This window comes from Allobosea sp. RAF48 (genome assembly GCF_052114025.1).
GTDB lineage: Bacteria > Pseudomonadota > Alphaproteobacteria > Rhizobiales > Beijerinckiaceae > Allobosea.
Genome location: NZ_JBFRDZ010000019.1, coordinates 1 through 57,090 on the forward strand (window position 1 = coordinate 1; position 57,090 = coordinate 57,090).

Here is a 57,090-nt window from a genome sequence, read left to right on the forward strand (position 1 = left end):
AAGGAATAGGGCGTGTCGCTGTTTGGCGTGACGATTGCCGTATCCTTGTAGGTGAAGACGTTCGGTTCGTTCTTGATCTGATTGAACGGAGCCTTGAACTGGCCAGAATTGCGATCGATCGCATATTCATGCATGACGGCATAGTTCATCACGATAGGCAGGCCGTAGATGAACCCTGCCTCGGCGATGTCCTTGGCTTCAAACATGTTGGGCCATGCGGATTTGTTCTGCGCAAAGACCGTGGTGGATTTCACCGTGGCGGCGAAAGCGGCCATCGCAGCCGAGCCAAGAAGATCGCGTTTCGTCAGCATCTCAACAGTTCCTTTCGGTTCGCAAACTTCAACCAGGGCGCGTTGGTTTATACTAAGCGATTTGGCGATGATACGGAATTTCTTCGAGGCAGCAACTAGAAAAGGCCGGAACGAGTCCTGCGGGACCTTGGCCAGGTCGTTAGTGCTGCTTGTTAAAGCCTCTGCTAGCGCGAATCCTGGACGTGACAAGGTCGCGAAGATAGCTAGACTGGCCAACCTCTTGCTCAGGTTCACAGCAGAAAAATTCCTTCAACCGATCAATATTATGACTGCCGCCCCAAGGGATTTTCCCGTTTGCGCGCCACTTATACTGTGCAACAAACCAGCAATCGGAATTCAAAACCACTCATTTCGCGCCACCCTTGCGGCTTTTGGAACGTCCCGTGTCTGACGTACCGGTCATCTCCAGCCTCATCCTGCACGGCATGCCGGCATTCCTGCGTCATGAACTCGGGGCGAGAGCGCTTCTAAAGGCGAACCACGCGGCGGGCTTCGACCTCGAACGGACCGAGGGCCGCAATTGCTTTATCCCGCACGCCGCAGTGCTCAGCTTCGTGAATGCCGCGGCAAGAGCGGCAGGCGAGCCCAATCTCGGGCTCTTGATGACGCCAATGATGAACGCCGGCAATTATGGCAGTTTCGGGCGCTACGTCCTGGGCGCCGATACGCTCGGGCAATCCATCCAGCGGGCGATTACGGCCCTTGGCTATCACAGCACGGATGACCGGATGTCGCTTGCGATCATCGGCGACGAGGCGCGCTACAGCTACGTCTTTGCCTTAGCTGGCCACATTGGCTACGACATGATCGCAGGTGCGGCGGCCGGCGTTCTGCTCAGTGTTCTCAGAGCCTATCTGCCTTTCGAATGGCGGCCACTGCGCATCGAGCTCGATATCAACAGGCCGCGCCAGGCCACCCTGTTCGAAGATCTCTTCCTCTGCCCGGTCATATTCAACGCGCCGGCCGTAGCGATCGTCATGGAGCGCTATCATCTGTCGGCTGCTCGGAACCGAACGTCATGGCCGCTTGTCACCCTCGAGGATGTGGCGCGAGACCGGACCGGTGGAGCTCCACGCGCGCTGCTCGACGTCGTCACGGCACTGGTTCGGGCCCAAGTTCTTACCGGCAGCGTTTCGATCGATCAGGCCGCGCGACCGATGGGTACCAGCGTCCGAACGTTGCAACGGGAATTGAACCGGGCCGGTACCGATTTCCGCAGCCTGGCGAACTCAGCCCGGCTGCAGCGCGCGATAGAACTGCTCAGGCACATGGACGGCTCGATCACCCGCGTTGCGGCGGAGATGGGCTATTCCTCGCCCGCCAATTTTGCGCGCGCCTTCCAGAAAGCGACCGGCCGCACCCCGCGGGAGTTTCGCTCGAACATGTAGCCAGAAGGGACGCCCGCTAGGACTCCCCGCAATAAAACTGCTCACGTTGGCGCCAAATCGAACCAGTGACTGCTGCACGAGGGGCGCTCGGGCGGCACCCATTTCAGATGTCGTCAGCGGGACCGGCGGCCTCTACGGTTTCGAGGCAGCCTCGCAAGCTCCGACACGGAATTGGCTGCCCGGTGCCCGGCCTCGCTTCGGCGCGGCCGGGCCTCTCTTGTTTCGGCGAAAATCACTCAATAATTTGAACGATCTTGCGAGTGCCTGGTTCGACCAGAACCGTCTTGTCGTTGATGACCGCGAAGCGGTACTGCGTTACGCCGACATCAGAAGGTAACGTATGCAGAGTAACGGAGCTCGGCAGAGCTGTTCCGACCGAAACCGTTTCGGTCACCTTCATCGAGGCAGGCTTTTCCTTCATGACATATGTCCGGACCTTGCTTTGCTGCTCCGTCGTGATTGTGGTCGTTGTGGAAGTCTGAGCTAACGCTGCCGTGCTTGCGAGCGAAGCAACCAGCGTTATCAAAACAGAGTAACGCATCGAGGTTCTCCTTTTTGGGCCCCCTCCTGATGCGCAAACACCGATGCAGCGTGCTTGTTCCGTCGCTGATTGCGGGCCTGAGATCCGGATTTGGCGTTCTGCGCACTACCGGTTTTTCCCGTGGGATTGGGTGTCTCGGCGTCTTTTCCCGCTATTCGGCAAGAGCGGCCGCGATTTCCTGCTCAAGCTCGATCACGATGCGCCGATAATCGTCGGCAATCGCAGCGGCCGCCGGCTCCGTTTTCTGAGTCCATTGGATGTAAGCAAGCGACGCTAGCTCGTAGCTTTCATAGAGGTCAAGAATCGAACCTTCGGCGGCTCGCTCAAGCTCGCCCCGCCGTTTGGGCCAGCGGAGTATCAGTCTCGCCAGTCCTGATTTCTGTTGTGGCGTCATGGCGACCGCGGCGCTCAAAGGCGCAAGTTAGTCCCCCTTTGGAGCTGTAAATATTGTCCTTTGTGCCAAGGATTTCGCGCCGACGCGGCGGGGAGCCGCAATCTCCTTTGAGGGATGCGTAGAGGCCCACACGGCTCTTTTTGGTTCTTCGAAGAGGGAGGCATACATACGAAGTTACCGGAAGGCAGAACTCATCAACCTACGGTCGGAATTGGCGTTGGCGTTCAGCGCTGGATAAGGCTACCGTAGCGTTTAGACTGATAGTCTTGTTGCGCCTTGCGTTCTCGGAGGCGACCGTGGAAGCTTCAGGGCCTTCGAATTGTGATGAGGTCCTGGCTGCGCTGCCGGGCACTGATTCAGTCAGGTCTCAGCTTACTCGTATCATTGGAAGCGCCGACTTCGATGCCCCGGGACGCGTCAAGGCATTTTTCCAATTCATTGTCGATGAAACGCTTGCGGGACGAGGGAGCCGGCTGAAAGCCTTCACAATTGCGGTTGCCGTGTTTGGCCGAAGCCAAAGTTTCGACGCTATGAACGACCCGGTCGTCCGGATTGAAGCAGCCCGTCTGAGGCGAGCCCTGGAACGTTATTACCTACTGAACGGCAGACACGACCGGGTCATTATCGAGGTCGCGAAAGGTAGCTATGTTCCCAACTTCCGGTGGCGCGACGGCGCGACGCCCTCGCCGCCACTGACTGAGCCACCCGACGTCGAGGCCCGGAGTGGCACGGTCAGTCTTGTGGGTGTCGCCGAGCGTTGCGGGATCTTGCTCGGTGGCATATTTTTCGCCGTGGCGCTGAGTCTGATTGCCGTCATGCTGCTGACTGGGCGGGAGCAATGGGCACCATCGGCTTCCCTTGAGGCAGTCGCGCCACAAATGATCGTGAAGCCTTTCGTCAGTCTTTCACCGTCTTCGGAAAGCGCCGCTTTTGCCGCAGGGCTTTCCGAGGAAGTCCTGAACCGTCTCGCTCAGCAGAAGCGGTTAAGGGTTTTTGGAAAAGACGGGCCGGCGGGCGAGACATCTGTCGACCCAGGCTATCGAATCGCGCGTCAGTACATTGTCGAAGGCAGCGTTCGTCAGTCAGGCAATACGTTGAGGGTTGTCACACGTCTGATTGATGCCCGTACGGCAGCGGTCAAATGGGCGGATTCAGTAGACGCCGATCCGCGTGCCGGATCGGATATGGAAGCGACTCTGGCGACGAAGTTGGCCGATTTGGTTGTCCTACAGACCGAGGTCCCGTCCTCCTCGGCCGAAGCTCTGGCGCGCACTGCAAGGGACCGCCGATCATCGGAATCGCCGCCCGACAGCCCAGCATGGCCCCCAGGAGACACCGAGCCGCGTAATCCAAGGGAGTTCCGCGTCTCGGTCAGGGCGGCGCCCGGCGGTCATCCATTCCCCCAAGACTCGGATTCCACCCAACAGACCCGCTAGGATGCGACGACGGTGCGTTTCTTGGACTTTGAAGGTCTGCTTCGTTACTCAATCGACAACATGATATCCGCCGTCGATGTAGAGGACTTGGCCAGTGATGAGCCGAGCTGCATCGTGCGCAAGGAACGCCGTTGCGGCGCCGACATCGTCGATGGTGACGAGTTCGCGGGCGGGCGCCTTTCGCTTGGCCTTCTCCAGAAGCGAATCGAATTCGGGGATCCCAGAAGCCGCCCGGGTTGCCAATGGGCCGGGCGAAATCGCATGCACGCGGATGCCCTTCGGGCCCAGTTCGGCGGCCATGTAGCGCACGGCCGATTCCAGTGCCGCCTTCGCCACGCCCATGATGTTGTAGTTCTCCACCACCATCTGCGAGCCGTAATAGGTCATGGTGAAGAGCGTGCCGCCCTTTTTCATCAGGGGCTCTGCGAGCTGCGCCATGCGCATGAAGGACCAGCAGGAGATCTCCATCGTCTTCAGGAAGCCGTCGAGCGGGGCATCGGTGACCCGCCCTGCCAAAGTGTCGCGCGGCGCAAAGGCCATGGAATGGACGACGAAATCGAGCTCGCCCCAGCGCTCGGTGATCTGCTCGAAGACAGCCTCCATCTGCCCGGGCACGGCGACATCCAGCGGCAGGACGATCGGAGCTTCCAACTGTCGGGCCAGCGGCTCGACATGAGGCCGGGCCTTCTCGTTGAGATAGGTTACGGCCAGTTCCGCTCCGAAGGCACGGAAGGCACGGGCGCAGCCCCAGGCGATCGAGCTCTCATTGGCGATCCCGACGATCAGGCCCCGCTTTCCCTCGAGCAGCTTTGCTTTCACGGTCGGAATGGTCATGACGGCCTCGGCTCAAGGGTTGGCGGTGATCAGTCTCAGGGTATGGCCCGCTATCATCAGTTCCTCGTCTGTCGGAATGATGTAGAGGCCGATGCGGCTCGCTGGCGTCGAGATCAGCGATGCCCCGGCCCGATTTGCCTCGGGATCGAGTTCAGCCCCTAGCCACGCCATGCGACGGACAATGCGCTCCCGCAGTTCGGGCGCGTTTTCTCCGATGCCCGCGGTAAAGACGAAGGCGTCGAGCCCGCCGAGCGCCGCTGTCAGCGAGCCGATGTTGAGGGCGCAGCGATAGACGAAGTGGTCGATCGCGAAGGCGGCACGCGGGTCCTCGCTCGCGAGGAGGTCACGCACGTCGTTGGAGATGCCGGATAAGCCTTTGAGGCCGGCTTCGTGATAGAGCAGCTTCGAAACGGCCTCGGCCGGCATCCCCTTCTGCATGATCAGGTACAGCACGACTCCAGGGTCGAGTTGCCCGGGGCGCGTCCCCATCGGCAGCCCGTCGAGCGCCGTGAAGCCCATCGTGCTCTCGACGCTATGTCCGTCCAGCAAGGCGCACATCGAAGCACCGCTGCCGAGATGGGCGACGATCACCCGGCCGGCCGCGATCTGCGGCAACGCCTCGCGGAGGAGCCCGGCGATGTATTCGTAGGATAGCCCGTGGAAGCCGTAGCGTCGAATGCCTTCGCGATGGAACGCCAGCGGCAGCGCGTAGAAATCGGCGAGATCCGGATGGTCGCGATGGAAGGCCGTGTCGAAGCAGGCCACCTGCGGCACGTCCGGGTTGATCTCCATTGCGAGCCTGATCGGCAGCAGATTGTTGGGCTGATGCAGCGGCGCCAGCTCGGCATAGGTCGCCAGCTTGTCGAGAAGCGCGTGGTCGATGATGGTCGGAGCGGCATAGTCGGGTCCGCCATGCACGACGCGGTGACCGATCGCCAGCAGGCTGAACCCCTCCAGGCTACGTAGCCAGCTCCGCGTCCGGTCGATCGCGGCAGGGAGGTCCGGCACCTCCTCACGCTGGAGGCTCAGATCGATCAGGGACGTGCCCTTGGCGTCAGAGGCCCGCAGGCGCGGCCGTTGCCCGATGCCGTCGAGCTGCCCGCGGACCTGCCGCGTCAGCGCCCCCTCGGAGACTGTGAAAATCTGAAACTTGAGGCTCGACGAGCCGGCGTTCACCACAAGGATCGCATCCATGGCCTAGACCGCCGCCACGGAGGCAATTCCTCGCCGGGCGGAGGCATAGAGCGCGGCGACGGCGCATGATGCCAAGCGCGTCCGGACTGAATCGGCCCGCGATGTCAGGATAATCGGCACGCGCGCGCCCAGGACGATGCCCGCCGCGTCGGCGCGGGAGAGGAAGGTCAGGTTCTTGGCGAGCATGTTGCCCGCCTCGAGATCAGGCACGACGAGGATCTGCGCATGCCCGGCGACGGGTGAGACAATGCCTTTGATCGCAGCGGCTTCCGGCGAAATGGCGTTGTCGAAGGCGAGTGGGCCGTCGACCAGCGCGCCTGTGATCTGGCCGCGATCGGCCATCTTGCACAGCGCTGCGGCCTCCATCGTCGAGGGAATCTTGGTCGTCACGGTCTCGACGGCCGAGAGGATCGCGACGCGCGGAACGCCGAGACCAATCCCGGCCCAGAGATCGACGGCGTTCTGAATGATATCCCGCTTCGTGTCGACATCGGGGAAGATGTTGATCGCGGCGTCGGTGATGAAGAGCGTCTCGGCATGGCCTGGTACGTCCATGATGAAGACGTGGCTTATGCGCCGCTCCGTGCGCAACCCCGTAGCGGAAGCAGTGACCTCGCGCATCAGCTCGTCGGTATGGAGGCTGCCCTTCATCAGCAATTCGCCACGCCCTTCCCGGATGAGCTTTACGGCTTCGGCCGCCGAAGCGTGGCTGTGCGGCGCGTCGACGATCTCGATGCCCTCGAGATCCAGTCCCTCGGCCGTGGCGACCTCACGGATTCTGTGCTGCGGCCCCACCAGAATGGGCGTGATCAGCCCCTCGTCGCGCGCTTCGAGCGCGCCGCGAAGGGAGGTGGCATCGCAGGGGTGAGCGACGACCGTCAGCGCCGGCGTGTCGCTGCGGGCCGCCGCGATCAGCCTGTCGTATTTGGAGCCCAGTGGCGTGGCGTCCGCACCTAAGGTGCTGCTGTCGGCGGAATGCATGGCCTAGGCCCTCTGCCGCGTGGCGATGTGCAGCTTGCCAGGCGCGATCGAACCCACCGGTGAAGCGACATCGAAGAGGCGTCGGATCTCGTCGAGCCGATCCGCGGCCTCCCCTGAAAGTGGACCTCGCGCCGTCGCCACCTGCTCAATGAGCTTGAATGCAGCGGTTCGCTCCTCGCGATCAGGTGGCAACAGGACGGGAAGCGCCCGCAACGCCTCGGCTTGATCGATCAGCAGCATGAAGAACTGCTCGCGTGTCAGCGATTTGAAGTCGCTCAGCGTCAGGCTGCGGGCATGCTCGCCCTGCCTGCGCAACCGTCGGATCGCTTCGAAACTGCGCTCGTCGGCACTTTCCCGCGCCATGCCGATATAGAGCAGCGCCCGCACGCAGGCGTGAAGCAACTCGCCGGATGCCATGCTGGCGCGCAGCTCCTCGATCCGCTTCGCCAGCAGTTCGGCGTGAAGCTTGCTTTTGGCGGCGCCTCGCGGGCGGCGTTGCGAACTCGTGTCGATGCCCATGGCCGATTGCAGCAATGGCGAGCCATAGACGGCGCGGAACGTCTGCTCGGAGATGCGCTCGACCATCTCGCGCCAGTTATCGAGAGCGCTGACGATTTGAGTAGAGACCGCTTCCTGCGCCTTGAGGAAGACGTTGTCGTCGGCAACTGGCTGGCGCTCCAGGCGGGCCTGGGGCACCGCCAGTTCAAGCCAGGACAAAAACGGATTCCGCGAGCCGAACACCTCATATTGCAAGCGCAGCGGATGCAGTGCCCGCATCGCCTGCGCCAGGGCAGGGTTTGCGGTCGCCTTGACCCACGGTTGAACCAGCGCGCGGTAGAGGGACAGGTTGATCTCCGATACGCGGGCGGCCGTCGCAAAGCGCCGCTCATCGTCGAGGTCGTTCCCGCCCAGCGCGCGGATGTCGTCGAGGGTCCGCGCTTCGCAGCGCATCACCCATTCGCCGCCCACCAGATCCGGGTTGGCGCCAGCTTCGGATTTCGGCTCGAAGATCGCCTCGTAGAGACCGGGGGGCAGGACGTCGATGAAGTCGATATTCGAGGCGAACTCGTCGTGCTCCTTTCGGGCCACGGCGGCCGATACGAAGATGCCGAGATGTCCGATCTTGTCATGGATGGCGTAGACGATCGTCTGGCCATAGGAGCGGATCTCGTCGACGCTGCCATAGAGATCGAGGATCCAGTCGAGCGCCTGCTGAGGCGGGGTGATATTGTCGCCCTTCGAGCAGAAGACGACGATCGGCGAGCGAATGTTGCGCAGGTCGATTGCCGTGCCATCGGAGGTTCGGACCTCGCCACAGGCCAGTCGGTTGCCGATGAAGAGCTCGTCGACGATGAATTGAATCTCCTCGGCATTCAGCGTGACGTGGCCGCCCCACCATTTTTCGAAGCCGAGATAGCGCTCCACCTCCGTGTCGATCTTCGAATAGAGGTTGTACTGCTTGGTCCAGAGCGTGTTGGCCGGGTTCTGGTTCTCGAAGTTCTGGACCAGCCAGGCGCCGTCGAAGGTTCCCGCACCGAGGTCGCTGGTGAGGGCCGTCAGCCAACTCCCGCCCAGCAGGCCGCCGGAATATCGCATCGGGTTCTGGCCTTTCACGCCCGCCCAGTAAGACAAGGGCGAGCCTGCCAGGATGATCGGTCCGAACAGCTCCGGCCTCAACGCGGCGAGGATCATGACGGCCCAGCCAGCCTGGCAATTCCCGATCATGCATGGCTTGCCGTCGGCCTCGGGATGGCGCGCAATGACCGCTTCGAGAAAGACGGCCTCGGCGAGCGCGACATCCTCAATGGTCTGCCCCGGGACAGCGTCGGGCAAGAAGCCGACGAAGTAGCAGGGATGTCCAGCCTTCATGGCCACCCCGATCTCGCTATCCGCCTTGAACCCGCCGATGCCCGGCCCGTGGCCCGCACGCGGATCGACGATGACAAAGGGGCGCTTCGTCTCGTCGATGACCAGGCCCTGGGGCGGTGCAATTCGCGCCAGGACGTAATTGACCGGTCGGGGAAGATGACGTCCGTCGCAAATCAGCTCGGCGTCATAGTCGAGGACATGGGGAGCGAGCTGCGACAGATGCTCCTCATACTGGAGGCCCCGTTGCCTGAGGGCGTCGAGGAACAATACCAAACGCTGCCCGGCATCCGTTGCATAGGAGAGCGCGTCGGCAAAGGCATCCGCGGGTTCTTTGGCCATGGCCACACTCCGGAGCTGCTTCGGGTTTGAATGGGCAGTCGGCGTCGCTGCGGGAATCCTGCGACCCATCGGACACGACGCTTGAGCATGGCCCGCGCCGTGCCGCTGTTCATTCGTCGCCCAGCGCGCATTTCCCCGTCGCGTGGTGCCGCCTCTGTCGGGCCGCTCCACAGCGTACGACGACACACCACCACAACGAGCGGCTTCAGCGTAGTGTCCTCGAGGACAGCTTGCTTTTGCGAAAGCGGCGCCTGATGCGACTTCTCCCCGACGCGCGGCCACCTATCCGGCCCATGTATCGGCAGAACCTCAGAATGTGGCCTGCGCCGTACCGGGCCTCTCGGCCAGTACGGCGTTCCGATACTCATGACGTCCTGTGACCTCTTCGCCGACCCAGGCAGGACGGCTTAGAGGTTGGTCAGCGAACATCAGCTCGACTTCCGCCAGCACCAAACCCGAATTCGTTCCCTGAAACTCATCGACAGTCCAAATCAGGCCATCGAACTTGATGATGTGTCGCGTCTTTTCGAGCGTGCGGTTCTCGCAAAGCGTCCTTAGGATCTCTTCGCCGTCCGCGAGAGGGATCTCGTATTCGAATTCGGCCCGAGCGAGGCCGGCGGTCGGAGCGTTGAACCGCACCAGCCTGACGGAGCAGCAAGTGAAAAAAGCCGAGGGCTTCCGGATTTGAAAGAGTGGCTGAAGTCAGGGGCTCACTGATACTCCCACAGAGCATCGACGACCTTCAGGACGTTCGCTGGAACCCTGGTAGCTTGTGACGGACGTGCAGTTGACGATAACGGCGCCACTTTGGAGGTGCGGCCGCGGAACCATATGGAGGATGCGTGCGGCACCGCGAGCCGGAGACATGGAAGTGGCAGTTGGACAAGCCGCCCATCGCGTTCATGATCGGCGAGCCGATCGCTCCTGCGGGGGCAACGGCAGCCTTGAAGCTCGGAATCAGCGCCACCGTGAACGACGACCGCATCGAGGCGGTCCTTGGCGCAGGCGTACCGATCTGGTCCGTCACCGCGGCCGCGCCCGGGAACGACGTCATGCGGCTCCCGGAGGATCTTGCCGCCTACCGGAAAATCCTACGGGGCGTGTACGACCGCATCAAGGCAGCCCATGGCGAGAATGCAATCATCCATGTCTTTCCCGCGGTCCCGATTTCCGTGGCGGTCGAAACCGGGCGTGTGTGGATGCCCAAGGCGGACCTGCCGCTGCTGATTTACGACCAGAACCGCAAGAGCGGTGGCTTCTTTCCTGCAATCGAGATCAGACACGTCTGATTGTCGAGAAGGATCGCCGTGGCTGCATACTACTAGGACTCGTCGGACAGTCTCCTGCATTAGCCCCGTCTCCGGCAAATGTTCCTCCCCACTAGCCCGCGTGGTGGGAATGAACAATTCACTCTCAAAATCAATTCTTTGCGGAATTTTCGCTTAGGCATTCCAAGATTGCGCAATGTCCGAGACAGCCAAAGCACGCCGTTTGCGGCTTGCGCGCCCGCATGAGGACTTCAAGGACATGCCGCCATCCAGGGCGGAGGTATCCGGTGAACCGTCATGAGCTACGACCATTCCAGACATGAGAACCGTCTTCGTGCGAGCGCCCTTCTCGAGGAATTGAAGGGCAAACTTACCGATATCGGTACCTCCACCCTCGACGTGAAAACCATGACGGCCGCTTCGTCACTGGAATGGTGGCGGCTGTCGAAGGTCGAAGGCGTTCATGTCTATCAGGGGGACGATGGGTGGCAAGCCGACATCACTTTCAAGGATCTCCCCTTTGGAGTGCCGACGTTGATTGGCAGCCCGGGAACCTACCAGAGCCAGTCGGCGGCATTGAAGGGGGCCATTCGGCAGCTCTCGATTCTTGCCGTGAACGACAAGCTCCCTTTGCCTCGCACTCAGGAAGGCTTCCGCTGGTTCAAGTTCGACAATGTCGAGGTGCCGGTGAACGCCAATCTGATCGAGACCTTTCCCCAAAGGCTGGCAGCCGAGGGATACACCGACTTCAAGGCGAAAGGCCGTCTCGCCTGGTTCCGGCACCAGCTCGCGGACGATAAGCCAATAACGGCGAGGATTTTCGAATCGCTGGATCAGGACGATCAGAACAGCATCAGGATCGCGTGCGCGATCGCCCTTAGCCTCGGCGTTCAGCAGTTCTCGATCGAGGATGGCCTCTGGAGCGAGTTCTCGCCCTCCGAGGGAATGACTTCGACGATGCGCACGTGAAGGCGTCCGACCCTTGGCTCTCGTTGTCGTTCGAAGACCTTCCAACCATAATTGTACCCAGAAATGGATTTTGGGTACAGGTTTGGGTGGGCTCGCTGGCCGACCACGTTTCCAGAGTATCACGCACGCGCCGACGAACACCAATCAGCAGGGGCGGCGTCGATTCCCAGGAGGCAATCCGCACGCCCCCCGCGACATTGCCATCATGGCCCCCGACGCCGATGCCGCCTCGCGGCGCAGGTTCCTGCGCGGAAGCCTATGGCCTGGCCACCGGAACGTCCGAACGCGCTGCCGATTGCTTTTCTTAAACGGGTTCGTCCATGAGCTCGAACTGGACTTTCAAACCATTCATGTGACTGAATGGGATGACCCGGCGGTGCTGAAGCATTCCGACGATAATTCCGGGATGCACATCGATCGAGGACGCGAAGGCTACGATTTCATCCTTGGATCGCGGGTTTGTCGCGGCGAAAGCGTTGAGGCGGTTACGTCCGACAAGAGCTTCTTCGGCCCAGGCGTCCGCCTCGGTCTCGATACCGTCTCCGACGCCGCTCTGATCGTCCGCGAAGTTCTTGCCCTTATGCAGCACGATGTGCGCGGCCTCGTGGAAAAATGTCCACCAGAAATGATCGTTTGACTTCATTCTCAGCGACATCTGGATAATCGGACGCTCTCCGTCGATCCAACGCGCAGAACCGAACAAGCAGGTCTTGCTCAAAGGCTTTTGAAAGACCAGCGTCACGCCTGAGGAGCGACAGATGTCGATCATCTTAGGTTCGAAGACTTCAGGCTCCTCTACCGTAAGAGCTCGGATGGCGCGACAGCCCTCCACGAATGCGTCCCTATCAAACGGCAGATACGGCTCCTGACGAACCTTTTGCTCTCCCAGGATGAGCCAGCAGAGCTCATGCTCCTTCGATGTCGATCCCGAACGAGCCTTGCGATGTTGGACGGCCAATGAGCCGATTCTCGCCTGCAAGGCGGCCTGCGTCCCGATCCCGAGGAAGGACAGCAAGCCGTCCACCAACGCTCCCTCGTCGCGCGTATCCGGGAGACGATGTAGGGCCTTAAGTTCCTTGATCGGAAACGCACGCAGCCAGTCGCGCGCCGAGTTCGCCTTCTCGCGACGACGTGCTTCGAACAGGTCCCACTCAGCCTGCAACCCGGTCCATATGTGAGCCTTCAGGCCGAGCACGCGCTCAAGCTTGATCGCCGTCTCAGGAGAAACGGGGTTCGTGCCATTGACGATGGTGCTCACGAGCTTGGCGCTTAAGCCCGCCACGCGCGCGAACTCAGCCTGAGTGTATCCGCGCTCCTCGATGTACTCCGCGAGATGCTCCCCGGGATGAACGGCCCAGTCAGGTTCCCAGGTCGTTTGAACTGAACCGGCCATAGTGGCCCTCCTTGGCAATATCCCTAGCTGCCGTGGTAATCGACGACCTCCACCAATTCGATGTCGGTCACCTTGGTCAGATCGATCCCGCCGTCCGCGAGACGCGGAAGGGGATCGTTGGTCGGGATGAAAATTAGTCTCCAGTTGTCCTTGAGCGTCACGGAAAACTGGCCTTTCCGATCGGCGCCCAGCATGTGGCACCGAGGGGGCGGCGTCCTGGGCACCTCGTCGAGATTCCGAGCCTGCCTTAAAAGTGAAATCCGGACCTTCAGGGGTTTAGCGCGATCTCCATACGCGCGGACCATGAGCTTGCCATCCGTACATTCCTTCTCAAAACGATTGCTGCTGAAGGCGATTTTCACCGAAGCGCCTCGTTACGTATTAGGTAATACATTCGGAAGCGTTACTCAATAGGTAACGACCAAAGGATGCGCATGGCTTATGGAAAATGCGAAACCCGCTCCCAAGCCGAACTCCGGGGACGCTCATCAAAGGCGTGCCGCTGTCCCGCAATCGCGCCAAGCGTTGATCCGCATCAACGCAAAAGACTACTCGCTCGGATATCAATTAGTCCCATGCCCCCAAGTCATGACGAATCGAACCAGCCGAGTGTTCGATGGCAAGAGAAGTTTGGGCAAGACGTGCGGTCGAAAATCCGGACAAAAATTCATGGAGCGATGCGGCTTCAGGAGCGAGACCCTGAGCCGAGATGGCCCGATCGGGCATTCGTGCGTAGTGATCAAGCGCGGCTTCGTCGGTGAGATTCGCTTGACTCACCGCCCCTATTGTTCTCTTTATGTTCCGTCAATCGAGGACATCATCATGGCAGCAGTCGAGGCTTCCCGCCCGCCTGAACCAGACCCTTTTGCCGTTGCCGATGAGGAGATCGATGCGGTCCTGGAGGAAGCCAGCGGAGATTCCCGGGAGGCGATCCGGATGGTCCTCCGGGACCTGGCCGTCATGGCAGCCGACGCCGATGCAGCTTCGTCGCGTGGGTTCTTGCGCGGTCGCTTTTCGGAGGGGCGGCGCCGTCCTCGCGTCGTCGGCGAAACATGAGACGCAAGGGTGAGCTATCGCCTGCTGAAGTCGACCGTCGCTGGCCCCACCAGGTTGCAGTCGAAATCCCGCCGGGCCATGGGCTCGGCATCGTACCAGCGACCGGACCGCTCTCGTCGCTTGCTCCTCGTGGCCATGAGGTCGCCTACGACGGCAAGCGATATCGGGTGTTCTGCTTCTCCGATCCGGACCAGGCCGCGCGCTTCAAAGACATCATGGGCGGCCTCGATTTCGATCATCGAGACCGCGGCCGCGGAGCCCATTGGGGAACCTGGTATCCGGGGCGCGGAGCCGCCCGCGATGCCAAGCGCAGCCGATCCTGACGAGGGCTTATCATTCGACATGGTAGGTTCGGGCGAATCATTATCCAGCAGATCCTCATGAACGTCGCCGCCCCGATCAGCTATCTCGACACGCTCAATCCGGCGCAGCGGCGCGCCGTCGTTCATGGCGTGGGCGCAATAGCGTCCACCCCGCTCCTGGTCATTGCGGGCGCCGGATCGGGCAAGACCAACACGTTGGCGCATCGGGTCGCGCACCTGCTGGTCAGCGGCGCCGACCCACGGCGTATTCTGCTGATGACCTTCTCGCGCCGCGCGGCATCGGAGATGTCAAAGCGCGTCGAGCGCATCGCGCGGAAGGTTCTCGGCGACGGTGCCGGGGTGCTGAGCGACGCCCTCACCTGGGCGGGTACCTTTCACGGCATCGGCGCCCGGCTCCTCCGCGACTGCGCCGATCAGCTCGGCCTCGACCCGGCCTTCACCATCCACGATCGCGAGGATTCCGCCGATCAGATGAACCTCGTCCGGCACGAGCTCGGTTTCTCGAAGACGGAAGCGCGCTTCCCGACGAAGGGGACCTGCCTGGCGATCTATTCGCGGTGCGTGAATTCGGAATTGCCGATCGAGGACGTGCTCGGTCGGTCTTATCCGTGGTGCGTTGCCTGGGCAGCCGAACTCAAGGACCTGTTCGCCGCCTATGTCGAGGCCAAGCAGCAGCAGAACGTCCTCGATTACGACGACCTCCTGCTCTACTGGGCGCAGGCGATGACCGACCCGGATATCGCTGCGGATGTCGGCTCGCGCTTCGACCATGTGATGGTCGACGAGTACCAGGACACCAACCGCCTCCAGTCCTCGATCCTCCTTGCGCTCAAACCGGATGGTCGCGGTCTCACCGTGGTCGGCGACGACGCGCAATCGATCTATTCCTTCCGAGCGGCGACGGTCCGCAACATCCTCGACTTCCCCGCCGCGTTCTCGCCCCCTGCGGAGGTCGTCACCCTCGACCAGAATTACCGCTCGACCGAGGCCATCCTCTCGGCCGCCAATGCGGTGATCGATCTGGCCACGGAACGTTTTACCAAGAACCTCTGGACCGACCGCGCCAACGGGTCGCCTCCCCAGCTCGTGCATGTTCGCGACGAGGCCGATCAGGCCCGTTTCATCGCCGATAAGGTCCTCGAGAACCGCGAAGGCGGCTCGACGCTGAAGCAGCAGGCGATCCTGTTCCGGGCGTCGCATCACAGCAGCCCGCTCGAAATCGAGCTGACCCGCCGCAACATTCCGTTCGTGAAGTTCGGCGGGCTGAAGTTCCTCGATAGCGCGCATATCAAGGATCTGCTGGCGATGCTCCGGTTCGTGGAGAACCCGCGGGACAAGGTCGCCGGCTTCCGCGTGATGCAACTTCTCCCGGGAGTGGGGCCGACGTCGGCGCAGCGTGTGCTCGCTCACATCGCACAGGCGGCCTCCCCGATCGAAGCGCTGGAGAACGCCCCTGCCCCACAGCGCGCCGGCGACGACTGGCCCGGGTTTCTCGCTGCGGTCGCCGAGATCCGCTCCGGCGGCGCTGGCTGGCCCGGTGAGATTGAGCGCGCCCGGCGCTGGTACGAGCCGCATCTCGAAAGAATTCACGAGGACGCATCCACGCGACAGGCCGACCTGGTGCAACTCGAGCAGATCGCCAGCGGCTACCCTTCCCGGGAGCGCTTCCTGACCGAGCTCACGCTCGATCCCCCCGATGCGACAAGCGACCAGGCCGGGGTACCGCATCTCGACGAAGACTACCTGATCCTGTCGACAATCCATTCAGCAAAGGGCCAGGAATGGAAGTCGGTCTTCGTCATGAACACCGTCGACGGCTGCCTTCCGATTGACCTGGGGACTGGATCGAGGGACGAGATCGAGGAGGAACGCCGTCTGCTCTATGTCGCGATGACGCGAGCGAAGGACGATCTGCACCTCATGGTGCCGCAGCGCTTCTTCACGTCTGGTCAATCCGGATCCGGCGACCGCCACGTCTACGCCAACCGCACGAGGTTCATCCCGAATGGCTTGCTCGGTCATTTCGAGCTGGTCGCCTGGCCGCACGCTCCCGCGACGGAACCCGGTCGCACACCGAGCGGTGCCCCGAAGGTCGACGTTCGAGCCAAGATGCGCGGCATGTGGAGATGATCGGCGTGGCCGAGAGTTGGCCTCACCAGGTTGAGATCGAAGTTCCCCCGGCCGGGTTCCAGATGAAGCTCCGCGCGATGGAGACATGGTTGCAGGAATGGGAAATCCGGTACCGCATCGGATCCTCGCTCGGCGCGACAGGGCAGATGCGCGTTTGCTTCACGGAGGAGAAATTCGTCCGGGCATTCCCGCATTACCACGGCAGCCGGATCGTCCCCGTCGATGAAGTTGCGGGGGCTCTTGCTGCCGATGCTGATGATGAGGCTTTCTATGACAGCTTGTCGGGCGATTGACGGCACTGACGTGGCGATGGCCAGCCGCCGTTGCGCAAAGGCAGGAAGCGTACGCTCGCTCCCGCGCCTCAGTTCCACGCTCGGATGGCGTAGGTGTCCACAAGTTCGGGGTTTCCATCTACAAATGATTGGCAAGCCTGTTTGAGGCTGAAGAGCTTCTTCGCGCTGTAGTTTGGGTGCTCGCCATCCAGCTTGAGGTCGGTATCGACCATGAGCACTCTCTTTTCGCCATCAAGATTCATCCGAATGATGCTCGTCGCTTTGGCGTTCTGATGAACGATCATGGTGTTGGCCCGTTGGTGCGGCGGCTTATTCGGCACTCAAGAGTGAGGTCCTGGCGCAGGTTCCGCAACGGGTCGGGAGTGGACGTTGGGGCATCGTCCGGAAGCGGACATCGGATGCCGTGAAGCGAGGTCTGAGAACGGCCCCGCAACTGCCCCCCGCGAGCGACACGTTCGGACGGAATTCCCTGGCACAGCGAGTTGTGCTTGAGCGCGTCCCACGAAAGGAGACAGGACGAATGCGGTGGAGAGGAGCGCGGCGACGAGTGTCACATTCCTCCGGCAGGCACCTATGCTCACAAGAATCTCCCTGGATATCCGTGCTGACTCAGCGAGCCCTCGCCGATATGGCCAAGGACAAGTTGCCGGATGGCAATCGCTTTGATCTGAGAGCGCGGGTCGAGAATGAGGCCGGCCAGGAAGTTTACCGCGCCTCTCTGAAGTTCAAAAAAGAGAGCGATTAAGCGCGCGGATTTCCTTCAGACGCCGTGCTCGCTCCTGATGCCGCGGCCAAGCCCGCCAAATCGCCGGCGCCGCCTCTCGCTTTTTCCTCCACGTACTTCAATCGGGTCGCGGCGGTGTTGGGGAGCCCACGAGCCCGTAGCCAATCCAGAAATTCGTCTGGACGGATCGTGACAATCTGAAGCGCTCGCCCGTGAGCGAGCCAAGCGTTCATGACTTCTAGGGCTGACGCATACCAGACCTCATAATCGCTTGGCATGTCGTCATGGTCGTCGGCAAGCTCCCACATGCGCTGAAAATCAGCGCGCTCGTACCACGGCAAGACGGCCGTGTACGTCTCGACTGTCGGTTTCACTTGAGGGCCAATCGTTCGCGTGCGACGCGAGAAGTGAGGAGCCACCGCGATCAAGCGCGGGGACAGAGGTTTTTTAGCGTTTGGGCTTCGGCTTCCGCTCCGTGAGAAGGTAGTTCTGAGCTTCGCGGCTCAGTACCACCTGGGCACCGTTACGCCTTGCCAAGCGCTCTGCGGCCTCGATGGCCTCGAACAGGTCGGGAGACTGTCCGTAGTTGGCGCCGGTGACATCTCGCGCCGCCCATTCAAGGCCGACGCGATATATGCTTAGCACACTGGACATTCGATGACCCCGGCGCTCCAACATCAAGGAACGCCTGGAACCTTTTAATGTTCCTAGCAAGCCACGCCGTTGGCCTAAACACCAAAGGCTCTTAGGCCGCCAGCGCCGGGGTACGCCCGGAGACTGCCAAGTAGCGGTCGCTGAAATGGGTCACGACGAAGCGGACCTCGGTGCCGTCCTCGCAAACCAGATCCATTCGGTCGCCATATGAAGCCGGATTGATGCCGGACGTATTCAGAAGCAGGTAGCCCGAGCGGACTTCGTCAAAGTTGGTTGCAAATTGAAAATTGAGAGGCAGCCTGCGTCCGTCGCGCAGGATCAAATGGCCCTTACCGATATGCATGACAGGTCTCCGCCTCGGCGGCGTCAATGCGCGCCGCCAGCGGTCATTTCCAAAAGCGGCATGGAGACAACTGCAGCAACATAAGGCGCCATGGCCCAGGCAATGTCTATGTCATTTGATGGAATGACGACGAGCGATAACCCGTCTCTCGGACCGTCGTTCTCCGGAGGGTCAATGTCTGCAAAGGGTCGATAACGGATATACTCACGCGGAATTCCGGGGGGGTAGTGACAGAAGGTTCACTCTGCCGCCGTCGATCGAAGCATTTAGAAAGTGTAGGAGGCGAACACCGGGGCATCATCCACTATGATAAGTCGCATGCAGGGACCCATCGTCGATATTCAGACCGAGCGCCTTCAAATCCAGCCTTTCTCTGCCGCTGACGCCAGTGAAGCCTTCGATGCGATCACTCCCACGTTGACACGCTATATGGCCTTTGAGCCCCCGGCGTCGTGTTCGGCGTTCCAGAGTGTCTGGCATCAATGGCTTTCCACGATAGCGGACGGTTCTGATTTGACTTTTGTTATCCGTCATCGTGAGACAGGCGTCTTTATCGGCTTGGCTTCCTTGCACAACACGAGAGCGCCCAATCCAGAACTCGGAATTTGGGTGAGTGAACGCGTACAGGGACAGGGCTACGGCAGTGAAGCGGTGCGTGCCGTCGCAGCATGGGGCGCGACTGCCTTTGGCTCCCATACATTTCGGTATCCGGTAGCTGAGGCCAATGGTCCAAGCCGGCGGATTGCCGAGGAAATGGGCGGGCAAGTGGTCGATCACGAAATAACGCCGAAATACGCATCCGCAATTTACCGGATACCTTGCCGAAACTCATAGCCGAGGCCAAGCATCGACGTCCGTACAGGGTCGTTGGCGGACGGAAAAGTTCGTCGCGCGATCTCTAATTAACCGCGGGCTTGTGCATCTGCACGATGACCTTGCCCTTCGCCCGCCCGGTTTCGAGATAGGCAAACGCCTGCTCGATTTCCGCGAATGGGAACACCCGGTCGACGATTGGACGAAGCCGGCCGGCATCGACGAGAGCGGCCAATTCGGAAAGCTCGGCTCCGCTGGGATGCATGAACAGGAAGCGGTAGCGCGCGCCGTGCTTTCGCGCCTTCATCCGCAGCGAAAGACTGGCGAACCAGAATAGCCCTGCCAGCAGCAGGCCGCGCCCGAGGTCCTTCCGAGCGGTCTCGGGTTCCGGCGTGGCGGTGATCGAAACCACCGTGCCACCGGGCTTCACCAGTGCGAACGACTGCTCTAGCGTCTCGCCGCCCACGAGATCGAAGACGCCATCGACATTTCGAACACGATCTGTGGCCCGCTCGGTCGTATAATCGATGACGGTGTCTGCGCCGAGCTCTTCGACGAGGGCGCGGCCACGTGGCGATGCAGTCGTGACGACCTGAGCGCCGAGCCATTTGGCGATCTGGATCGCGAGAGTGCCGACCCCGCCGGCTCCTCCGGAGATGAAGACCTGATTGCCCGGCCGCAGATGCAGCTCAGCGCGCAGCGCCTGCAAAGCCGTTAGCCCCGCCAGCGGAATGGCTGCCGCTGTATCGAAATCAAGGGTTTCCGGCATGGCCGCGACGACCTGTTCGGGCACGCAAGCGTATTCGGCAAGGGCCCCCATCCGGTCCTTCGGAACACGCGCAAAAACCCGATCGCCGGGAGCGAAGCGGGAGACGGCCTCGCCGCATGCCTCGACGATGCCCGCAAACTCGTTCCCGAGCACGATCGGTAGCGGGTAGCCCTGGATGACGCGCAGCTTGCCCTCGCGGGTCTTGAAGTCGACGGGATTGAGACCCGCCGCGCATACGCGCACGAGCACGTCGCCAATCCCCGGAACCGGTTTGGGGACATCGCGGAGCTGTGCTGTCTCAGGTCCGCCATATCGTGCGAGGACAAAGGCCTTCATATCGGCACTATGCGGCTTGTCGCGTCATCGGAAAAGCTCAGCTACAGGTGAGGGATCACGAGGCACCATGACGGATAGCGTTCGGAGCTCCGGTGTTCCGAGCGTCCCGCTCCGTCGCGCGGATGATTTGCTCGAGCGCATCGTTATGTTGAAGGCGGATATGCACGCGGCTTTGGTACTCTCGCGTATTTCCTTGAGGTCACGCGTATCGAAGCCGAGCTTCAAGCCGACCGCATAGCCGAGGAACAAGTGACCGGGGAGCGCGTACCGGATGAGTTATGGCGACCGACCACGGACCGGGATTGATGGCGAAGAAGCCTGCCGAGCTGCCTGAAATCGATCTCGACGTCGTTGACGTGAGGCAGGTGGCTATAACGACCGATCCTCAGGGAGAAACGATGATCAGCCTGGAGATGGCCGGCGGCCAGGTCATGAACTTGGTCTTCACGCCCGGGTTGCTGGCCAAGCTCGAAGCCTTCCTCGCGAAGGCCAACGAGGAGCAGGCCAAGATTTCTCACATTCAATAGAGGCAGCACCCGATGTGCGGTCGATTCAGCCAAGCCTACACCTGGGAAGAGATCGTCACCTTCAGCCAACCTCTGACCGTGCCTGCGGATCGGCCGAACCTGCGCGCCCGCTACAACATCCCGCCGACCACCGACGTCGACATCATCGTGAAGACCGAGGCCGGGCGAGAGCTTCGAAAGGCGCGCTGGGGGCTGATCCCGGGGTGGTGGAAGAAGAATCCTTCGGAAGTCGGGTCGACCCATAACGCTCGCTCCGACCGAATGAGCGACAGCGCGATGTTTCGCTCGGCCCTCGTCAAGCGGCGCTGCATCATCCCGGCAAGCTCGTTCTATGAGTGGACGGGCACGAAGGGCGAAAAGGTCCCGCACYGGATCAGCGCTGCGGATGGCGGATTGCTGGCGTTCGCAGGCCTGTGGGATCGATGGACCGATCCCGAGACCGGCGAGGAGATCGTTTCCTGCACGATTATCACCCGGGACGCCGATAAGTGGATGTCGGCCATCCATCACCGGATGCCAGCAATGCTGCACCCCAGGGATTTCGACGCCTGGCTCGACGGCACCGGCGGGAAGGAGCTCCTCGACCAGCCTCTACCCGAGCTTCGCGAGTGGATCGTCAACAGCAGGATGAACAACGCTAAGGTCGGCGACGACGATCCTGCCACCGAGGAGCCCATCTCCGCCGAAAGCCCGCCAGCGAAACGTCCGCCCGAGGAACCGCCTCCCCAGGGCAGCTTATTCTAAGCGTTTGGTTCCAACCCCGCTTGGGTTTCAGCAGACCTATCCGAGGAAACGCTTCACGATCTCCCGCAGCAACCGGGGCAATTCATCGAAAGCGTAAGGAGTGTGCACTCGCTCGAGCCTTTGATGAAATTCCCGTCCCCACGGGCCGATGTTCACAACCGGGAAGGACAGGACATCTTCGCCGACCGCGTCGACAAGCTCGCTGGCCGGCGTATTGGCTGCAATGGAGTCGCTATCGGCGTCGGATGGGCGATGTCCAAAAAAGCTCATGTCCGAAATACCGGTAAAATACTCACGATACTTGAGCGCTCCTCCACCGGCGCTTTCATGCGCGAGCCGCGCGCTTTCGATCGCGTCGGCAAAGCCGGAGGGATTTTCTGCCCTGGAGAGGTGGGTCGAGGGATATACGAGACTGCTGAAGCCATAGACGATGGCAGGACCGGTCACGCTGGCTTCCGTAACCATCGCGCTGACGATCGCACGCGTCTGAGCGAGAGGATCGTCGGAGGCGCGCCACTCGAGCTCTACATCGTTCACCCGGGCAACGGCATCGGCTCCGCCGACCTGCTCGACCCGCTTCATCAGTTCTCCGACCGCGATAAGCGACGCGGCTGCCACCGGGGCCGCCTGTGGTATTCCCACCATCGCGGAATAGCTGTGCGCACGCTGATTGAACTGCTCGATGGCCGCAGCCGCGGCCGTTCGGACGGCTTGTTCGAAAAGACGCAGAAGCTCAGGGGCCGTCCAGTTGTGCGAGAGCCAGTTGAAGGCGATCCAGACCCGCTCCGGCGTGGTGACCTCATAGCCTCCTCGTAGGTCCTTCGCCTCCAGGCAGATCGGCGGCGGCGAGACCTCACCCCCTGCCCTGTCGGATAGCGCAGGGTTAGCCTCCACGGCTTTCGTGATCTCTGACGCGATCAGTTGGGCACTGACCCCCTCGAACGGATAGCTTGCATGGGAGGAATGACCGACGACGAACGCGAAGGGCAAGGCCTTGCCGATCGTGCCGCGATAGATCGCGCGGCCTTCTGCTCCGTCGCCTTGATCGCTGGTCGCATCCAGGTTGATGCCCGCCTCGATCTCGAGTCCCAATTCTGCCGCGATGGTCGGAAGCGCATCGCGTAGGCTGCGCATTCCCCGCGAGCCGCGCTCCTCGTCGGGGGTCGCGATCAGGATGAGATTGCCGAGCCGTTCCGGATCGGCGGCGAAAGCTTCGAGAACGGCGATCCCAGCAGCTAAACCGCTCTTCATGTCGAGCAGCCCGCGACCGGGCAGGAACTCCCCGCCCCTGACGTCCTCCAGAGCGCGACGTTCCGCCGCGTTTAACGGCCGGCTCTCCAGATCGGCGATCAACGCCGCCAGCAGTTCGTCAGGCTTGAACGCCAGCGGAGCCAGCTCTCGGTAGTTTTCGACTGACACGACGTCGTAATGCCCCGCCATGGCCAGTGCACGGGACCCYTTTCCCCGGACAATGGCCACCACGCTTCGCCTCATCGGATCGCCATGACTGTTGACCAACCGCACTTGGCTCGGATGATCGCGGAAATAAGGAATTTCGCGGAGCAATTCAGACATTCGCTCCCCGAATTCGGCCTCGCCCAGGGAACCGGTTTCGCTACCCCAGCCGACCAGACGGCAGGACAGCTCCCGAACTCGAGGGCCGGGATTCCAAGTCGTTCGGGATTTCATCAGACGCTCCGCGATTGCAGCCGGGAGGCAACATATCCGGGCACATGGAGAGCAGAAACGTTGCCCAAGCTCAGAATCGATGATGGATTGTCGATACCATCAGACGGACTGACGGAATCGGCAAAAACTTATGGATGATCTCGACCATCGCCTGATCGCAGAGCTGCGTGTCAACGCGCGAGCAACAGTCCCAACGTTGGCTAAGCTCCTGGGCGTTGCGCGAGGCACCGTCCAAACCCGTATGGATCGACTGATCGCGAACGGGGTTATCGCCGGCTTCACGGTTCGATTGAAAGACCACGACGCGACCGACCGGATCCGAGGTATCATGATGATCGAACTCGAGGGGCGGAACGTGAAGGGCGTCGTGGCGAGCTTGAGAAAGAACCCGGGCTTCGCCGCGCTTCACACCACGAACGGACTTTGGGATCTGATCGCGGAAATCGACGTCCCCAGCATGGCCGAGTTCAACCGGCTACTCACCGGCATCCGGATCATGGAAGGTATATCGAAATCCGAAACACACCTCTTGCTCGGCCCAGCGTGATCGGTTGGCAGCCCGGATTGTCATCACATATGGCTGGCTTGATCGCAGCAAAACTGAGACTACAATGAGCGCGGCTAGAACCTGAGCCAATCTTGGATCAGCACAGCGCGAACGCCTGCCGCCCTCGGCGAGCGACGGAATGGGCTAATCCGGACGCTATTCTGCCGCCTCGCGCAAATGTCGATTGAATTCGGCCAGATCGAGCCGTTTGAAAAGCGGCGCTTCGATTGCCGTTCTCACATCGATTTCTTCGCCTGAGAGTGCACGCTGGATTGCGAGCCCCAGGACGCGGGAAAGTCTCGGGGGAAAGGCGTTGGCCATCTGCCTGAATTGCGCCTGACGCGATCCGGAGAAGCCCCAATCGTCTGGGAAGTCCTGGAGCCGCGCGAGCATCGGAAGGGTCAGACAGGGGATTCCATCGAAGTCCGGGTCGGGCGCTTCCTTGGCAGGCTTTCTGGGATCTACGCCGATATTGAACCAGGCCTGCCGCGAATTTGGTTGGGCCAAATCGATGCCCATCTTCTTCGCGCTTCCCCCGATCAGCGTGGGCGCGAGGCCGGCGGCTCCGGCGACCCATTGATCCAATCGAACCCAGCCGCGGGCTCCCATCAAATCCTTCAACCGGCTGCCGACCGACGTCGGCGCCATTTCCGGAGCGAGTGGCCAACGGAAGCGGTGCATCAGGCCGCGACGGAGCGCGACAAGGATCGCGCGGCGACGATTCTGAGCCAGTCCGAAGTCGGGACCCTCGATGATCCTCCACTCCGCGTCGTAACCCATACGCTCGAGCTCAGAGTATACTTGAAGTCGGCGCACTCCGTGGGTGACCTGGGAGATGCCAACCACATTCTCAATCAGGATCGCCTTCGGCTGCCCTACCCGACCACGATGCACATCGTGGCGAGGGCATAGCTCCCGCCGAGCGAGCCAGTTCACGCGCGAAATCGATCAAGAGCCGTCAATCGCACGGTCAGCGGCTCAGCATCCTCCCAACAATAGATGTCAGTCCTCAGATAGCGAAGCTCCTCGTCATAGAGCTCCTCGTCGACTTCGATCCACCAGGCTCGCGGCCTTCCGTCGCTCCCGTCGGACCATCTGTAGCCACGTCCCTTGAGGTGATCCACCATGTCGAAGGGTGCGTTCTCCGCGAAGATGCGGATCCGGCTCTGCGTGCTCGATCGCAATAGCTCTGTGAATGGACGCGTCCCATTTGGCCCCGCTGGCCGCGCCAGCACCTCCAAGAGAGCGTGGCAGTCATCGGTCGCGCGATGTCCTTCATGAAATAAGCCCGACTGACCGACGAGGTATCCGAGCTTGTTGCCTTCGAATCCCAGGTCGGCCCACCGGATCTCGGTGACCGAACATGCCCAGGCCTTCGAAGCAAAGGCTGGCGAAAGCCGTTCGCAGAATGGGCGATCGAATCCGGCGTTGTGCGCAATGACGAGGTCGGCCGGTTCAACGAGAGCATCGAGCGCGGCGATATCGATGTAGCGGCCAGACACCATCTCGTCCGTGATGCCGGTCAGCCTGGTAATCTCTGCTGGGATCGGCGCCGATGGCTGACGCAAGCCACTGTAGACTCCGATGACGTCCCCAATCATGCCCTCATCGTTGTAGGTGAAGCTCACTGCGCCGATTTCGATGATCTCGTCCCGGGAATGAAGCAGCCCGGTGGTTTCTGTATCCACCAGCACCGCGACGTTCGGGAACGCGCTTTGCTCCCGGGCAACGATCGGACGGGGTACCAGCTTCCGCAGAACCTTGAAGCGTCCAGTCTCCTCTAGTCTTTGGGCAAGCTCCTCATCATCGCTGGATGGCAACAGGACTTCGGACCGGCGTTTCCTGGGAGATGGTCGGGGCGTCTGCCGGTAACCCGGCGCATCGTCGAAAAGGTCGATCTGGGTGGATGCCATCTTCATCCGGCGACCTTATCCGTTTTTTCGTCACCGACTGCCAGGAGTGTGTCCCGAGATACGCAGCCGGTGCCCCCGCTCGCTCGCGACGAACTTGGCATCGCGTGTCCGTCGCATCCTGTCACTTTCACTGGTTGAAAAGGCCGGAGCTGGCCAAAGCTGTCGCAGTGTCCGGACTGAACGCTGCGGGAATGTCATAGACGAGCACGAGTCGTAGCAGCGCTTTGACGTCCACATCGTGCGGCTGCGCGGCAAGCGGATCCGGAAAGAACAACAGCACGTCCAATTCGCCCTGTGCGATCATCGCGCCGATCTGCTGGTCACCGCCGAGAGGCCCGCGCTAGCCAGACGGATACTGAGGTCGGGCATCGCGTCCCGTAGCAGGCCGCCGGCCGTTGCGGTGACGACTATGGGATGTCGGCCGATGGATCTGGCGTGATGCTCGGCCCAGGATCCACCCAGTATGCGGATCAGGCTCTGCGTGCGCTGTTGCTCCTTCTTGTCTATGCCAAGGTACAGGTCCATCTGGCGATCTATCGAGAGCAGACATCGATGGGGCCAGTAGAGATCCAAGCGTTCAACGCGAACAATTCCTCTCGCTTCTGCGCTGCCACGCCGCTCCGAGTTTGTCGGCGGTCCACGGTGGTGAGCGCACTTCGGCGAGAGGTGATTGATGAAAGCGCTCTTGACGTGCGAGGCGATGCTCCCTCGAGGACGCGCCGCTGCCGCGACGGTCGTCATCATGGTGGCGTTCAACGGCACCTTCCTGACCGCGAACGGCCTTTTCATGCTGATCGCGCCACTGGCTTGGTACGAACTTGTCCCGGGCGTGACTGATACCGGCTTCTTCAACCAGCACTTCATTCGCGACATCGGGATGATCCAGATGTTCCTCGGCGTGGCGTTCGGCCTCGGGCTTTTCACACCACGGCGCCGCGTTGGACTATGGGCAGCCGCGACGTCCTGGCTTTGCGCGCACGCGCTCTTCCATTTTTGGGAGGTTGCCGTCGGAATCTGCTCGCCTGCTGTCATTCCGCGGGACTTTCCGGCGGTGACGCTGCCAGCGCTTCTCGGACTGGCGCTTACGCTCTGGGCGCTGCGGAATTCCTTGCCAGCAAGTCGAAGCCTCTCCCTGGCCGCCGCGTCAGAGCCGCCCAACTGCGCCTCTTCCTGTCTTCGACGCCGATGTCTGGATTGAATGGCGAATTCTTTGGCCAAGCACCCCAGGCCCGAGCTTGCGCTGGCTGCTCTGACCCCCCCGACCAACCCGGAGAATGCATATGAAACCGAGTGTCTTCGCTTTGGCGGCAGCGACCGCGCTGCTCACCATGGCTATGCGACCAGCGCAAGCAGCGCCTCGTACCAAACCGACCGTCATTCTGGTGCACGGTGCCTTCGCCGAATCGGCGAGCTGGAATGCTGTGATCGCCCGGCTCAACAAGGCTGGCTACGAAACGATCGCGGCCGCCAATCCCCTACGGAGCGTGAAGGGGGACGCGGCCGAAGTCGCGACGCTCATTCGATCCATCTCCGGCCCAGTCGTTCTTGTCGGCCATTCTTATGGGGGGCCCGTGATCACAGAAGCTGCGAACGGGCAGATGAATGTGAAAGCTCTCGTCTACGTGGCCGCGTTCGCGCCCGAGACGGGTGAATCCAGCCTGTCGCTTTCAAGCAAGTTTCCGGGCAGCACGTTGGGAAGTGCGATCCAGGTGGTCGCGACGCCGAATAGCGGGCGCGATCTCTATATCACGCCGGAGAAATTCCGGATGCAGTTCGCAGCCGACGTTCCGAAGGCACAGGCTGCGTTGATGGCTGCCACGCAACGCCCTGTTGCCGAAGCGGCCCTGGCCGAGCCGTCGGGGGTGCCTTCGTGGAAGTCGCTGCCCTCATACATGATCTACGGAACCGGTGACCGGAACATTCCGCCGGCTGCGATGGATTTCATGGCGCAGCGCGCGCGAATGGTGAAGACCGTCGCCATCAACGGCGCGTCGCATGCCTTGATGATTTCGCACCCCGCAGAAGTCGTATCGATGATCGAGATGGCTGCGTCGTCACGATAGTCGGACAACATAACGGCCATCAAACTGCGCTCAATCGACTGAATTAAGCGCGACAATCGCCTATAGATTTGAGTAATGCATTAAAAATCATCGTATAAAATCGATGAGCAGCCACAATATTGCACAAGCACTGCGAAATTAACTCACTATGATAACAAGACCAACCTATTATTCAGAATAGGAATGTCATTCTCAGGCTCGATATAATACATAATAACTTAGATATAACGTCTTCCAAGCCGAGATTTGAACGGCATCAATCAGGAGAGAACCATGAGCTTAGACGTCACTTCACGCCCCGGACGACCGGGGCCCGAAGAGCTGGTCCCGTCGCGCTACGCGGTGCGGGTCGGCGAGATCGATGTTCTGGTGGTCAGCGACGGGGTCCTGCCGCTCCCCACCAAGATGCTAGGGCATAACGTCGCCGAGACCGAGCGGGCTAGTTGGCTGAACGACATGTTCCTGCCCACCGACGCTTTCGACTGGGCGCTGAACGTGGTCCTGGTGCGCAGCGGCGAGCAGGTCATACTGATCGACGCCGGGCTGGGTCTTGATCCGGAACTGAACCTGCCGCGGGCCGGACAACTGGTTAAGCGGTTGGAGGCCGCCGGCATCGATCTCAGCTCCGTCACCGACGTGGTGCTGACCCACATGCATATGGACCATGTCGGCGGTCTACTCGTCGAGGGGGTGAAGGAGCGACTGCGCCCGGACCTGCGGATCCATGTGGCGGCCGCCGAGGTGAAGTTTTGGGAGGCGCCCGACTTCACGCACGTCAACATGCCGGCGGGTTTCCCGGACGCCCTTCGTGCGGCCGCCAAGCGGTTTGCACAAGAGTATCGCGGTCACCTGCGGATGTTCGACGAGGAACACGAGGTCGCGCCGGGTGTCATCGTCCGCCGTACGGGCGGCCACACGCCCGGACACAGCGTGGTCCGTCTGTCCTCCGGCGGCGACCGACTGACGTTTGCCGGCGATGCCATTTTCGCTGTGGGGTTCGAACACCCTGACTGGTATAATGGCTTCGAGCATGACCCCGAGGAAGCGGCTCGCGTTCGCCACCGTCTGCTGACGGAGCTGGCAGGCACCGGCGAACAGCTTGTGGCCACCCACCTGCCATTCCCGTCGGTCGGTCGGGTTGCGGTCGAGGGCAGCGCCTTCCGCTGGGTTCCGGTCTTCTGGGACTTTTGAATACCAGTCTGGCTCTCGGCCGAGCTTGGCTGCGCAATATCCAAAGCATGCCGGCTCGGCCGACAACCCGACCTCGACGAGGTCGCCCCCATCACATCGATCGAACGACGCACCGCATGGGCCGCTGCGCAGGAGGTCTCTCATGAAAATCGTCATTATCGGCGGCACCGGATTGATCGGATCGAAGACCGCGGAGCGCCTGCGCAAGCAGGGGCATGAGGTCGTTCCCGCCGCCCCGAATACCGGCGTCAATACGATCACCGGCGAAGGCGTGGCCGAGGTACTCGCGAATGCCGAGGTGGTGATCGACCTCGCAAACTCGCCCTCATTCGAGGACAAGGCCGTGCTCGAATTCTTCCAGACGTCCGGCAAGAACCTGACAGCGGCGGAGAAGGTGGCCGGCGTCAAGCATCACGTCGCGCTCTCCATCGTCGGCACGGACCGTCTGCCTGACAGCGGCTATCTTCGCGCCAAGGTCGCTCAGGAAGAGATCATCCGGAAATCCGGCATCCCCTATACGGTCTTACGATCCACGCAGTTCATGGAATTCCTCGGCGGCATTGCCCAGGCCGGCACGTCCGGCGACACCGCCCGACTGTCGACGGGCAACCTTCAGCCGATCGCGTCCGACGATGTCGCTGATTTCGTTGCTGAGGCGGCGCTGGCCGCGCCGGCCAACGGCATCATCGAAATCTCGGGCCCAGAGCGCGCACGCCTTTGCGATTTCGTCGCTCGCTACCTTAAGGCGATCGGAGATACCCGCACCGTCATCGCCGATCCGGATGCCCGGTATTTCGGGACCAAGCTGGAGGCTGGCTCTCTCGTCTCCGACAACAATCCCCGCATCGGCCGGATCGACTTCGATCGCTGGTTCGCGACAGCTCCCCGGAAATAATGGCGCGTGGATGAGCCGATTTCGAAGCGGCTCATCCACCTTCGTCGTGAAAGGACGATAAACATGATCAAGTCATTGGCGAGCGTCTTTGCGCTGACATCTCTTCTGTCGATTTCGGCATTCGCACATGACACGCCCGGAGGTGGCGAAGGTGCCAAGGTTACGCTGGTCTACGACCACGAGCTGCCTAACGTACCGGGCAAGAGCATGAGGGGCGTTCTCGTCGAATACGCTCCGGGCGGATTCTCGGATGGTCATACACATCCTGCTTCCGCTTTCATTTATGCAACCGTGCTCGAAGGGGCGATCCGCAGCCAGGTTAATGATGGCCCCGCCACGGTCTACAAGGCCGGCGAAAGCTTCTCGGAATTTCCAGGTGACCGTCACGGAGTCAGCGAGAACGCGAGCAAGACCCACCCGGCAAAACTGCTTGCCGTGTTCGTCGTCGATACCGCCCAGCAAGAACTGACCTTCCCGCTCAAGAAGTAGACAAGGAGGCCGGATGGCGATCCGGCGCGCTGTCTCCCTCACCATGAGCTACCGCCACCGGAACCTTTCCCATGCTCGGCGATGACCACTTCCTGCCGTTGGTGCTGATCAACGTCCTCGGAACCGCAGGAATCGTCGTGTGGCACGTTCAGGGCTGCGACCGTCCGACGGGGCGCCTGATCGTCCAAATCCTGTTCTTCATCGGCATGAGCATTGTGCTCTATGCGGGAGGTATCGCTCCGCACCAAGCCGATGACGGCTATGCGGAAGGGCTGACCGCCGTGCTTTCCAAATCCGCGAGAATTCTGTGGTGGACCCATCTCGCCTGGACTGTCATTGGCTTCATCCACATCTACGTCAGGGTGAATCGTAAGCCGCAGGAAGCGCATCTGATCCTGGATATGGCCGTCGCCGGGATCTATCTCGGTGTAGCGCTGTCGGTCATGGGGTTCGTTTTCGGCCTGCCGATCGCCACCCTGGTCACGACCTCGGGCGTCGTCGCCTTGATCCTTGGCCTCGCATTGCAGAACACGCTCGGCGATGTCTTTTCAGGCATCGCTCTGACGCTCGGCAAGGCCTATGCGATCGGCGACTGGGTCCAGTTGAGTGACGGCACTGCCGGCCGCGTCATGGAAACCAACTGGCGCTCGACCAACCTGCTGACCGGACTAAACAACATCGTCGTGCTGCCGAACAGCATGCTGGCAAAGCAAAGCCTGACCAGCTTGAGCCGCCCCGACGAGTCGCACCTCATAACATTAGGCGTGCGCTTCGCCGCGGGGCAAAGGCCGCGCATCGTCGAAGACGCGATGCGGACAGTGCTGGAAACCAGTACCCGCATCGTCAAGGATCCCCCGCCAGCCGTTGCCCTGAAGGCCATCGATGCGGAGGCCATCGAGGTGGAATTGCAGTTCCGTGTCGCGAGCCTCGCAACGGGGACATCCGCCAAGAATGAGATCATCGACCTCATCCATGACCAATGCGGCGCGAGCGGTCTTTCGCTGGCCGAGCCTGCCTAGGAGTCTCCATTCTGGTGCCAAGGTGGATGGCGGCGCTTGTCCGCACGCCGTCGCGCAGCAACGGAACACTGGACGATCTCCCTGCAAGTCATGGATTTCCATAAGTGCGGCCGAGACGTCCTGGCGCTAGTTTCCACTGAGTTTGCCGGCCGGATGTTCGAAGACTGGTGCTAGATGATGCTGGGACGGTTTCCAGATAATCCGTCTTCGGAAAGGCACCCGATCATGATTGCAGCGCTCCATCGAACGCCACCGATCCTGGTGTCACTGACTCTGGCTGTTGGCATCCTGGCATACTGGTTGGCCGGGACCACCATAGGAATGCTGGCGCCGCTCGGTGCGCTCTTCCTCTATGCGCGCGGATATCTGCTTCAGTCACTCTGGATCGGGCTTTTAGTCGCCTTTGCCAGTGCGACGGTCACCGCCATTTTTTATTCTGGCGCCTTACGGGAAGCCGCGCTTTCTCTTGGCGCATCCGTCGCGGTGGCCGCGTGCATCGGTGCGATGATCGCGCGCGATCCACCCCGACGAGGCGCCCGGGACGCGGCCGCGCCACGCCAAGCGCCGGGGCATCCCGGTCTTGGTGCCATCCCAGATGACGTGGCCGAGGGTGCGATCCACCCGGATGACAGGGCTGCGATCGCGCAGGCGGCGGCCTATGCGTTCTGGACGGGCGTGCCGCAGGTGACGAGCTATCGGTTGCGCCAGCCGGACGGCAGCTATCACTGGACCGAGCTCCGTGCCGAGCCGGGCTATGGCATCAGCGTCGATGTCGACGCCATGGTTTCGAGACCGGATGATCGCTGGACTGTCGCGGAATCGCTTGGCGATACCGTGCAGGCGGTGCAGGCCGCCAAAGTGATCGAGAGCTTACACGGCAAGGCCTGGGCTTTCGATGCGACTGGGAAGTTCACCTATGTGACCCCTGCTGCCCAGATTGCCATCGACATGGCTCTGGAGGATCTCAATCGCCGTCTCGGTGAGCGGGAATTCATCGATGGCGGTGAGGTCGGCTGGATGCGCGGTGTTCATCCGGACGACGTCGACGGGGCCGCCGCGACCCTGCGGCATAGCCTTAAGACGGGCGAGCCCTGGAACATCGAATACCGCATGCTGCGCGCGACGGGACACTATGTCTGGCACCGCATTTCAGCGCGGCCGACACGGGATGGCGAGAGCCACATCACCGGCTGGTTCGGCACCTCCATCGATATTGATGTCTACAAGAAAACAGAGGCTGCGCTGCGAGAGCGAGAAAAGCATCTCGAACAGCTCATCGACACGGTGCCTGCCATGATCTGGAGCATGTCATCGGAGGGGCGGCCCATCTATCTCAACAGGCGGATCATGGAGGTCACCGGCGCCACGCTGGATACCGTCAAGGCGTCGGACGGGTCTCTTTCCTTGAAAAAGATGATTCATCCGAATTTCTGGGAGCTGGCAGAGCAAACCTTCACGAACTCGGTCGTGACGGGCGCGCCGTATAACATCAAGTACCTCCAGCATCGGGCTGGTGGCACCTATCGATGGACGCAGACGAGCGCCGAACCTCTGCGCGACGAAGCCGGTAAGATTATTCGATGGTACGGTGTATCCGTCGATATCCACGATCTGATCACCACCCAGACCGAACTCAATCTCCGAAAGCAGGAATTGACGCGGCTGATCGATCTGGTTCCGAGCTTCCTCTGGCGACTGACCCCAACCGGGGCTCCGAATTTCTTCAACCGCCGCTTCATCGACTTCCTGGGCATTGACGAAGGCGACCTTGAGCAATCGCAGACGGAGCGATACGCAGCCGCCCTGAAGGCTGCGATCCATCCGGACGACGCCAGTCGCGTCTGGGCAGAAATCAAGGACTGTCTCAGCAGCGGTCGGCCCTACGCGATGCGCTATCGCTTGCGACGCCACGATGGTGTTTATCGCTGGATGGACGGGCGTGCCGAGCCGCTCCTGGACGACGATGGCGGCATCATTCAGTGGTATGGTCTGTCCCATGATATCGACGACCAATTGCGCGTCGAGGAGGCGCTCAGGGAAAGCGAACGATCGCTGCGCCAGTTGGTCGAGACGCTGCCCGCCCTCATCTACTGCGCCGCGCCGAACGGGGAGCCCATCTATCGCAGCGAGAAGCTTGGGGAATTTCTCGGCTTCGGGCTAGGGGACAAGGACGAGGACGGTCAGACACGCCTGACCGGCACGCTCGAAGCGATCATACACCCTGACGACCTTCTTGACGTCAAAGCGAAATATGGGCGCTCACTGGCGACCGGCGCACCCTATGCGATGAAGCATCGCCTCCGGCGGGCGGACGGCGAGTATCGCTGGGTCGAGACGCGAACCGCAGCGATGCGAAATGTCGAAGGGGAGATCGTTCAATGGAACGGCATCTGCTTCGAGATCGAAGATCAGGTGCGCGCGCAGGAAGCGCTGACCTTGACGCAGGAGCGCCTGGCACGCGCAGCGCAGGCCGCGAGCCTAGCGGAGCTTTCCGCCTCGATCGCCCATGAGGTCAACCAACCGCTCGCGGCCGTGGTTGCCAATTCGCACGCGTGCCAGCGCTGGCTGACCTCGGAGCCGCCCAATCTGGATCGGGCGCAGAAAACCATCGAACGCATCATCCGGGATGCGAATTCAGCCGCCGATGTCGTCGGCCGGGTTCGTGCCTTGTTCAGGCAGACGGACCAAGCGCGAAATCTCTGCCCGCTCGACGCCATTCTTCATGAGGCGCGGGATCTGATGATGGAAGAAGCGGCCCGGCGTCGCATGCGTATCGAGGTCGAGGTCGAGGCTGGTCTTCCGTCGCTTGAGCTGGATCGCATCCAGATCCAGCAGGTCCTGGTCAACCTGATCCGCAACGGCCTTGAGGCGATGGAGCCTGCTCGGCGCGGGGTTCTGCGCGTCCGAACATTCCGCGCCGGCGATTTCGTCAGGACCGAAGTCCGAGACACCGGCATGGGTCTTGGTGCGCCCGATAAGGTCTTCGAAGCCTTCTTCTCAACGAAACCCAATGGGATGGGCATGGGGTTGGCGATATCGCGAACCATCATCGAGACCCATGGCGGCCGACTATGGGCGGAGAACAACCAGGACGGGGGGGCCGCGTTTATCTTCACCCTACCTGTCGAACTGAAAGCCGATCATGACCGTTGACGACGCCATCGTGTTCATCGTCGACGACGACGATGCGCTCCGGGAGGCCCTGGGTGAGTTGCTGGCGGCGAACGGTGTCCGATCAGTCTCATTCAGCTCCGCCGGCGACTATATCGGGTCAAACAAGCCCGATCTCCCGGCCTGCCTGATTCTCGATGTCGAGCTCCCCGATATCAACGGGCTGGAGCTGCAACGCCAGATCGCGCAGGGAGACCATCCGCCGATCGTCTTCATCACGGGGCATGGTGACATCCCGTCATCGGTGCGTGCCATCAAGCATGGTGCCGTCGATTTTCTGACTAAGCCGTTCAGCGACACGGCGCTGCTCTCGGCCATCCGCTCGGCAATAGCGCAGGATCGGGAAACAAAGGCGAAACGCGCGGATCTCACGCGGCTGAAGGAACGCTATCACCATCTCTCTCCGCGAGAGCGAGACGTGCTTCCGCTGGTCGTGAGCGGACTCCTCAACAAGCAAGCTGCGGCCGAGCTCGGCATCAGCGAAGTGACCCTTCAGATTCACAGAAGAAACGTGATGCAGAAAATGGCGGCGTCATCGCTCGCCGACCTGGTTCGAATTGCGGAGCGGTTGGAAATCCCGATCCAGCATTCGCGCCGGATGGGAGGAATCTAAGCGTGATCAAGCACAAATATGTCATAGCCGCCGTCGATGACGACCCGAGATTGCTCGAATCGCTTGAGGAATTGCTCGAGTCCGCGGGGTATGCGGTTCGTAGCTTCTCGTCGGCGGCAGCGCTGACCCAGGTCGGCCTCTCCGGACTGGATCTTCTCATCACCGATGTCGGCATGCCGGGGTTGAACGGCTTCGAGCTACGCGACTTCGTCAACCAAGAGCGCCCGGATCTGCCGGTCTTTCTCATCACCGGGCGCCACGAGATCGCAGAGCAGATCAGGGCGCGGGCCGTGGAGAGCTTCTTCTGCAAGCCGTTCGATGGCCAAGCCTTGCTCGCGGCGATCGCAAGGGCGTTACCTCAACAGCACGTGGAAGGTGAACATGATCATTGACCGCTCAATCTCGCGACTCTCCTCCAGGCGAGGTGTAGCCGAAGAACAGCAGCCTCTCGTCATCATCGTCGATGACGACGCGTCGGTCCGAGACGCACTGTTCGAGCTGATGGAGTCAGCCGGCTTTGCCGCGGTTTCGTTCAGCTCGACACAGGCGCTGCTCGAGACCAGCATGCTCGACGGGCCGGGATGTCTCATTCTCGACGTGCGTATGCCCGGCTTCAGCGGGCTCGATCTCCAGCGTCATTTGACGATGACCGGAAATCCAAAGCCAATCATCTTCCTCACCGCGCATGGCGACATCCCCATGACCGTCCAGGCCATGAAAGCAGGCGCGGTGGATTTCCTGACGAAGCCGGTTCGCGACCAGACGCTTCTGGACGCCGTCAATGCGGCGATCGGGCTGGATGGGGCGCGAAGGATGGAAGCTGCGAAGATCAAGGGATGTGTCGAACGCTTGCAAACTCTGACGCCACGGGAGCGCGAAGTCATGTGCGAGGTCGCACGGGGGCGCCTCAACAAGCAGATCGCCTTCGACCTCGGCATCAGCGAGGTCACAGTCAAGCTGCACCGGGGCAACCTGATGCGGAAGATGGAAGTTGCCTCACTCGGCGAACTTATCAGGGCTTGGGAGGCTCTACCGGTCGGCATGCGTATGGCAAACGCCGCCTAGCCCTGGCGAGGCTGGAGCACCGGCTTCGATGCTCCAGTGTCCTGGACACGGCGTGATGCCTCGCCAATGCGCCGGAATGGCTGGGCGAGGGAAACGGCATGGCCGCCTCTTCTGAGATCATGTCAGCGTGATGCCGCCATCGACGGCCAGGTTGACGCCGGTGATGAATTCCCCATCAGCGGAGCAGAGAAAGAGAGCCGCCTGTGCGAGCTCTTCCGGCATTCCCATCCTGCCGAACGGGATCATCCGAGCGGCCTGATCTTCGACCTGAGCCTGCGTTTCCGGAGCGACGCCGAGCTTTCCCACAATCGGCGTATCGGTCGGGCCGGGGCTGAGCACATTTACTCGAATGCGCCTGTCCTTAAGTTCCAGCGCCCAGTTGCGCGCGAACGCTTCGATTGCTGCCTTGCTGCCAGCGTAGACAGCATGACCATCTAACACCTTGCGGCTCGCGATCGAGCTGGTGAGCAAGATCGCGCCGCCATCGCGCAACAGCGGAGCGATCTTCTGCACGCCGAAGAACGTGCCGCGCGCATTGGTGAGGAACTGCGTGTCGTAGTCCGCGGCCGTCACGTCGAAGCTCGGCTGAATGCGGATGCTGCCCGCATTCGCCACATAGATGTCGGCCTGTCCAAAACGATCGGAGACCATCGCGGCGACACGTTCGTGCGTGGCGAGGTCGGCAACGTCACCTACGAAGCCGGTCGCCTGAGACCCGAGGGCGGCGGCGGCTTTGGTCACGGCGTCTTCTCGACGACCGACGATCAGTAACTTTGCACCTGCGGCTATGAACAGCCGCGCTGTCGCGAAGCCGATCCCGCTATTGCCACCGGTGATCACGGCGACCTTGTTCGACAATTTTCCCATGTGGATCTCCATTGATGATCCACAGTCGGGCCGCTCCTCATCGAAATCAAAATATGCCGAAGTCGATATGATCTATACATCTGAATAGAATGAGCCGCCTTCGAGCGTATTGATCGTCGCTTTAGGAAGCTGAAAAATAAATATGCCTCAGAAACGCGACGATCATATCGATATCGTTGCCGATTGAGGTCGAAGTATCGGAGTTTTCTGCGGAAGCGGGCACCCTGAGCATTTCGGTCCGCAACCAATATCTGCGCCCTGGAGGCGCCAATGCCCAACAAAGTAATATCCAGTTACACCGACCTCAGTCGGCGGGACCTCCTTTGCGGCGGCGCAGGCATAGCAGCGGCTGGCACGCTTCCGCTCCAGTCCTTGGCGCAGCCCGCCTCCGTTCCCCCTCACAACTTCAAAAGGAGCCGACGCATGAATTATGTCACGACGCGGGATGGCGTTGAGATTTTCTACAAGGATTGGGGCCCGAAATCGGCCCAGCCGCTGGTCTTTCACCATGGCTGGCCACTCAGCTCGGACGACTGGGACGCCCAGATGCTGTTCTTTCTGGCGCAAGGCTTCCGGGTCGTCGCGCACGACCGGCGCGGACACGGCCGTTCGAGCCAAGTCAGCGAGGGACATGACATGGACCATTACGCGGCTGACGCGGCGGCCGTCGTCGACCATCTCGACTTGCGCAATGCGGTGCATATTGGACACTCCACCGGAGGCGGCGAAGCCACGCGCTATGTCGCGCGCCATGGCAGGAGCCGTACTGCTAAGCTCGTTCTCATCGGCGCAGTCCCGCCGATCATGGTCAGGACCGAGCGGAACCCCGGCGGCCTGCCGATCGAAGCCTTCGATGGCCTTCGGAAGAGCCTCGCTGCCAATCGCAGCAAGTTCTACACCGATCTCGCAGCGGGGCCGTTCTACGGATTCAATCGCGCCGGGGTCGAGACGGATGCCAGCGTCGTCCAGAACTGGTGGCGCCAGGGCATGATGGGAGCTGCCAAGGCTCACTACGAGGGCATCAAGGCCTTCTCTGAGACCGATTTCACCGAGGATCTCAAGGTCATCGACGCTCCGGCTCTCGTCATGCATGGCGATGATGATCAGATCGTTCCAATCGGCGACAGCGCCCCGCTTTCGGCCAAGCTCCTGAAACGGGCGACCCTGACGATCTACAACAAGTTCCCGCACGGCATGGCGACCATCCATGCGGACACGATCAACAGGGACATCCTTGCCTTCCTCCGAGGGTGAAGCTCACGGGCGAGGCGGCTGGTGAAGCCGCCTCGTCATGCTTGCCCTCCGCAGATCGGCTTCGGCAGTGGGTCATCGCACAGGGAAGCCGCGGCCTGCGAACCGACCGTTCGCTGACAGCTTCTGTAATCCGTCGATCGAGGCTCTCGAAAGCCATGTCAGAGATCCAAAAAGACCGTAAAACTTTGGCCGGCGTTGCTGTGCCGGATACCGAACTGGTAGCCAGCGCTCTCGCTCATGCCCGCCGAGCCTGCGAGCCTTACCTGTACAACCACGTTGTGCGCTCCTGGCTTTTCGCGGCTCGCCTAGGGCAGCTTCGGAATATCCATCATGATGAGGAAGTCGTCGCTGTGGGGACGCTCCTGCACGATGTCACGTTGAACGAGCGCTTCAACGGGCCGCGACGGTTCGAGGTCGAGGGCGCCGATCTCGCGCGAAGCTTTGCTCGAGAGAGCGGTGTCGACGAGCGTCGTGCTCAGTTGATTTGGGACAGCGTGGCCCTCAACTCAACACCGTCGATCGGCCTCTACAAGGAGGCTGAGGTTGCGCTCTGCACGGCAGGCATCTGCCTCGATGTCGTTGGACTGCAATACGACGCGCTCCCGCCGGACGAGGTCCAGCAGATCCTCCTGGCCTATCCGAGGCTCGGGATGAAGCGGCTGATGACGCAGTGCTTCTGCCACATCGCCAGAACCCGTCCTGAAACCACCTACGACAATTTCGCGCGTGATTTCGGCGAGCGGCTCGTCGCGGGCTACCGCGCGCCGTCGTCGGTCGATTCTGTCGAGCGCGCGCCGTTCGACGAGTGAGATGCTTCCGGGCAGGAACGAGGATATCAAGGAGACGGCGCATGAAGATCGTTGTGGTAGGCGGGACCGGCTTGATCGGGTCCAAGCTCGTCGATGCGCTGGCCGGCCGTAGTCTCGAAATCGAAATCGCCTCGCCATCGCGCGGCGTCGATACGGTCACCGGAGAAGGTCTGGTCGAGGCGCTGTCCGGCGCGCAGATGGTCGTGGACGTTTCCAACTCTCCGACCTTCGATCAGGACGCCGCGCTCGCATTCTTCGAGGCCTCCGGACGGAACCTGCTCGCTGCCGAGGAGGCCGCCGGCATCCAGCATCACGTCGTTCTCTCTGCCGTCGGGACCGATCGGCTACCCGATTGCGGGTATTTCCGAGCCAAGATGATGCAGGAGGTGATCGTGAGAAGCGCAAACGTGCCTTACACGATCGTGAGGTCGACGCCCTTCTTTGAATACATCAACGGAATCGTCGAGACCGCCGAGGAAGGAGATGCGCTTCGCATTTCGCCGGCCCTTATCCAGCCCATCGCAGGCGACGATGTCGCGCTGGCGCTGCGCGATGTCCTCCTCGGGCGCGCGCAGAACCGCGAACTGGAAATCGCGGGCCCGGACCGCTTTCGGCTCGACGAAATCGCTCGTGAAATACTGGCCGCGAACGAGGATCCGCGGCCGATCGTTGCCGATGCCAGAACGCCCTATTTTGGAGCCGTATTGCGTAACGATACCCTCGTGCCTGGTGATCATCAGCGCATTGTGGCGCCGACGCGCTTCGAGGATTGGCTGCGACGATACGTGGCTCAGTCGCTGGCCCCGGCCAACTAAAGCAGTATGCCCCCGGGGCGTCGACGCGGTGAAGTTCGGCCTTTACTCCGTGCGGTTATCCTGGATCGCGAGATCAGAGATGCGTCACTGCGATGGGGATGACGTGAGCGTTGGCCAATGACGGATTGCAGACGCGGCTCTGTTGGAGCAGGCGCAACGGTGGCGACCCGGACGACCTGGTGGGACTGCTGATCGAGCGCTGCGTCCTCTCGCCAATTTGGCAAACACGTTCTGCAATACGCTGGTCGTCGCGTCTTCTGTCTGCCTTGCTGATCTTTCCTAAGATGGCGGCCGTGGAAATTTCAGTTTGGCATCAGTGTAAATGTATAGTCCTCGGGCAAATGCGAAATTCGATCAGATAAGTCCGTAATACGTCGCAATAACAGATAGCGTGACATCGATGCCAGATGCCCGTCATTTCTCATGTACAACTTATACGTATGTTTATAAATGAGACCTTAAACATTACGTTTTGCAGATTAAGACCTAACCTCCGGCATAGTTCTAAAATCATTTGCATTCGCCAGAGTGGATCCGCGGAACAGACATCCGTCACCTGGTAAGGCCATGATTAGCATCGGGGGGCCAAGATGAGCACACAGATCCACATCACAGAACCCGGGCAGGAGTCGCGAGGCGCCGCCGATCAGTCGTTGCAGGCGATGGCGCGCCTATTGGCGGTCGCGGGGCATGATCTCAAGCAACCAATTCAGATTGCAATGCTGTCGATCGCCCTAGCGGCCGGAAATAACACCTCGGCACCTGTCGCGAGAAGATTGAAAACTGCACTCGATGCAATGAGGCGGCTCAATTCGGAGCTCGATGACATCGCTCGGCTCTCGCAACTGGGCACGACAATGCCAAGGACAATGCCCGTCGATCTCAACGGCATTCTCTATGAAGTCGAACGCGACTGGCGCGCATACGCGGATGAATGCGGCACGGTCCTTCAGATCGATTCCGTCCCAGTTTGCGTCCAGTCCGATTCAGCAATGCTGAAAACGATCCTGCGCAACCTTGTGGGCAATGCAATCAGACACGCCGGGCCGCGCGGCCATGTCTCGTTATCCTGCAAGCGACGGGGTGGTACGCTTCAGATCGACGTCCAAGACGATGGGAACGGCATCGCGGTTGGTCAACTGTCGCGCATCTTCGACGCTTTCGAGCGTTGCGGCACCACGAGCTCTCACGACGGACTTGGTCTCGGCCTGACCATCGTACGCCAGACAGCCGAAATGTTGCACCACCCGATTTCGGTGCGTTCCGTCGAGAATGAGGGGTCGACCTTTTCTATTGATGTGCCGTTGTTGGATGCCCCGCCCTTCATACCCGATGGATGCCGAGCCGTTCGAAACTGCTCTCGGTGAGAAGACACGTCCGAAGATCGGGCAAGTATCAGTTTTTTTTCGCAGCGGATGGCTCGCGGAAATCGTTAGCTGCACGGGTGTTTATCGTTCAAGCCGCTTCCTCGTCCCTCCCAAACCGACATTCGCTCGTTGGTATAATTCCGTAAAAATTCCAAATGGGTTTTCTAAATAATACAATGACGCCAAATAAATACTAATCCATCATCGACATGATCCTATACGTTTGTTCAATTCGGCCAGACCGTTGTTTAATTTAATTCTTCATGAGAGTCGAATTTAATTAATGAAGCCGCGACCACTTACGGAGGTGGCCCATACGGCTGAATTGACAGGATCAGTAGGAGACTCTCGTGGGACAGCCACAAATGACGAAGGACCTTGATAATTCATCCGGCAAGAGACTGGGTCACGATGACTTGGTTCCGTCGCGCTATGCAGTGCGGGTTGGCGAGATCGACGTGCTAGTGATCAGCGACGGCGTTCTGGAGCCGCCGGCTGAATCAATGGCTACGAATGCCGACCCGGCGACCCGGAACGCCTGGCTCGATCGATCATTCCTGGCGCACGACACATTCGATTGGGCACTGAACGCGGTTGTGGTGCGCAGCGGGAAACAGACCATTCTCATCGACAGCGGAATTGGAGGCGAAGTTCCGGACTTCACGCGGGCCGGGCTATTCGGCCATCGACTTGCGGCCGCCGGCGTCGATCTATCCTCCGTGACCGACGTGGTGCTGACGCACATGCACTTTGACCATGTCGGGGGTCTCCTCGTCGAAGGAGTGAAGGAGCAGCTTCGTCCGGACCTACGAGTCCATGTCTCTGCCGCGGAAGCCAAGTTCTGGGAAGCGCCTGACTTCTCTCGCACTGGCATGCCGCCGGCTCTTGCGGAGATCGCCAGAAATGCGTCGAAACGCTTCCTGGAGGTCTACCAAACTGAGCTGCGGACGTTCGAGCAGGAGCAGCAGGTTGCACCAGGGGTCGTTGTCACTCGCACGGGTGGTCATACCCCGGGGCATAGCGTGGTCCGCATCGTGTCTGGAAACGACCGGCTGATGTTCGGGGGCGACGCCATGTTTCCGGTCTCGTTCGACCATCCCGAGTGGCACAACGGCTTCGAGCACGACCCCGAGGAAGCGACCCGCGTTCGGCTACGCTTGATGCAGGAGCTGGCGACGACCGGCTCCTGGCTGGTGTCCACGCATATGCCGTTCCCATCCGTCGGTCGCGTGGCGGCTGAGGGCAAAGTCTTTCGCTGGGTGCCGGCCTGGTGGGACTACTGAGCGGTCGGTCAGGCGGCACGGGCCTCGCGGCCATGAGAGTTAAATCGCATAAATTCGGAGCCTCCTTCAGAGGTGCCCTGGCTGGAGATTAAGCGAGCGCCAAACGATGCGGCAGCGGGATTGGTTCCCGCTGCCCTTCGTCGGCAACTCTTCGGGCCGGAATTACGGTCAAGTCGATCTCATATAAGCTGTCGCCTCGAATGTGCCATAGCCTTTGCGTTCCACTCGCGCCGGCTGACGAGGGACGAGTTATCTCCCGCAAGCCATGCGGACATGAGAAGCAATGAGATGCACGGAAATGCCCGATCGGTTTTAACGAAGGCAAAAACCGAGAGCTTTCGGAGGCGAGAAGCGTCGACAGGGGTGCGCTGGCACAAGGAAGGTATAGGCACGATCAACGGATCGAAGGCATCATAGCTTCCCGGCTCCGGTGTTCAGGACGCCGTAAGCGCTGCCTAACTCGACGAAGATAACTCCTTCGGCTTCCAACACCCCGAGAACTGCATCGCGCACCCGGGCTTGCGGGCGGCGGACGTCACCTTCGAATTCCGCAAGCGTCTGCCGCCGGATACCCGCGCGGTCGGCAAGCTCCGCCTGCCCCCATCCGAGAAGGCCTCGCGCAGCTATTACCAGTCGGCCGGTAACCATATCGCGCGTTATGATTCGCACATTTTGTTCGAAACCGGCATTGAGCTCTCGTGGCCTCGAGGGCGCTTGATCACCCGACATCATGCCCCTCCTCCGCTGCAACCATTCCAACTCTCCGCGATGGGATTCGCGGATTCTTGAAACCAGCGTCCGATAGGCTTTTCGGACGACGGCGGAGCTTTGCTATGAACGTTATGCTGTCGAGAATAACCGATCCCCCAACGCCTCTTGATACTATCCGAAGGCAACATTGCCTGGATGATATCCTCGATGCCCGACTGATCGCGGATCCCAGGGTCGTCGATTTCCATCGAAGCGCTTCAGAGGATTCAATCCTCTCCTGCGCTGGCGCTCCGCCGGGCTCGACAAGTCGAACTGTCAGGACAGCCCATCGGATTCTCGTCATCGTTGCAATCCCCGACGGGACCACGGGCGCGACGATATCTCGCCGCAGCTCTTACAGCCGCCGAGATATAAAAAACTTACTCATCATCCCAGAACGATACCTCCGGCGGCGCCCTTATGTCGATGGCGCAATGCTTATCGCCGAAAGCGCCGGATGTCCGGTCTCGCCCCTGGCCCGCGTTCTCATATCAAACCACCTGTCAGAATCCGGCGGGAGCTCGGAGCTCGGAGATTGTGCCGCGTACGTGAACGCCGCACGTGATCCCGTTCAGGCGGTCCTTGCCCTGGCCGCAGCCAAGGCGATCGCGATAGACATCAGCCGCCCCATCACGGCTCGGACGCGCGTGCACCTCCCGGCAAGCTGACGTCCTTCCGCGGCGGCCCGCCGTCGGTCCTTCGCCGCGCCCCCCTCCTTCGCCTTTCGATTTTCGCCGTCGGCCCCCCCCCGGGACCGCGCACGATGGAATATGCCCATGCACTACCCGTTTTCAGACCCTCGTCCGGTTCCCGGACTCGATCCCGAGGTCGACCGACTGCGGCGCCTCTTGAACGACCTCGAGCAAATTCAGGCCGGACACCATCCTGGGAAGGGCGACCTATCGAAGGCCCCGACGATCGATAGCTGGTGCATAGCCGAACGCCGCACGATCGCTCTCGCGGGAGTCGTCACTGACCACCCAACAATCCCGAATGGCCGTCCGGTCTGCACATCGGATCTCTGGTTCATTGCCCCCTCGCTCGGGTACGCCCGCACGCTAAGCCGCCTCTACGCGCTTGGAAACCGACATCACCTCTCCGACCGGTGGGATTTCCAATGAGGTCCAACAGCCGAAAAATCGATCGCCGCTCGAGAGATGCCGGCCAAATTCTCGCGCGGATGTTGATCACCAGAGCATTGCGTCGGACAACCCTGCTCCACATGCTGCTCGGTCATCCTGGGATTATTGGACTGCTCGTTCCCCAGACCGATGTCGACGCCTATGTCGCCGCCGCGACTTCGATGCTCACGTCACGCGGCGTCGCCTTCGACGGCGACTTTGAAGTGCTTCACTTCGCTGGGGGCTCTCCTGGGCGCGGCTTCCGAGAACAGGGGGAAGTTTTCAAGGAAGTCCTGCCAAGAGCGGACAGGATTGTAGGGATAGCTTCCGACCCGAAGGATTTCCCGCACGAGTTCAGAGCTTTCGCTGATGCCGTCGTCGAGGTCGATCCTGTCGATGTCCCGACCCTGCGAGGCGTCTTCGCGGCCGTTCTGGGATACGTCCCGCCCGAAACAGATCTTGCTCCGGCCATCGGGGCGCCCCTGCACCTGATTGGCGCGGCGATCAAGAAGGGTCGCAACCAAGCATGGGCCCTGAGACGCTTGCAGCGGTTCAACGCCGCCGCTTCCGCCTCAGACCCTGCTCCAGCGAGCTCCCAACCGGGACCGTCCCTGTCCGACCTCCATGGGTATGGGGAAGCGGCCACATGGGGACATGCCCTTGCAGTCGACATTGCTGATTACCGAGCGGGAACGATCCCTTGGGCTGACATTGACCGAGGCATCATGCTGAGCGGTCCCCCGGGCGTGGGCAAGACGTTCTATGCGCGAGCCTTGGCTCGATTCTGCGGCGTCCCGATCTTTATCCACTCGCGAGCCCAGTGGCAGGCCGAGGGCAACCTCAGCGACTTGCTCAGGGCTATGAGGGCTGCGTTCGCCGAGGCGAAGCGCAATGCGCCCTGTATCCTCTTTTTGGACGAGTTCGACGCGTTCGGAGATCGGCAACAGCTCTCGGGGCAAAACGAACAGTATTGCCGTGAGGTCGTGAACGCACTTTTGGAGTGTCTGGACGGCGGCGACTCGCGCGAAGGCGTGGTCGTCATTGGAGCGACCAATCTGCCACACAAGATCGACCTGGCGCTCCTTCGACCCGGTCGCCTGGATAAGCACATTCGAATTTCGTTGCCCGATGCCACGGCGCGGGTGGGCATCCTCCGTCACCATCTCGGTGAGGCGCTTCCACAGAGCGCACTCCTTCGCATTGCGGAACGGCTTGAAGGGGCAACCGGGGCGACGATCGAGCAACTCGCTCGCGATGCCAGGAGAGCGGCGCGAACGGCCCGACGTGACATCCTCCTGGAAGACGTCGTCGCAAGCCTGCCGGATCGGGTCCGTCTCTCGGACGCCACTTACATCCGCGCATCGGTGCATGAAGCCGGGCATGCGCTTGTTGGCTATCTCCTCAGGGAGGAATGCGGGAGCATTCCGATGGAGGTCCGCCTCTTTCGCGAGTTGCTACCGGATGGATCCGGCGGCCGGACCAATTTCGAACATGACCTCGGCAACGAACGAACCCGCGCCTACTATCGCGCTCAAATGGCGACGTTGCTCGGCGGGATCGCCGCAGAACAGGTCGTTCTTGGTGAGCACGGTGGCGGCGGTGGCGGCGCCGACCAGAGCGATCTTCATGCGGCCACCGTCTTGGCGGCTAGCATGGAGGCGTCGCTCGGCCTGGGTGACAGTTTTACATATCGATCATCCGCACGCCCCGCCGAGATCATGGGGTTGGTTCGCGCGGACCGGAAGCTTCGCCGGCGCATCGACGGCTACCTCGAGACCTCCTTCCACCGCGCCTGGCAGATACTGACCGATCATCAGACGGCCTTGGAGCGGATAGCGAAAGAGCTGCGAAATGTCGGCGGCGTCAGCCTGGAATTCATTGCAGGAACTGTCGAATCCCAATCGGCAAAGACCAATCAGGCGAATTGTTCAAACAAAATAGACCTGCCGTTATCTTCGTCGGCTGAACCGCCTACGGCTGGCCGGGAGTTTCGGAGATGAGATCTTGCGCGGCGCAGATGGGTCTTGTACGCCCCCGATCCCTCGCGACCGGTTCGGCTCGCGAAGGACTCAATCCACGGGGTAACCCAAGGATTCAACCAACCGGCCAGTCCCTCCGGGACGACCCCAGCCAGAGGAGGCTCATAATGTTCGACGCATTCGCTTACGCCTCCGCTATCGGCCGGCACCGCCACGTAACGGCGCTCCTCATATCGGCCTGACGCCCGCGGACCACGTCCGCATCGCCAGCCCGTCCCGGGGAAGGCTCTCGCCTCCAACGGGGAAAATCTCCGGCGCGAACAGCGCGCCGAAACGAGGAGTCGCGCGTCATGAACCCCAAGAAGTCCAAGATCCACCACCCGATCCCGCCGACGCCTAAACCGGCTCCCCCGGCTCCGGCGCGCGCCAACGACGCCGATGGTGGCGTATCCGGTCCGGGCCGGCGCTCCCCGGGAGCAAGCCGACGTCGCCGTCTCGCACGGAGCTCGTTTGGTCCGCGCCGTCGGCGTCCGTCGCTAGCCGTCGCCCGGCAAAGCGCTCCACGGGCTCGTTCCGCGGATCGATCGTCAATCCTCGGACCAACCGCGAGATCGTGTTCGAGAGCACCCTCGAGCGCGACCTGGCCTACATCCTCCCGAACCTTCCGACCGTCGTCGGGGTCCGTGATCAGGTGGGGCCGGTCGAGTACGTCGATGAGGATGGCGTGGTTCACAACCACACCTTCGATTTCGTCGCGGACCACGAGGACGGAACCAGCACGGCGATCGCCGTAAAGCCCGCGCGCCGCGTCGGTCCCAGCGGACTCGAAAAGACGCTGGAGCTGATCAGCGATCAGCAGTCCGGTTTCGCGGATCGGTTCGTGGTGCGCACCGGCGATCACATCACCCGCGATCGTGCAGCCAACGCCCGTCTTCTCCATCGGGCACTGCGCGGTCGGAATGAGGCTGACATCGCCGAAATCCTGGCGGTGACGAACTCCATGCGCGGAGCGGCGGCCATCACTGCCATCCTCGCCAACTCTCGCAACTTCGGACGCGGCTTCATGGCCGTTCTCTGCCTGATTGCGGATGGCGTTCTCGAACACGTCAGCAAGGGCCCGATTTCAATCAGCAGCCTCGTGCGCGTTCGTCGCCGAGCAGCAACCAACCGTTGAAGGAGGATCATCATGAAGAACGCCCTCAGTTCCCCCAATCTTGACCAGCACTCCGGCGCCGCTCGGCACTGGCGGCTGGCAGCGCATGACAAGATCACGATCGACCGTGAGGTCGATTACACGCCGGTCTCGGACGACGAGTCCGGTCACGTCCTGCGTCGCGTCGACAATCCGACCCTCTGCGAATCCTTTACCCATGAGGAATTCGAGGCCATGCGCAAGGAAGGCCGTCTGAGCATCAGCCGCGGCTTCTACCTCGCGACGCAGGCCAAGATTCGGTTGCCTGAAACCGGGACCCGCATCACCGATCTCAGCACCGAAGGCCAGGTCAAGCTCCTCTGGCAGAAGTCGATCTGCGACAAGTTCCTTCGCATGGAGAACGACGGCAAGTCGTCCCGTTCCGACGAGTCGATGAAGGCCGCGATCACGAAGATCGTTGCCGATCTTCTCGGAGCGCACCTGGCCGCGGGTCGTTGCGGCAGCGCGGACGTCACCGTCAAGCGCCCGCCCAGCCCCAGGACCCTGCGCCGTTGGCTGCGCCGCTACGAGGCGGGCGGGTTCAACGCAATGGCTCTCGTCGACGGCTATCATCGTTGCGGCGACAGCATCTCGGCCCGCTTCAGCAGCGTCGAGCGCCGCGCGATGCAGAAATTCGCAAAGCGCTATGCCAGCAACCGCAAGCCTACCAAGGCGGGCCTGCTTCAGGATCTGCATGTCTTCCTGGGCAAGCTGAACGTGCGTCGTTTGAAGCGCGGGATGCGCCCGCTGGCGAAGCCCAGCCGCAAGGCCTTCGAGCACGTTATCAACCAGCTTGATCCCTGGCTCGTCGAAGCCGGTCGCACGTCCCCCGAGGCTGCTCGAAAGAAGTTCTATATCGTCCGCGGCGGTCTGGAGGTCACGCGCCCCTTCGAGCGTCTCGAATTGGACGGTAGCCGGATTCCGCTCCAGGCAATCCTGGAAGATGCGGGCGTTTGGGAAAACCTCAGCCCGGAACAGAAGGTTAAGGTCGGCCGGGGTCGGTATTGGCTCTCGGTGGCTATCGATGCAGCCACGCGTTGCTGCCTCGCGGCCCTGCTGGTGGAGTCCCTTTCGTCGGCCTCAGCCGTCGCGACCCTCGAGATGGCAGTGAACGACAAATCCGCCTATGCAGCGGCGGCCGGATGCCTGACGCCCTGGGACATGCACGCAAACCTTGAGACGGCGAGCCAGGATTCCGGCTCGGAGTTTCTCAGCCACGAATACAACGCGGCGGTCACGGACCTCGGAGCAGAACTGTTCTTCCCGCCCGCAGGCATGCCTCAGATGCGCGGTCGCAACGAGCGCTTTTTCCGCACCCTTAACAAGGGCCTGTTCTCGCGCATCGACGGTCAGACGTTCGAGAACGTGGTGGCGAAGGGTGATTACAACTCTGAAGCCCGAGCGGTACTCGACATCGCGGAGATCGGCCGGATGATCGTCCGGTGGATCGTCGACGTCTATCACAACACCCCCCACAGCGGTCTCGGCGGTCGCACGCCGCGGAATGAGTGGCTGCGCCTCTCCGAGATTTATTCCCTCCTGCCGCCGCCGGATGCCGACGTTAACCGCCATATCTTCGGAACGACGATCGAACGGCGTATCGGCAACCAGGGCGTGCGCGTGCTCGGCCTCCGCTATCAGAGCTTGGAACTTCAGCGCGTTCGCCGTCAGTTCGGTCTGAAGCCGGTCCTGGTCCGGTTAAACCCGGCGGACCTCGGTTACGTTTCTGTTCGCGGCAAGGAAGGCTGGCTTACCGTCCCGTGCCAGCGCTCCGGCTTTGACGGCGTCTCCATGACGCGTTGGCTTGAGGCGGAACGCGTCCTGCGTCGTACCAACGCAGACATGGCGAAGGCGTCCGAGCCTATCGTCCATAAGGCGCTGAGCGACATCCAGGAGATGTCAGATGCCGCCACCAAGCGCGCAGGAATCGCATCGCCGATCCTGACCTCGGAACAGTTCAGCATGCTCGAACGCCGCTTCGAAGGTTTCGACTTCGCGCGCGGATTGGAGAATGGCCCGGCAATTCTCGACGCCGCCGCCGAGGGCGCAGGCGAGACCGAAACGGTCGACATCGAGATCCCGGGCGAGCCTGAGAATACCGTGACAGAGGTTTCCTCCGACGAAGACGAATACGGCGTGGAGGACTGAGCATGGAAGCAACGGCTACCAATTCTGCGGTTCACGAGGACGCTGTCGCCCGCATGCGCCGCCTCCAGTCGGAGCGGCGCGCCAAGGGCGGGGACGTCATGATGAATGTCCTCTCCGCCTATTTCACCACGCCGCGCGATCGGTTGCTCGAGGCCGAACTCGACAATCTGATCGACGCATTTCTGCTCTCCCAGGATGCCCTCGATGGCGATGCAAATCGCCGCGTCGGGCGCCTTCGGGAAGGTCGGGCGCTGACGGTTATCGGAGAGTCCGGCGCCGGAAAGTCGAGGTCGTTGGATCGCCTCTTTCTGAAGCGGGCCGAATTCGCCGGCTACGGCGACCCGAACGGCGACGGCATGCTGATCTCGGTGACCGCCCCCTCACCTTGCACGCTTCGTCTCCTGGGCATGAGCGTGCTGGCGGCGCTCGGCTACGAGACCGCGCGAGAGCTGAAGGAAAACGTCGTCTGGGACCTCGTGCACCATCAGCTCGAGCTTCGGGGTGTTCGCTTCCTGCACATTGACGAACTCCAGCACGTCCTCCAGTCCCGGAACCAGCTCGAAATCACAAAGGTGCAAGACACTCTCAAGGGACTGATGCAGCATCGGCAGTGGCCGGTCTGGTTGATCCTTTCGGGCCGCCCCAATATTGCGGCGATGCTGTCCAGTGACGAGCAAGTTTGGCGCCGCAACCGTAACGTTGTCTTCGAGGACCTTACGCTTGAACGCGATGCGGGGCTCGTGCGTCGACTGATTACCGTCTACGGCATGGAAAAGGGCGGTCTCGATATCGGCAATCTCGCGACCGACGAGTTCATCGCTCGCCTGCTCCATGCTTCGATCCTCAGGTTCGGCATCGCCATCGAACTCATCCAGGATGCGGTCCGCCACGCCCTACTGCTGGAAGCGACCACGCTCGCCGTGGAGCATTTTGCGGCCGCCTATGCCTCGCGAACTGGCTGCCCCCCTGACCGCAACATCTTTCTCGTTGCCCAGGACTGGCACCTGATCGATCCCCGGGAGGGCCTCCAGCGAAAGGATCCGGCCGATATCGTCGTGCCGGACAAGAAGGCGAAGGAAACGAAGAAGACGAAGGCCCCGCGCGATGTGAGGAACAAATGACGCAGCTTCCGATCCAGATGACCGTCGCGCACGGCCACGACGAAACGCCCGCGAGCCTTTGCTCCCGTAACGCACTGCTGGTTGGTCGCTCCGCCCGCGATTTCAGCTTGGATTTGGGGTTCAACTTCCAGCAGGTTGTCGACGGGGATCTCCCGACTCTCGAGACCATGGCCTATCGGTGCCGAGCGGACGCGGGCCGGTTGCTGGCGGCTGCCACCGTCAGGATCGGCGAAAGCAATTACACAATCGGTGATCAGGCCGTGACGCGTGCCACGCTTCGCCGGAGGACCGTTCGCGTATGCCCGCACTGCCTCCTGAGTGATATGGAAACCGGGCGCGGACCGGCGCACACGCGACCTTACGGTCGACTGGTCTGGCAGTTGGAGCCGATCCGCACCTGCGGCGAGCACGGAACCGGCCTGGTGACGGTATCGACAGAGCGGAGCGCCGAGTCTCTGCACGACTTCGCCATGTTGGTTCAGCCCAGCCTGTCGAGCTTCGTTCGCCTGGGAGAGGAAGCTCCTCGGCGTCGCTTGTCCCTTCTCGAAAGCTATCTGACGGAACGCCTTCGGTCGAACGGCACTTCCGATGGACTCTGGCTGTCCTCAGTGCCGTTCTACGCGGCTGCGAACGCTTGTGAGCTTTTCGGCGCCGTCGCCAATCACGGCGTCATGGTCAACACCAAGACGCTGTCGGACGCCGAGTGGCAGGAGGCAGGGAACGCCGGGTACGATATCGTTGCGTCCGGCGAAACCAACACACGAGAAGGCATCCGTAGAGCGGGTAGGTCCGTATTGCAGGACCGAACTTGCCAAATTGGCCCAAGGCGGACATCGAGCATGTCCGCTTCCAGGCAGCCTCTCGCGCTTCCTCGACGACGGCTGCGTCGAAATCGACTCCAACGTGGTCGAGCGCGCAATCCGACCAATCGCGCTCAATCGCAAGAATGCGCTCTTCGCCGGCAGCGACGGCGGCGGCGAGCACTGGGCCGTCTCGCCTCGCTGGTGGCTGTCGTCGCCTGTAAACGAACAGCCGCCACAGAATTCAATGATCTGCCAGCCGGTCGGTCGCTGCCGTTACTTCCGCGGCTCGCTTCCAAATTGACGTGTCCGAGAACGAAATGTGTCCCCCCAGAAGCATGCTCAGCGTCAATCGTATCGGAACGATCGCGCGATCTGGTCCTCGATCGGCTTGACGAGATAGACGAAGGCGGTGCGCAGGCCGGTCTGGATGAAGGCTTCGACTGGCATGCCCGGAAGCAGCACCTTGCCATCGAGCCGCTTCACTTCGGTCAATCTCAGGCCGATACGGGCGGTGTAGAAGGAGACACCTGTCTTCTCGTCGGTGGAGGCGTCGGCCGAGATCTGGATCAGGCGCCCCTCCAGGTCGGGGGTCGCGCGACTGTCGAAAGCAGGAAACCGCAGTACTACAGCCTGGCCGATGCGCAACCGGTCGATCATGGCCGGCTCGATGCGTGCCTCGATCACGAGTCCGTCCGTCTCGGGCACGATCAGCATGATCTGCTCGGCCGGCGAAATAACGCCGCCGATCGTGTGCACCGTGCTCTGGTGAACGATGCCGTCCTGCGGCGCGTGCATCTCGGTCCGGTCTAGCTGGTCGACCGCTGCTATGCGCCGCTCGGAGAGATCGGCGATCTTGCCGTCGACATCGCGCAACTCGGTCGTGACCTCGCGGCGTAGGTCCTCGTCGATCTGCAGGATCTGCAGCTCGATCTCGGCGATGCGTCCCTTCACCCGGGCCGTGTCGGCAATGAGGCTGCCCTGCTCGCCGGCGAGTCGTGAAGCCTCGCGCTGCAGCGCCGTCAGCCGTGACAGCGCGACGAGGTTCTGATCGTAGAGCTTCTGTACGCCGTCGAGTTCCTGCTTGATCAGGCCGGCCTGCGCCTGCTTCGCCTCGATCTGGGCCGCGATCCCCCTGATCTCCTCGCGTGACTGGGCGATGCGCTCGCGGAATTGCGAGCGCTGCAGCTCGGCCGCGCTGCGTCGCGTGCGGAATAGGGCCTGCTCGCTGTCCAGCGCCTGGATCACCGTCGGCGCTCTGGCCCGCTCCGCCAGCTCCGTTGGGACGACGACCTCGGCCTTGCGGTCGCGCTCGGCCTCGAGGCGGGCCTTGCGGGCCTGGAACCGGCGCAGTTCGATCTCGATCAGCGCCAGGCTTGCCCTGGCATGGGTCTCGTCGAGCCTGACCAGGACGTCGCCGGCCTTGACGTGGTCGCCGTCCTTGACCCGGATCTCCGCTACGATGCCGCCGGCTGCATGCTGGATGCGGCGGACATTGCTCTCGACAACTATCTTTCCGGAGGCGATGACCGCGCCCGCCAGCGGTGCGGTCGCGGCCCAGAGCCCGACTGTGCCGAAGAGCACGGCGATGATGGCGACGCCAGCGATCGCCGCCTGGCGGATATCGCGGCGGGGATCGAGGCGGCGCGCGATCTTCCGGTTCGCAGGACCTGACAGGAGCATACCTGCCATGTTCTCGTTAGCCGTGCGCATCGGTTGTCACTATCCTCTTCGAAGTCGGGAAGCCGGCGCCCGCCGCTGCGGGGGCAGCCGCCAGACTCTTGCGCAGGATCTCCTCCTTCGACCCGAAGGCCTGGACTTGGCCCTCAGCCAGGATCAGGACGAGGTCGATGCCAGCGAGCGCCGATGGGCGGTGGGCAATGACGATCACGATGCCGCCGCGCTCGCGCACGCTGCCGATGGCGGCGGTGAGCGCCGCATCGCCCGCAGCATCGAGGCTAGCGTTCGGCTCGTCGAGCACAACCAGGAATGGGTCGCGGTAGAGCGCCCGGGCGAGCGCGATATGCTGGCGCTGGCCGCCGGAAAGGAGGCTGCCGGCCTCGCCGATCGGCGTCTCGAAGCCCTTGGGCAGGCCGAGGATCATGGCGTAGGCGCCGGCCGCCTTGGCCGCGGCGAGAACGGCCTCTTCGCTGATATCCGGATCGAAGCGGGCGATGTTCTCCGCCACCGTACCGGCGAAGAGCTGCACGTCCTGCGGCATGTAGCCGATGATCCCGCCGCGCTGCTCGGGAGCCCATTGGTCGAGCGTCGCACCGTCGAGGCGCAGGCTGCCGCGCATCAGCGGCCAGACCCCGACGAGCGCCCGCGCCAGCGTCGACTTGCCGGAGGCGGAGGGGCCGATGATCGCAAGCCCTTGCCCTGCTTTCAGCGCAAAGCCTGCATCCTTCACGATTGGGCTCTGTGCGCCCGGTGCCGCGACGAAGACATGCTCCAGCACCAGCCGCTGCGTCGGCCGGTCCGGCGCGATGGAGGGATGGCCGCGCGGCTCCGCCAGCGCGGCCTTCAACCGCTGCCAGGCCTGGCGGGCACCGATGAAAGGCCGCCAGCTGCCAATGGCGAGTTCGATCGGTGCCAGCGCCCGGCCGCTCAGGATCGAGGCGGCGATCATCACGCCCGAGGAGGCCTCGTTCTTCATCACCAGCCAGGCGCCGAGGCCGAGCATGGCCGACTGCAGCATGAAGCGGATGGTCTTCGACATCGTGCCGAGCGTGCTGACGAGATCGGACGAGCCAAGATTGGTCACGACGTAACGGTCGTTGATGCGGTCGAACAGAGTGGCGACGCGCCGCTCCATGCCGAGCGCGCCGATCACTTCGGCATTGCGCCTGGCGGCCTCGAGCAGGGCCGAGCGCTCGGCACCCACGCGAGACGACTCGCGCGCCGGGCCACGCGTCAGCACTTCGGTCAGCAAGGCGATGAAGATGAGGATCGCCGCGCCGGCGACCAGGGTCCAGCCGAGAGAAGGGTGCAGCAGGAAGCACAGACCGCCATAGAGCGGGATCCAGGGCAGGTCGAACAGCGTCGTCGGCCCGAGCCCCGAGAAAAAGCCGCGCACGCTGTCGAGATCGCGTGAGAGCTGAATGCCGCCCGGCCCGCCGCGTAGGTTCGTACCGAGGATTGCGCCGACCACCGGCGCACTGAGTTGGCGGTCGAGCACGATCCCGATCCGGCTCATGATGCGCTGGCGCAGCCAATCGAACAGGCCGAGCAGAATGTAGAGGGCTGCGACAATGATCGAGAGCGCGACCAGCGTCGGCACGCTGCGCGAGGGCAGCACCCGGTCATAGACCTGCAACATGTAGATCGACCCGGTCAGCATCAGCACATTGACCAGGGCAGAGAACAGCGCGACCGCCAGGAAGGCGGAGCGGCAGGAGGCCAACGCCTCGCTGGCAGCATTGGAAGAGGGCTTGGGAAGCAAGGCAGCCATCCCTAAGCAGATGTGAACGGGTCAGGCAGGGCCCGCCGTATGGCCCCGGCGGACCTCACCAGAGATCCGCCGGGGCCAACAACAGGCAAGATTTCCCGGAACTTCCGACAGCTGCGCTCCGCTGAAYGAGCCGCCGGCAAACCCCGCTTTGCTTTCAGGCGAACAAAAAATCACTATGTGTCAGCATGTGCGTGAAATTGTGCAGCGTAACCTGATCCGCCCCGGCGGTAATGACGGTGTCGGAGCCGCTTTGCGCGATGGTCAGATCAGCGAAGGAGTGTACGCCCGCCACACCGTTGAACCCGATCTTGTCATGCTGGGCCTGACTGAAATCTTCGATGGTGTTATTGGTCCCGACCGTCATCGAACCAGAATCCTTGAACAGGAACAGATCGGCGCCGCCACGCGCGTGGTCGCTCAGTTGTCCGTCGCCCCACATGTCGTTGCTGACCGCGGATCCGGATGCTGCGGTCCCGGCGATCAAGGTATCGTTGCCGCCCCTGGCGAAGCCTGACAGGGTTGCGGCGTCACCGAAGAGGCTGTTCGTCACCGCGCCTCCGCCGCTGTTGCTGCCGCCGGTCAGCGTATCGTTGCCGCCTCTCGCCGCCTCGCGCATGGATTGCGCGTCGCCATAGAACTGGTTGACGACATCCCCGGAACCGACGCCGCCCGACAGGCGGTCATTGCCGCCGGCAGCATCGCCGAACATCGTCTGCGCGTCGCCATAGGCCGCATTCGCGAACTGTGCGGATAGGCCCTCATTGCCGGCAAAGAACGCCACGTCATCGCCGCCCTGAGCCCGGCCGAACATGTTGTGGCCGGCATCACCGAAGAAAGTGTTGCTGGAGCCGGGACCGCTGGTGAAGGTGTCGTTGCCGCCCTTGGCAAAGTCGACCATGTCGAACGCGTCACCGTAGAAAAAGTTGGTGGAAAAGGCGCCATTATTTGTGAAACTGTCGTCGCCGCCCCGAGCATGGCCGGACATGCTGCGCCCGGCGTCGCCGGCGAAAACGTTGTTGCTGAAGGCACCGCCACCCGTGAAATCGTCGTTGCCGCCTTGGGCGAAATCCGACATGTCGCGGAGCGCATCACCGTAGAAACTGTTGTCGGCATCGCGGCCGCCGCCGGTGAAGCTGTCATTGCCGCCTCGAGCATGGTCGAACATGCTGCCGACCGTGTCGCCATAGAAGGCGTTGTTGGCCTGGTTGCTGGCGCCGATGAAGTTGTCGCTGCCGCCCTGAGCATGGCCGGACATATCGCCGCCCGCATCTCCGATGATGATGTTGTTGGACAGGGCAGCGCCCACGAAACGATCATCGCCGCCCTGAGCCTGGCCGGACATCCGGCCGCCCGCATCGCCGAAAAAAGTGTTGGTGGAGAGGCCCCCACCCGTGAAAACGTCATTGCCGCCCTTGCCGTGGTCGAGCATGTCGCCACCCACGTCACCGTAAGCTGTGTTGGTGGAGCTGAGCGCACCCCTGAAAGAGTCATTGCCGCCCTGAGCATGGTCGAGCATCCTGCCGACCGCGTCACCGTAGAAGGTGTAGTTGGCAGGGGCGCCCCCGCTGAACGTGTCGTTGCCGCCCTTGGAATGATCGAGCAGGTTGCCGCCTGCGTCGCCAATCAAAACAGTGCTGGTCGGATCGCCGGCAAGAGTGTCATCAGCGCCCAATTGATGATCGGTCAGATCACCCGGGGTAAATGGCACGCGGTGAGACATGGTCATGCTCCCACTGAGTTACCCCAGCGCCCGTCGCGATATTAGGCTGATATGCCCAAGCCCACAACGAGCACAAACGGGGTAGTTCGCTTGGATCGACGACACTCCGGGCGCTCCGCGCATGCTCGC

53 protein-coding genes and 3 pseudogenes are annotated in these 57,090 nt (G+C 61.8%); 35 read left to right on the plus strand and 21 right to left on the minus strand.

Features of this window, described 5'->3' with window-relative positions; all coding sequences use genetic code 11:
* Positions 1-545, minus strand: a pseudogene (locus tag AB4Z10_RS26065) (hypothetical protein); the annotation flags it as partial.
* Between the two features lie 128 nt (positions 546-673).
* Between AB4Z10_RS26065 and AB4Z10_RS26070 the strand changes: the two are divergent.
* Complete coding sequence (locus AB4Z10_RS26070) at positions 674-1,699, plus strand: helix-turn-helix domain-containing protein (protein WP_441473311.1); 1,026 nt, start codon at positions 674-676, stop codon at positions 1,697-1,699.
* A 232-nt stretch (positions 1,700-1,931) separates the two neighbouring features.
* Here AB4Z10_RS26070 and AB4Z10_RS26075 read toward each other — a convergent pair whose 3' ends face one another.
* Both AB4Z10_RS26075 and AB4Z10_RS26080 read right to left on the minus strand, forming a co-directional pair.
* Entirely contained in the window at positions 1,932-2,240 is a 309-nt protein-coding gene (locus AB4Z10_RS26075; RefSeq protein ID WP_441473312.1) for a DUF1236 domain-containing protein, read from the minus strand.
* A gap of 151 nt (positions 2,241-2,391) precedes the next feature.
* On the minus strand, positions 2,392-2,652 hold the full coding sequence (locus AB4Z10_RS26080; protein ID WP_441473313.1) for a hypothetical protein: 261 nt from the start codon (positions 2,650-2,652) through the stop codon (positions 2,392-2,394).
* A gap of 278 nt (positions 2,653-2,930) precedes the next feature.
* On the opposite strand from AB4Z10_RS26080, the gene AB4Z10_RS26085 reads away from it, so the two are divergent.
* Positions 2,931-4,070, plus strand: a complete 1,140-nt coding sequence (locus tag AB4Z10_RS26085) for a hypothetical protein (protein WP_441473314.1) — start codon at positions 2,931-2,933, stop codon at positions 4,068-4,070.
* Between the two features lie 48 nt (positions 4,071-4,118).
* On the opposite strand, the gene fabI is transcribed toward AB4Z10_RS26085, so the two are convergent.
* The 5 genes from fabI to AB4Z10_RS26110 form a co-directional block, all read right to left on the minus strand.
* Entirely contained in the window at positions 4,119-4,904 is a 786-nt protein-coding gene (gene fabI / locus AB4Z10_RS26090) for an enoyl-ACP reductase FabI (RefSeq protein ID WP_441473315.1), read from the minus strand.
* A 12-nt stretch (positions 4,905-4,916) separates the two neighbouring features.
* A complete protein-coding gene (locus tag AB4Z10_RS26095; RefSeq protein WP_441473316.1) occupies positions 4,917-6,098 on the minus strand; it encodes an acetate/propionate family kinase in 1,182 nt (393 codons plus the stop codon).
* Between the two features lie 3 nt (positions 6,099-6,101).
* Entirely contained in the window at positions 6,102-7,079 is a 978-nt protein-coding gene (locus AB4Z10_RS26100) for a phosphate acetyltransferase (RefSeq protein WP_441473317.1), read from the minus strand.
* A 3-nt stretch (positions 7,080-7,082) separates the two neighbouring features.
* Entirely contained in the window at positions 7,083-9,287 is a 2,205-nt protein-coding gene (locus AB4Z10_RS26105; protein ID WP_441473390.1) for a DUF3141 domain-containing protein, read from the minus strand.
* Positions 9,288-9,596: 309 nt separating this feature from the next.
* Complete coding sequence (locus AB4Z10_RS26110; protein ID WP_441473318.1) at positions 9,597-9,926, minus strand: CYTH domain-containing protein; 330 nt, start codon at positions 9,924-9,926, stop codon at positions 9,597-9,599.
* A gap of 203 nt (positions 9,927-10,129) precedes the next feature.
* Here AB4Z10_RS26110 and AB4Z10_RS26115 point away from each other — a divergent pair, with 203 nt between their 5' ends.
* On the plus strand, positions 10,130-10,576 hold the full coding sequence (locus AB4Z10_RS26115) for an SAVED domain-containing protein (protein WP_441473319.1): 447 nt from the start codon (positions 10,130-10,132) through the stop codon (positions 10,574-10,576).
* Positions 10,577-10,852: 276 nt separating this feature from the next.
* Complete coding sequence (locus AB4Z10_RS26120) at positions 10,853-11,524, plus strand: hypothetical protein (protein ID WP_441473320.1); 672 nt, start codon at positions 10,853-10,855, stop codon at positions 11,522-11,524.
* Between the two features lie 304 nt (positions 11,525-11,828).
* Here AB4Z10_RS26120 and AB4Z10_RS26125 read toward each other — a convergent pair whose 3' ends face one another.
* Complete coding sequence (locus AB4Z10_RS26125) at positions 11,829-12,917, minus strand: HigA family addiction module antitoxin (RefSeq protein WP_441473321.1); 1,089 nt, start codon at positions 12,915-12,917, stop codon at positions 11,829-11,831.
* Positions 12,918-12,940: 23 nt separating this feature from the next.
* Positions 12,941-13,279, minus strand: a complete 339-nt coding sequence (locus AB4Z10_RS26130) for a type II toxin-antitoxin system RelE/ParE family toxin (protein WP_441473322.1) — start codon at positions 13,277-13,279, stop codon at positions 12,941-12,943.
* Between the two features lie 163 nt (positions 13,280-13,442).
* Here AB4Z10_RS26130 and AB4Z10_RS26135 point away from each other — a divergent pair, with 163 nt between their 5' ends.
* The 4 genes from AB4Z10_RS26135 to AB4Z10_RS26150 are packed head-to-tail and all read left to right on the plus strand — an operon-like array spanning position 13,443 to position 16,719.
* Positions 13,443-13,973 (plus strand): hypothetical protein, encoded by a 531-nt coding sequence (locus AB4Z10_RS26135; protein ID WP_441473323.1) that lies wholly within the window; start codon positions 13,443-13,445, stop codon positions 13,971-13,973.
* The gene (locus AB4Z10_RS26140) at positions 13,970-14,296 is read left to right on the plus strand and encodes a hypothetical protein (protein ID WP_441473324.1); all 327 of its coding nucleotides are present in this window, start codon (positions 13,970-13,972) and stop codon (positions 14,294-14,296) included. Before AB4Z10_RS26135 ends, AB4Z10_RS26140 begins: the two co-directional genes overlap by 4 nt.
* A gap of 57 nt (positions 14,297-14,353) precedes the next feature.
* A complete protein-coding gene (locus tag AB4Z10_RS26145; RefSeq protein ID WP_441473325.1) occupies positions 14,354-16,426 on the plus strand; it encodes an ATP-dependent helicase in 2,073 nt (690 codons plus the stop codon).
* Positions 16,423-16,719 (plus strand): hypothetical protein, encoded by a 297-nt coding sequence (locus AB4Z10_RS26150; protein WP_441473326.1) that lies wholly within the window; start codon positions 16,423-16,425, stop codon positions 16,717-16,719. Before AB4Z10_RS26145 ends, AB4Z10_RS26150 begins: the two co-directional genes overlap by 4 nt.
* A 68-nt stretch (positions 16,720-16,787) precedes the next feature.
* Here AB4Z10_RS26150 and AB4Z10_RS26155 read toward each other — a convergent pair whose 3' ends face one another.
* The gene (locus AB4Z10_RS26155; RefSeq protein ID WP_441473327.1) at positions 16,788-17,039 is read right to left on the minus strand and encodes a hypothetical protein; all 252 of its coding nucleotides are present in this window, start codon (positions 17,037-17,039) and stop codon (positions 16,788-16,790) included.
* A 200-nt stretch (positions 17,040-17,239) separates the two neighbouring features.
* Between AB4Z10_RS26155 and AB4Z10_RS26160 the strand changes: the two genes are divergently transcribed.
* Positions 17,240-17,464, plus strand: a complete 225-nt coding sequence (locus AB4Z10_RS26160; RefSeq protein WP_441473328.1) for a DUF6894 family protein — start codon at positions 17,240-17,242, stop codon at positions 17,462-17,464.
* Positions 17,465-18,188: 724 nt separating this feature from the next.
* Here the strand turns inward: AB4Z10_RS26160 and AB4Z10_RS26165 are convergent.
* Positions 18,189-18,440 carry a hypothetical protein gene (locus tag AB4Z10_RS26165; RefSeq protein ID WP_441473329.1) on the minus strand — a complete coding sequence of 84 codons (252 nt, stop codon included), beginning with the start codon at positions 18,438-18,440 and terminating at the stop codon, positions 18,189-18,191.
* 318 nt (positions 18,441-18,758) lie between these two features.
* Here AB4Z10_RS26165 and AB4Z10_RS26170 point away from each other — a divergent pair, with 318 nt between their 5' ends.
* A complete protein-coding gene (locus AB4Z10_RS26170) occupies positions 18,759-19,274 on the plus strand; it encodes a GNAT family N-acetyltransferase (protein WP_441473330.1) in 516 nt (171 codons plus the stop codon).
* 64 nt (positions 19,275-19,338) lie between these two features.
* Here the strand turns inward: AB4Z10_RS26170 and AB4Z10_RS26175 are convergent, their stop codons facing one another.
* On the minus strand, positions 19,339-20,271 hold the full coding sequence (locus AB4Z10_RS26175; RefSeq protein WP_441473331.1) for an NADP-dependent oxidoreductase: 933 nt from the start codon (positions 20,269-20,271) through the stop codon (positions 19,339-19,341).
* Between the two features lie 365 nt (positions 20,272-20,636).
* Between AB4Z10_RS26175 and AB4Z10_RS26180 the strand changes: the two genes are divergently transcribed.
* Both AB4Z10_RS26180 and AB4Z10_RS26185 read left to right on the plus strand, forming a co-directional pair.
* Positions 20,637-20,885 (plus strand): hypothetical protein, encoded by a 249-nt coding sequence (locus AB4Z10_RS26180; protein WP_441473332.1) that lies wholly within the window; start codon positions 20,637-20,639, stop codon positions 20,883-20,885.
* Between the two features lie 12 nt (positions 20,886-20,897).
* Entirely contained in the window at positions 20,898-21,629 is a 732-nt protein-coding gene (locus AB4Z10_RS26185) for an SOS response-associated peptidase (RefSeq protein WP_441473333.1), read from the plus strand.
* A gap of 36 nt (positions 21,630-21,665) precedes the next feature.
* Here AB4Z10_RS26185 and AB4Z10_RS26190 read toward each other — a convergent pair whose 3' ends face one another.
* A complete protein-coding gene (locus AB4Z10_RS26190) occupies positions 21,666-23,318 on the minus strand; it encodes a M20/M25/M40 family metallo-hydrolase (protein WP_441473334.1) in 1,653 nt (550 codons plus the stop codon).
* A gap of 130 nt (positions 23,319-23,448) precedes the next feature.
* Here AB4Z10_RS26190 and AB4Z10_RS26195 point away from each other — a divergent pair, with 130 nt between their 5' ends.
* Positions 23,449-23,865 (plus strand): Lrp/AsnC family transcriptional regulator, encoded by a 417-nt coding sequence (locus tag AB4Z10_RS26195; RefSeq protein WP_441473335.1) that lies wholly within the window; start codon positions 23,449-23,451, stop codon positions 23,863-23,865.
* 156 nt (positions 23,866-24,021) lie between these two features.
* Here AB4Z10_RS26195 and AB4Z10_RS26200 read toward each other — a convergent pair whose 3' ends face one another.
* The 3 genes from AB4Z10_RS26200 to AB4Z10_RS26210 form a co-directional block, all read right to left on the minus strand.
* Positions 24,022-24,801 (minus strand): DNA cytosine methyltransferase, encoded by a 780-nt coding sequence (locus AB4Z10_RS26200; RefSeq protein ID WP_441473336.1) that lies wholly within the window; start codon positions 24,799-24,801, stop codon positions 24,022-24,024.
* Positions 24,798-25,778, minus strand: coding sequence for a 3'-5' exonuclease (locus AB4Z10_RS26205; protein WP_441473391.1), 981 nt, complete (start codon positions 25,776-25,778; stop codon positions 24,798-24,800). The genes AB4Z10_RS26200 and AB4Z10_RS26205 overlap by 4 nt, the downstream gene beginning before the upstream one ends.
* Before the next feature lie 127 nt (positions 25,779-25,905).
* A complete protein-coding gene (locus tag AB4Z10_RS26210; protein ID WP_441473337.1) occupies positions 25,906-26,082 on the minus strand; it encodes a hypothetical protein in 177 nt (58 codons plus the stop codon).
* Between the two features lie 369 nt (positions 26,083-26,451).
* On the opposite strand from AB4Z10_RS26210, the gene AB4Z10_RS26215 reads away from it, so the two are divergent.
* The 10 genes from AB4Z10_RS26215 (at position 26,452) to AB4Z10_RS26260 (ending at position 36,284) form a co-directional block, all read left to right on the plus strand.
* On the plus strand, positions 26,452-26,976 hold the full coding sequence (locus AB4Z10_RS26215; RefSeq protein ID WP_441473338.1) for a hypothetical protein: 525 nt from the start codon (positions 26,452-26,454) through the stop codon (positions 26,974-26,976).
* Between the two features lie 82 nt (positions 26,977-27,058).
* The gene (locus AB4Z10_RS26220; protein WP_441473339.1) at positions 27,059-27,841 is read left to right on the plus strand and encodes an alpha/beta fold hydrolase; all 783 of its coding nucleotides are present in this window, start codon (positions 27,059-27,061) and stop codon (positions 27,839-27,841) included.
* Between the two features lie 273 nt (positions 27,842-28,114).
* Complete coding sequence (locus tag AB4Z10_RS26225) at positions 28,115-29,032, plus strand: MBL fold metallo-hydrolase (RefSeq protein ID WP_441473340.1); 918 nt, start codon at positions 28,115-28,117, stop codon at positions 29,030-29,032.
* Between the two features lie 142 nt (positions 29,033-29,174).
* Positions 29,175-29,927, plus strand: a complete 753-nt coding sequence (locus AB4Z10_RS26230) for an SDR family oxidoreductase (RefSeq protein ID WP_441473341.1) — start codon at positions 29,175-29,177, stop codon at positions 29,925-29,927.
* Positions 29,928-29,990: 63 nt separating this feature from the next.
* Positions 29,991-30,416 carry a cupin domain-containing protein gene (locus tag AB4Z10_RS26235; protein WP_441473392.1) on the plus strand — a complete coding sequence of 142 codons (426 nt, stop codon included), beginning with the start codon at positions 29,991-29,993 and terminating at the stop codon, positions 30,414-30,416.
* A gap of 71 nt (positions 30,417-30,487) precedes the next feature.
* On the plus strand, positions 30,488-31,435 hold the full coding sequence (locus AB4Z10_RS26240) for a mechanosensitive ion channel family protein (protein WP_441473342.1): 948 nt from the start codon (positions 30,488-30,490) through the stop codon (positions 31,433-31,435).
* Between the two features lie 225 nt (positions 31,436-31,660).
* On the plus strand, positions 31,661-34,588 hold the full coding sequence (locus AB4Z10_RS26245; protein WP_441473343.1) for a PAS domain-containing sensor histidine kinase: 2,928 nt from the start codon (positions 31,661-31,663) through the stop codon (positions 34,586-34,588).
* Positions 34,578-35,219 carry a response regulator transcription factor gene (locus AB4Z10_RS26250; RefSeq protein WP_441473344.1) on the plus strand — a complete coding sequence of 214 codons (642 nt, stop codon included), beginning with the start codon at positions 34,578-34,580 and terminating at the stop codon, positions 35,217-35,219. The genes AB4Z10_RS26245 and AB4Z10_RS26250 overlap by 11 nt, the downstream gene beginning before the upstream one ends.
* 2 nt (positions 35,220-35,221) lie before the next feature.
* Positions 35,222-35,611: a response regulator gene (locus AB4Z10_RS26255; RefSeq protein WP_441473345.1), complete on the plus strand. Its 390-nt coding sequence runs from the start codon at positions 35,222-35,224 to the stop codon at positions 35,609-35,611.
* Positions 35,601-36,284: a response regulator transcription factor gene (locus AB4Z10_RS26260; protein WP_441473346.1), complete on the plus strand. Its 684-nt coding sequence runs from the start codon at positions 35,601-35,603 to the stop codon at positions 36,282-36,284. Before AB4Z10_RS26255 ends, AB4Z10_RS26260 begins: the two co-directional genes overlap by 11 nt.
* Before the next feature lie 117 nt (positions 36,285-36,401).
* On the opposite strand, the gene AB4Z10_RS26265 is transcribed toward AB4Z10_RS26260, so the two are convergent.
* Positions 36,402-37,151, minus strand: a complete 750-nt coding sequence (locus AB4Z10_RS26265; protein ID WP_441473393.1) for an SDR family NAD(P)-dependent oxidoreductase — start codon at positions 37,149-37,151, stop codon at positions 36,402-36,404.
* A 423-nt stretch (positions 37,152-37,574) separates the two neighbouring features.
* Here AB4Z10_RS26265 and AB4Z10_RS26270 point away from each other — a divergent pair, with 423 nt between their 5' ends.
* The 12 genes and pseudogenes from AB4Z10_RS26270 to AB4Z10_RS26325 form a co-directional block, all read left to right on the plus strand.
* Positions 37,575-38,405 carry an alpha/beta fold hydrolase gene (locus AB4Z10_RS26270; RefSeq protein WP_441473347.1) on the plus strand — a complete coding sequence of 277 codons (831 nt, stop codon included), beginning with the start codon at positions 37,575-37,577 and terminating at the stop codon, positions 38,403-38,405.
* 155 nt (positions 38,406-38,560) lie between these two features.
* A complete protein-coding gene (locus AB4Z10_RS26275) occupies positions 38,561-39,214 on the plus strand; it encodes an HD domain-containing protein (RefSeq protein WP_441473348.1) in 654 nt (217 codons plus the stop codon).
* Positions 39,215-39,255: 41 nt separating this feature from the next.
* Complete coding sequence (locus tag AB4Z10_RS26280; RefSeq protein ID WP_441473349.1) at positions 39,256-40,029, plus strand: SDR family oxidoreductase; 774 nt, start codon at positions 39,256-39,258, stop codon at positions 40,027-40,029.
* A 590-nt stretch (positions 40,030-40,619) separates the two neighbouring features.
* Positions 40,620-41,396, plus strand: coding sequence for a sensor histidine kinase (locus tag AB4Z10_RS26285; RefSeq protein ID WP_441473350.1), 777 nt, complete (start codon positions 40,620-40,622; stop codon positions 41,394-41,396).
* Positions 41,397-41,761: 365 nt separating this feature from the next.
* Complete coding sequence (locus tag AB4Z10_RS26290) at positions 41,762-42,679, plus strand: MBL fold metallo-hydrolase (protein ID WP_441473351.1); 918 nt, start codon at positions 41,762-41,764, stop codon at positions 42,677-42,679.
* Positions 42,680-44,205: 1,526 nt separating this feature from the next.
* A complete protein-coding gene (locus tag AB4Z10_RS26295; protein WP_441473352.1) occupies positions 44,206-44,550 on the plus strand; it encodes a DUF6634 family protein in 345 nt (114 codons plus the stop codon).
* On the plus strand, positions 44,547-46,550 hold the full coding sequence (locus tag AB4Z10_RS26300) for an AAA family ATPase (protein ID WP_441473353.1): 2,004 nt from the start codon (positions 44,547-44,549) through the stop codon (positions 46,548-46,550). Before AB4Z10_RS26295 ends, AB4Z10_RS26300 begins: the two co-directional genes overlap by 4 nt.
* 592 nt (positions 46,551-47,142) lie before the next feature.
* The gene (locus AB4Z10_RS26305; RefSeq protein WP_441473354.1) at positions 47,143-47,703 is read left to right on the plus strand and encodes a hypothetical protein; all 561 of its coding nucleotides are present in this window, start codon (positions 47,143-47,145) and stop codon (positions 47,701-47,703) included.
* A 12-nt stretch (positions 47,704-47,715) separates the two neighbouring features.
* Complete coding sequence (locus AB4Z10_RS26310; RefSeq protein ID WP_441473355.1) at positions 47,716-49,869, plus strand: Mu transposase C-terminal domain-containing protein; 2,154 nt, start codon at positions 47,716-47,718, stop codon at positions 49,867-49,869.
* 101 nt (positions 49,870-49,970) lie between these two features.
* Positions 49,971-50,990 (plus strand): ATP-binding protein, encoded by a 1,020-nt coding sequence (locus AB4Z10_RS26315; RefSeq protein WP_441473356.1) that lies wholly within the window; start codon positions 49,971-49,973, stop codon positions 50,988-50,990.
* A gap of 17 nt (positions 50,991-51,007) precedes the next feature.
* Positions 51,008-51,400: pseudogene (locus AB4Z10_RS26320) on the plus strand (TniQ family protein); the annotation flags it as partial.
* Positions 51,401-51,848: 448 nt separating this feature from the next.
* Positions 51,849-51,983: pseudogene (locus AB4Z10_RS26325) on the plus strand (IS66 family transposase); the annotation flags it as partial.
* 155 nt (positions 51,984-52,138) lie between these two features.
* Here the strand turns inward: AB4Z10_RS26325 and AB4Z10_RS26330 are convergent.
* The 3 genes from AB4Z10_RS26330 to AB4Z10_RS26340 all read right to left on the minus strand — a co-directional run bounded on the left by AB4Z10_RS26330 (position 52,139) and on the right by AB4Z10_RS26340 (position 56,961).
* Complete coding sequence (locus AB4Z10_RS26330; RefSeq protein WP_441473357.1) at positions 52,139-53,482, minus strand: HlyD family type I secretion periplasmic adaptor subunit; 1,344 nt, start codon at positions 53,480-53,482, stop codon at positions 52,139-52,141.
* A 7-nt stretch (positions 53,483-53,489) separates the two neighbouring features.
* The gene (locus AB4Z10_RS26335; RefSeq protein WP_441473358.1) at positions 53,490-55,241 is read right to left on the minus strand and encodes a type I secretion system permease/ATPase; all 1,752 of its coding nucleotides are present in this window, start codon (positions 55,239-55,241) and stop codon (positions 53,490-53,492) included.
* Positions 55,242-55,395: 154 nt separating this feature from the next.
* Positions 55,396-56,961: a hypothetical protein gene (locus AB4Z10_RS26340; protein WP_441473359.1), complete on the minus strand. Its 1,566-nt coding sequence runs from the start codon at positions 56,959-56,961 to the stop codon at positions 55,396-55,398.
* Positions 56,962-57,090: the final 129 nt, after the last annotated feature.

Excerpts from the sequence above, each read along its gene's own strand:
- AB4Z10_RS26075 (WP_441473312.1), bottom strand. The coding sequence starts at position 2,240 with ATGCGTTACTCTGTTTTGATAACGCTGGTTGCTTCGCTCGCAAGCACG.
- fabI (WP_441473315.1), bottom strand. The coding sequence starts at position 4,904 with ATGACCATTCCGACCGTGAAAGCAAAGCTGCTCGAGGGAAAGCGGGGC.
- AB4Z10_RS26095 (WP_441473316.1), bottom strand. The coding sequence starts at position 6,098 with ATGGATGCGATCCTTGTGGTGAACGCCGGCTCGTCGAGCCTCAAGTTT.
- AB4Z10_RS26100 (WP_441473317.1), bottom strand. The coding sequence starts at position 7,079 with ATGCATTCCGCCGACAGCAGCACCTTAGGTGCGGACGCCACGCCACTG.
- AB4Z10_RS26105 (WP_441473390.1), bottom strand. The coding sequence starts at position 9,287 with ATGGCCAAAGAACCCGCGGATGCCTTTGCCGACGCGCTCTCCTATGCA.
- AB4Z10_RS26120 (WP_441473320.1), top strand. The coding sequence starts at position 10,853 with ATGAGCTACGACCATTCCAGACATGAGAACCGTCTTCGTGCGAGCGCC.
- AB4Z10_RS26125 (WP_441473321.1), bottom strand. The coding sequence starts at position 12,917 with ATGGCCGGTTCAGTTCAAACGACCTGGGAACCTGACTGGGCCGTTCAT.
- AB4Z10_RS26140 (WP_441473324.1), top strand. The coding sequence starts at position 13,970 with ATGAGACGCAAGGGTGAGCTATCGCCTGCTGAAGTCGACCGTCGCTGG.
- AB4Z10_RS26145 (WP_441473325.1), top strand. The coding sequence starts at position 14,354 with ATGAACGTCGCCGCCCCGATCAGCTATCTCGACACGCTCAATCCGGCG.
- AB4Z10_RS26150 (WP_441473326.1), top strand. The coding sequence starts at position 16,423 with ATGATCGGCGTGGCCGAGAGTTGGCCTCACCAGGTTGAGATCGAAGTT.
- AB4Z10_RS26160 (WP_441473328.1), top strand. The coding sequence starts at position 17,240 with ATGCGGTGGAGAGGAGCGCGGCGACGAGTGTCACATTCCTCCGGCAGG.
- AB4Z10_RS26165 (WP_441473329.1), bottom strand. The coding sequence starts at position 18,440 with ATGCATATCGGTAAGGGCCATTTGATCCTGCGCGACGGACGCAGGCTG.
- AB4Z10_RS26170 (WP_441473330.1), top strand. The coding sequence starts at position 18,759 with ATGCAGGGACCCATCGTCGATATTCAGACCGAGCGCCTTCAAATCCAG.
- AB4Z10_RS26180 (WP_441473332.1), top strand. The coding sequence starts at position 20,637 with ATGGCGACCGACCACGGACCGGGATTGATGGCGAAGAAGCCTGCCGAG.
- AB4Z10_RS26195 (WP_441473335.1), top strand. The coding sequence starts at position 23,449 with ATGGATGATCTCGACCATCGCCTGATCGCAGAGCTGCGTGTCAACGCG.
- AB4Z10_RS26205 (WP_441473391.1), bottom strand. The coding sequence starts at position 25,778 with ATGGCATCCACCCAGATCGACCTTTTCGACGATGCGCCGGGTTACCGG.
- AB4Z10_RS26210 (WP_441473337.1), bottom strand. The coding sequence starts at position 26,082 with ATGATCGCACAGGGCGAATTGGACGTGCTGTTGTTCTTTCCGGATCCG.
- AB4Z10_RS26215 (WP_441473338.1), top strand. The coding sequence starts at position 26,452 with ATGAAAGCGCTCTTGACGTGCGAGGCGATGCTCCCTCGAGGACGCGCC.
- AB4Z10_RS26220 (WP_441473339.1), top strand. The coding sequence starts at position 27,059 with ATGAAACCGAGTGTCTTCGCTTTGGCGGCAGCGACCGCGCTGCTCACC.
- AB4Z10_RS26225 (WP_441473340.1), top strand. The coding sequence starts at position 28,115 with ATGAGCTTAGACGTCACTTCACGCCCCGGACGACCGGGGCCCGAAGAG.
- AB4Z10_RS26230 (WP_441473341.1), top strand. The coding sequence starts at position 29,175 with ATGAAAATCGTCATTATCGGCGGCACCGGATTGATCGGATCGAAGACC.
- AB4Z10_RS26235 (WP_441473392.1), top strand. The coding sequence starts at position 29,991 with ATGATCAAGTCATTGGCGAGCGTCTTTGCGCTGACATCTCTTCTGTCG.
- AB4Z10_RS26240 (WP_441473342.1), top strand. The coding sequence starts at position 30,488 with ATGCTCGGCGATGACCACTTCCTGCCGTTGGTGCTGATCAACGTCCTC.
- AB4Z10_RS26245 (WP_441473343.1), top strand. The coding sequence starts at position 31,661 with ATGATTGCAGCGCTCCATCGAACGCCACCGATCCTGGTGTCACTGACT.
- AB4Z10_RS26250 (WP_441473344.1), top strand. The coding sequence starts at position 34,578 with ATGACCGTTGACGACGCCATCGTGTTCATCGTCGACGACGACGATGCG.
- AB4Z10_RS26260 (WP_441473346.1), top strand. The coding sequence starts at position 35,601 with ATGATCATTGACCGCTCAATCTCGCGACTCTCCTCCAGGCGAGGTGTA.
- AB4Z10_RS26265 (WP_441473393.1), bottom strand. The coding sequence starts at position 37,151 with ATGGGAAAATTGTCGAACAAGGTCGCCGTGATCACCGGTGGCAATAGC.
- AB4Z10_RS26270 (WP_441473347.1), top strand. The coding sequence starts at position 37,575 with ATGAATTATGTCACGACGCGGGATGGCGTTGAGATTTTCTACAAGGAT.
- AB4Z10_RS26275 (WP_441473348.1), top strand. The coding sequence starts at position 38,561 with ATGTCAGAGATCCAAAAAGACCGTAAAACTTTGGCCGGCGTTGCTGTG.
- AB4Z10_RS26280 (WP_441473349.1), top strand. The coding sequence starts at position 39,256 with ATGAAGATCGTTGTGGTAGGCGGGACCGGCTTGATCGGGTCCAAGCTC.
- AB4Z10_RS26285 (WP_441473350.1), top strand. The coding sequence starts at position 40,620 with ATGAGCACACAGATCCACATCACAGAACCCGGGCAGGAGTCGCGAGGC.
- AB4Z10_RS26290 (WP_441473351.1), top strand. The coding sequence starts at position 41,762 with ATGACGAAGGACCTTGATAATTCATCCGGCAAGAGACTGGGTCACGAT.
- AB4Z10_RS26295 (WP_441473352.1), top strand. The coding sequence starts at position 44,206 with ATGCACTACCCGTTTTCAGACCCTCGTCCGGTTCCCGGACTCGATCCC.
- AB4Z10_RS26300 (WP_441473353.1), top strand. The coding sequence starts at position 44,547 with ATGAGGTCCAACAGCCGAAAAATCGATCGCCGCTCGAGAGATGCCGGC.
- AB4Z10_RS26310 (WP_441473355.1), top strand. The coding sequence starts at position 47,716 with ATGAAGAACGCCCTCAGTTCCCCCAATCTTGACCAGCACTCCGGCGCC.
- AB4Z10_RS26315 (WP_441473356.1), top strand. The coding sequence starts at position 49,971 with ATGAATGTCCTCTCCGCCTATTTCACCACGCCGCGCGATCGGTTGCTC.
- AB4Z10_RS26330 (WP_441473357.1), bottom strand. The coding sequence starts at position 53,482 with ATGGCAGGTATGCTCCTGTCAGGTCCTGCGAACCGGAAGATCGCGCGC.
- AB4Z10_RS26335 (WP_441473358.1), bottom strand. The coding sequence starts at position 55,241 with ATGGCTGCCTTGCTTCCCAAGCCCTCTTCCAATGCTGCCAGCGAGGCG.
- AB4Z10_RS26340 (WP_441473359.1), bottom strand. The coding sequence starts at position 56,961 with ATGTCTCACCGCGTGCCATTTACCCCGGGTGATCTGACCGATCATCAA.